29 protein-coding genes and 2 pseudogenes are annotated in these 41,642 nt (G+C 67.3%); 21 read left to right on the top strand and 10 right to left on the bottom strand.

Annotated features, from left to right (window positions below; translation table 11 throughout):
- From QMO76_RS34480 to QMO76_RS34435, 11 genes and pseudogenes are all read left to right on the top strand, one after another.
- A pseudogene (locus QMO76_RS34480) lies at nt 1–1,060 on the top strand (hypothetical protein); the annotation flags it as partial.
- Nucleotides 1,057–1,275, top strand: a pseudogene (locus QMO76_RS35485) (PrgI family protein); the annotation flags it as partial. The pseudogenes QMO76_RS34480 and QMO76_RS35485, both read left to right, overlap by 4 nt.
- 145 nt (nt 1,276–1,420) lie before the next feature.
- Entirely contained in the window at nt 1,421–4,108 is a 2,688-nt protein-coding gene (locus QMO76_RS34475) for a VirB4 family type IV secretion system protein (protein ID WP_306365572.1), read from the top strand.
- Nucleotides 4,108–6,627 (top strand): type IV secretory system conjugative DNA transfer family protein, encoded by a 2,520-nt coding sequence (locus QMO76_RS34470; protein ID WP_306365571.1) that lies wholly within the window; start codon nt 4,108–4,110, stop codon nt 6,625–6,627. Before QMO76_RS34475 ends, QMO76_RS34470 begins: the two co-directional genes overlap by 1 nt.
- A 75-nt stretch (nt 6,628–6,702) precedes the next feature.
- On the top strand, nt 6,703–7,692 hold the full coding sequence (locus QMO76_RS34465; RefSeq protein WP_306365570.1) for a replication-relaxation family protein: 990 nt from the start codon (nt 6,703–6,705) through the stop codon (nt 7,690–7,692).
- Nucleotides 7,692–8,693 (top strand): bifunctional lytic transglycosylase/C40 family peptidase, encoded by a 1,002-nt coding sequence (locus QMO76_RS34460; RefSeq protein ID WP_306365569.1) that lies wholly within the window; start codon nt 7,692–7,694, stop codon nt 8,691–8,693. The genes QMO76_RS34465 and QMO76_RS34460 overlap by 1 nt, the downstream gene beginning before the upstream one ends.
- Nucleotides 8,694–8,733: 40 nt before the next feature.
- Nucleotides 8,734–8,961, top strand: a complete 228-nt coding sequence (locus tag QMO76_RS34455) for a hypothetical protein (protein ID WP_306365568.1) — start codon at nt 8,734–8,736, stop codon at nt 8,959–8,961.
- A 671-nt stretch (nt 8,962–9,632) separates the two neighbouring features.
- Nucleotides 9,633–9,962, top strand: a complete 330-nt coding sequence (locus tag QMO76_RS34450; RefSeq protein ID WP_306365567.1) for a hypothetical protein — start codon at nt 9,633–9,635, stop codon at nt 9,960–9,962.
- A 237-nt stretch (nt 9,963–10,199) separates the two neighbouring features.
- On the top strand, nt 10,200–16,694 hold the full coding sequence (locus QMO76_RS34445) for a PA14 domain-containing protein (RefSeq protein WP_306365566.1): 6,495 nt from the start codon (nt 10,200–10,202) through the stop codon (nt 16,692–16,694).
- Between the two features lie 17 nt (nt 16,695–16,711).
- Complete coding sequence (locus QMO76_RS34440) at nt 16,712–17,248, top strand: hypothetical protein (protein ID WP_306365565.1); 537 nt, start codon at nt 16,712–16,714, stop codon at nt 17,246–17,248.
- A 398-nt stretch (nt 17,249–17,646) separates the two neighbouring features.
- Nucleotides 17,647–18,132: a hypothetical protein gene (locus QMO76_RS34435; protein WP_306365564.1), complete on the top strand. Its 486-nt coding sequence runs from the start codon at nt 17,647–17,649 to the stop codon at nt 18,130–18,132.
- A 597-nt stretch (nt 18,133–18,729) separates the two neighbouring features.
- Here QMO76_RS34435 and QMO76_RS34430 read toward each other — a convergent pair.
- Complete coding sequence (locus QMO76_RS34430; protein ID WP_306365563.1) at nt 18,730–19,338, bottom strand: hypothetical protein; 609 nt, start codon at nt 19,336–19,338, stop codon at nt 18,730–18,732.
- Nucleotides 19,339–19,550: 212 nt separating this feature from the next.
- On the opposite strand from QMO76_RS34430, the gene QMO76_RS34425 reads away from it, so the two are divergent.
- From QMO76_RS34425 to QMO76_RS34400, 6 genes are all read left to right on the top strand, one after another.
- Nucleotides 19,551–20,195: a lytic transglycosylase domain-containing protein gene (locus tag QMO76_RS34425; protein WP_306365562.1), complete on the top strand. Its 645-nt coding sequence runs from the start codon at nt 19,551–19,553 to the stop codon at nt 20,193–20,195.
- 64 nt (nt 20,196–20,259) lie between these two features.
- Entirely contained in the window at nt 20,260–20,784 is a 525-nt protein-coding gene (locus QMO76_RS34420) for a hypothetical protein (protein ID WP_306365561.1), read from the top strand.
- Nucleotides 20,785–21,402: 618 nt separating this feature from the next.
- Nucleotides 21,403–22,122 (top strand): hypothetical protein, encoded by a 720-nt coding sequence (locus QMO76_RS34415; RefSeq protein ID WP_306365560.1) that lies wholly within the window; start codon nt 21,403–21,405, stop codon nt 22,120–22,122.
- Nucleotides 22,123–22,344: 222 nt separating this feature from the next.
- On the top strand, nt 22,345–22,611 hold the full coding sequence (locus tag QMO76_RS34410) for a hypothetical protein (protein WP_306365559.1): 267 nt from the start codon (nt 22,345–22,347) through the stop codon (nt 22,609–22,611).
- Nucleotides 22,503–23,762, top strand: coding sequence for a cutinase family protein (locus QMO76_RS34405; protein ID WP_306365558.1), 1,260 nt, complete (start codon nt 22,503–22,505; stop codon nt 23,760–23,762). The genes QMO76_RS34410 and QMO76_RS34405 overlap by 109 nt, the downstream gene beginning before the upstream one ends.
- Nucleotides 23,763–24,035: 273 nt before the next feature.
- Nucleotides 24,036–24,236 (top strand): hypothetical protein, encoded by a 201-nt coding sequence (locus QMO76_RS34400; RefSeq protein ID WP_306365557.1) that lies wholly within the window; start codon nt 24,036–24,038, stop codon nt 24,234–24,236.
- Nucleotides 24,237–24,382: 146 nt separating this feature from the next.
- On the opposite strand, the gene QMO76_RS34395 is transcribed toward QMO76_RS34400, so the two are convergent.
- The 9 genes from QMO76_RS34395 to QMO76_RS34355 form a co-directional block, all read right to left on the bottom strand.
- Entirely contained in the window at nt 24,383–26,896 is a 2,514-nt protein-coding gene (locus QMO76_RS34395) for a tetratricopeptide repeat protein (RefSeq protein ID WP_306365556.1), read from the bottom strand.
- A gap of 1,534 nt (nt 26,897–28,430) precedes the next feature.
- Nucleotides 28,431–28,817: a hypothetical protein gene (locus QMO76_RS34390; RefSeq protein WP_306365555.1), complete on the bottom strand. Its 387-nt coding sequence runs from the start codon at nt 28,815–28,817 to the stop codon at nt 28,431–28,433.
- Nucleotides 28,818–28,849: 32 nt separating this feature from the next.
- The gene (locus QMO76_RS34385; protein WP_306365554.1) at nt 28,850–29,350 is read right to left on the bottom strand and encodes a hypothetical protein; all 501 of its coding nucleotides are present in this window, start codon (nt 29,348–29,350) and stop codon (nt 28,850–28,852) included.
- A gap of 43 nt (nt 29,351–29,393) precedes the next feature.
- Nucleotides 29,394–29,726, bottom strand: a complete 333-nt coding sequence (locus QMO76_RS34380; RefSeq protein WP_306365553.1) for a hypothetical protein — start codon at nt 29,724–29,726, stop codon at nt 29,394–29,396.
- Between the two features lie 68 nt (nt 29,727–29,794).
- Nucleotides 29,795–31,489, bottom strand: coding sequence for a hypothetical protein (locus tag QMO76_RS34375; protein WP_306365552.1), 1,695 nt, complete (start codon nt 31,487–31,489; stop codon nt 29,795–29,797).
- Between the two features lie 79 nt (nt 31,490–31,568).
- Entirely contained in the window at nt 31,569–32,765 is a 1,197-nt protein-coding gene (locus QMO76_RS34370) for an AAA family ATPase (RefSeq protein ID WP_306365551.1), read from the bottom strand.
- A gap of 895 nt (nt 32,766–33,660) precedes the next feature.
- On the bottom strand, nt 33,661–35,415 hold the full coding sequence (locus tag QMO76_RS34365) for a hypothetical protein (RefSeq protein WP_306365550.1): 1,755 nt from the start codon (nt 35,413–35,415) through the stop codon (nt 33,661–33,663).
- A 101-nt stretch (nt 35,416–35,516) separates the two neighbouring features.
- Nucleotides 35,517–36,224 carry a hypothetical protein gene (locus QMO76_RS34360; protein WP_306365549.1) on the bottom strand — a complete coding sequence of 236 codons (708 nt, stop codon included), beginning with the start codon at nt 36,222–36,224 and terminating at the stop codon, nt 35,517–35,519.
- Nucleotides 36,221–37,381: a hypothetical protein gene (locus tag QMO76_RS34355; protein ID WP_306365548.1), complete on the bottom strand. Its 1,161-nt coding sequence runs from the start codon at nt 37,379–37,381 to the stop codon at nt 36,221–36,223. The genes QMO76_RS34360 and QMO76_RS34355 overlap by 4 nt, the downstream gene beginning before the upstream one ends.
- Nucleotides 37,382–37,784: 403 nt before the next feature.
- Between QMO76_RS34355 and QMO76_RS34350 the strand changes: the two genes are divergently transcribed.
- From QMO76_RS34350 to QMO76_RS34335, 4 genes are all read left to right on the top strand, one after another.
- On the top strand, nt 37,785–38,132 hold the full coding sequence (locus QMO76_RS34350) for a transposase (protein ID WP_306365547.1): 348 nt from the start codon (nt 37,785–37,787) through the stop codon (nt 38,130–38,132).
- A gap of 202 nt (nt 38,133–38,334) precedes the next feature.
- Nucleotides 38,335–39,033, top strand: a complete 699-nt coding sequence (locus QMO76_RS34345; protein WP_306365546.1) for an IS3 family transposase — start codon at nt 38,335–38,337, stop codon at nt 39,031–39,033.
- A gap of 893 nt (nt 39,034–39,926) precedes the next feature.
- On the top strand, nt 39,927–40,247 hold the full coding sequence (locus QMO76_RS34340) for a helix-turn-helix domain-containing protein (protein ID WP_306365545.1): 321 nt from the start codon (nt 39,927–39,929) through the stop codon (nt 40,245–40,247).
- A gap of 296 nt (nt 40,248–40,543) precedes the next feature.
- Complete coding sequence (locus QMO76_RS34335) at nt 40,544–41,638, top strand: hypothetical protein (protein WP_306365544.1); 1,095 nt, start codon at nt 40,544–40,546, stop codon at nt 41,636–41,638.
- Nucleotides 41,639–41,642 lie beyond the last annotated feature (4 nt).

Below are 41,642 nucleotides of genomic sequence, written 5' to 3'. Positions count from 1 at the left end.
GAACGCGCTCGCGGTGGTGCTGGTGGTGCTGCTCATCACCTACGTCATCCGCGTCGCCCTGACCATCGTGCTCGTGATCGCCGCCCCGCTGGCGATGATGTGCTACGCGCTGCCCGGCACCGATGGCGTGGCGCGCTGGTGGTGGCGGGCGTTCACCGCGTGCCTGGCGATCCAGGTCCTGCAATCGCTGGTTCTGATCACCGGCCTGCAAGTGTGGCTGTCGCCGGGCGGGTGGGGGTTCTTCGGCCCCGACCGCTCCGGGTTGGTCAACGTGCTCGTCGCGATCGCGATGGGCCTGATCCTGATCAAGATCCCGTCCTGGCTGCTGGCCTCGCTCAAACTCGGCCACGGCCGCACCTTGGTCGGGTCGCTGGTGCGTAGTTTCGTGCTCTACAAGGGGATGAGCGCGCTCAAGGGTGTCGACAGGGCCGCCCTCGGGCACCGCCGATCCTCGTCGTCGAAACCGAAGGTTCCGCGCGTCCCGACCCCGAAACCGGCGGCCAGCCCGTACGCGAAAGTCCGCGCGACCAAGAACGGGCAGCTGATGCTGCCGCTGCAGGGAGTCCGGCGCGTCACCCCGCCCGCCGCACCCACCCCGCGTATCCCGGCTGCCTCGACGATTCCGGTAGCCGCACCGCAAGGCCAGCAGTTGATGCTGCCCTTGCCGGCCTTCCACGGCGGGATCAATCTGGGGCCGACGCCGCAGCTGGGCCGAGGCGGCCAATACCAGCTGCCCATTTCCGTCCAGCGGGTGCCGAAACCCGCTGCGGCACCGGTCCCGAGGCCCGCGCCCAGCACTGCTCCCCGCGGCAAGCAGTTGGCCTTCGACTTCACCGCGCCCGCTCCCACTGTCCCGGATCCGTATGCCGGGCTGCGTCCGCTGCGCGGGGGCCAGTACCCGCTGCCGATCGAGGTGCGCCGTTTCCCGACCCCGCCTCGCGCCACTGCGCCGCCGTTGGAGAAGCCGCCCTCGCGGGCGGTGGGGCGGCAGCTGCACCTGCCTATGCCTGATCTGCCCGTCCGCCGTCGTCACCGCCGCACCACTGGAGGTTCGAAATGAACACCGCCCGCATTCCCGCCGACATCGACCGGGCCGACCGGTTGATCGGCCCATTCACCGCCCGCCAGCTCGTCATCCTGGCCGCCACGGCCCTCGGTCTCTATCTGGCGTGGACCGCCACCCGCGCCGTGGTCTCGCCGCCGGTGTTCATGGCGGGCGCGGTCCCGTTCGGGGCGCTGGTGGCCGCGCTGGTGCTCACCCGCCGCGACGGTCTGTCCGGTGATCAGCTGCTCGCCGCCGCGATCGCCCATCGCCTACGCCCGCATCGCCTCGTCTCCGCCCCCCGAAGGGCTCGCCCTGGCACCACGCTGGCTCACCACCCGCGCCACTCGGCGCGCGACAACCGCTATCGCGCAACCCTTGTCGGCAAACCATGCGCGGCTGCCACAGACCGTGCATGCCTGCGGCGGGGAGACCGGGGTGGTCGACCTCGGCGCCGACGGCCTCGCCGTCATCGCTCTGGCCGGTACCGTCAATCTCGGGCTGCGCACCCCCGACGAGCAGGAAGCGCTCGTCGGCCAGCTCGGCGGCTGGCTGCACACGCTGCGCCAGCCCGTGCAGATCCTCGTGCGCGCCACCCGCCTGGATCTGACCGGCCGCATCACCGCGCTGCGCGACAAGGCCGAGCAGATGTGGCCCGAACTCGCCGACGCCGCTCGCGCGCACGCCGCCCACCTGGGCGAGCTCGCCGCGACCGAAGACCTGCTACACCGCCAGGTCCTGTTGATCTGGCGTGAACCGCTGGATCCGGCGACGGCCGCGACCGGCACGCTAGCCGGTCCTTCGGCGCGGGCGATCCTTGCCGCGGTGCTGCCGAGCCGTCGCCGCGCCACCCGCGCCGCGAGTGCCGCCGCGCGTCGCGCGGCCGAGGCCCGGCTGCTGCGCCGCATGAGCGAGGCCGCTGAACTGCTCGCTCCGATCGGGATCACGGTGACCGGGCTCGATGACGAGCAGGCCACCGCGATTCTGACCAGCGCCACCAATCCCGGCTCCCTGGTGCCGCATTCGGCCGACATCGCCACCCCCACCGCCGTCATCACCACCGGCACCGGCGAATTCGCCGACGGCGACGACACCGACGACGAGCAGACCCCGGACACCACCCCCACGCCCCGCCGTGCTCGGCTGCGCCGCAAGAGTTTCCGGGGTGGGAGTGGGTCGCGGTTCGCGCCGCAGTCGCTGACCGTCGGCGCGCGACAGCTTGGCGTCGGTGAGGATTGGGTCGCGACGCTGGCCGTGACCGGGTATCCGCGCGAGGTCGCTGCAGGCTGGCTGGCCCCGCTGCTGGCGCACCCGGGACGCGTGGATGTCGCGGTGCATATCGATCCGGTCGACCCGGTCACCGCCGCCACTCGTCTGCGTCGCCAGATGGCGCGGTTGCAGTCCACTCGCATGCACGACGCCAGCTACGGCCGCTTTCCCGACGAACAGATCCAGGTCGCCGTCGAGGACGCCGCCGACCTGGCCGCCCGCGTCGCCCGCGGCGAGGGCCGCCTGTTCCGTGTCGGACTGTATGTGAGTGTGCACGCGGCCAGCGAAGCCGAACTCTCCGAGGAAGTCGCCGCCGTGCGCACTCTCGCCGCCAGCCTGTTGATCGACACCTGCCACCTCACCTACCGGGCGATCCCCGCGTGGACAGCAACCCTGCCCTTGGGTGTGGACGTAGTAAAGGTGCGGCGCACCTTCGACACCGCCGCGTTGGCTTCGGCGTTCCCATTCACCTCCCCGCAGCTCCCGGCCACCGACCCAGTTGATGCCCACCGACCCGACGGCGTGCTCTACGGGCGTGACGCCGCCGGAGGTCTGCTGTTCTGGGACCGGTTCTCCGCAGAGATCCACAACCACAACGCGGTCGTGCTCGGCCGCTCGGGTGCGGGCAAGTCGTATCTGGTCAAGACCGAGGTCCTGCGCTCGCTGCATCGCGGGATCGAAGCGCTGGTCATCGACCCGGAAAACGAATACAAACCCCTCGCCGAGGCGGTCTCGGGTACCTACATCGCACTCGGTGCGGCCGGGGTGCGGCTCAACCCGTTCGACCTCGACATCCATACCCGCGCCGACGGCCGCCGCACCGCCCCTCCCGACGCACTCACCCGCCGGAAACTGTTCCTACACAGCGTGATCCGCGTGCTCATTGGTGACCAGTCTCCGGCGCAACGGGCGACGCTGGACACCGCGTTGACCGCCACCTACACCGCCGCCGGGATCACCGACGATCCGGCCACCTGGACTCGTCCCACACCCACGCTGAGCATGCTGGTCGAACAGCTGCAGGCGTGCGGCAGCCGGGTCGGTGATGAGGTGGCCGCCGCACTGGGGCCGTTCGTGGCCGGTGGCGCATTCGCCGGGCTCGTCGACGGCCCCACCACCACCGTCCCCGAGGGACCGTTCGTGGTGTTCTCGATGCAGCAACTGCCCGACGAGCTGAAAACCCTGGGAACGCTGCTCGCCCTCGACGTGATCTGGCGGCGGGTGTCCAATCCGGCGTTGCGGCGACCGCGTCTGGTGGTGGTCGAGGAAGCCTGGTGGATGCTGCGCCAGGACGCGGGTAGTGAGTTTCTGTTCAAGGCCGCCAAGAGTTTCCGCAAGTACTGGGCGGGCTTGACGATCGCGACCCAGGACGTCGCCGATGTCCTGGGCACCGAGATGGGCAAGGCGATCGTCGCCAACGCCACCACCCAGATCCTGCTGCGCCAGGCGCCCCAGGAGATCGATGAAGTCGGCGAGGCGTTCGCGCTCTCCGACGGGGAACGCGCCTTCTTACTCTCGGCCGCGCGCGGGCAAGGATTGCTCGCCACCGGCGTGCACCGCGCGGTGTTCGCCTCGGTGGCCTCCGACACCGAAGACGTCCTCATCACCACCAACCCCGCCCACCTCACCGCCACCGGCGAGGACACCGACGCCGGCATCGACCTGCTCGACGCCGACGAAGAAGACGCGCTGCCCCCGCACACCGACGGGGCCAGCGATGGCAGCGAATTCCGGGCGGACCTCGACACGGACGAGCCCGCCGACGATGTGCTGCTCGATGATCCCGAGGCGGCGTGATGGCAGCCCCGGTCGAGCCGGGCCACGGCGGGCTCGCCGAGCTCCTGCTGCGTCCCGGCCAGGTACTGGCGCGGGTCACCAGTTTGGTGGGCTGGCCGCTCACCGGCCAGCAGCTGTTCACGGCGGCCACCGCCGCCGTGGGTGTGCTCGCTGCGGTGGCGGTGGGTCGGCGGTGGCGACGCGCCCGCCTGGCCGTGACGGCCCGGCAGGTGACGATCCTGTGCCCACCCACCGTCGATCCGGGCTCGGCCGCCGCGTGGTGGGCGCACCTGATCGGGCTGCTGCGCCCGGCCTGGAAGCGGATGCTGTGCGGGCAACCGCACCTGGGCTTCGAATACCGCGCCACCGGGCACGAAGGCATCACCCTCGCGGTCTGGGTACCAGCGGCGATCCCGCCGCACCTCATCGAGCGGGCGGTGCACTCGGCCTGGCCCGGCGCGCGCACCACCACCCTCGACACCGCCGACCCGCCCCTTCCGGTTCACACTGCCGCGCAACGCAGAGTGCTCGCCGGTGGGGTGTTGCGGTTGGGTCGTGCCGAAGGGTTTCCGATCCGTAGCGATTACGGCGGCGGGGACCCGGCCCGGGATCTGCTCACCGCCGCCGCCGACCTCGCACCCGGTCACAGCGTGTGCGTGCAGATCCTGGCCCGCCCGGTCACCGGCCGCCGTGTCCGCCGCGCGGTCACCGGCCTCCGCCACGACCTGCGCGCCCGTCTTGCCCGCGCCGCACGCGGCCCGCTGCTCGCGCTGCTGGACCTGCTCACCCCCGGCCCACTCACCCGCCGCCACACCTACATCCGAGGCCAGGCCCAGGCCGTGTCCGGGGACCGGTTCAGCCGTCTCGAAGACAGCGCCCAGGCCCGCGCTGCGGTCACCAAAGCCCGTGGCGGACATTGGGAAACGCTCATCCACTACGCGGCTGCGGTCACCGTCGCGGCCACCGCCTCACCCGCCGAGCGGGCTGCGGCGCGGGCGGTGGCGCGCGGGCGCGCGCATGCCCTCGCCGCGGTGTTCGGCTCCTGCGCCGACCACAACTTCTACCGGCGACGCCGCAGCCTGCGCCTGGCCGCCGCGATGGCGGGCCGATGGCTCGGACGCGGAGATCTGCTGTCGGTACCCGAACTCGCCGGGATCGCCCACCTGCCCCAGGACGCGTCGGTACCCGGCCTGGCCCGCGCCGGAGCCCGCGCCCTGGCCCCAACCACACAGATCCTCGCCGGGGGCACGCACACGAAACCGCTCGGGCTCGCCGACGCCGGGACCGGTGCCCGCCCGGTCGCGCTGCGCGTGGCCGACGCACGCCACCACCTGCATGTGCTGGGCGCGACCGGTGTCGGCAAATCGACCCTGTTGGCGCAGCTGATCCTCGACGACGCCGATGCCGGGCGCGCGGTGGTGGTGATCGACCCCAAAGGCGACCTGATCACCGACGTTCTGGCGCGGCTGCCGCGCACGGCGGCTGGGAAAGTGGTGCTCTTCGACGCCGACGCGAAAACGCCTCCGCCGTGTGTGAATCCACTCGACGCCGCACCGGCCGATCTGGATCTGGCCGTGGAGAATATGGCCTCGATCTTCTCGCGTATCTATTCGCGGTGGTGGGGACCGCGCACCGATGATCTGCTGCGGGCGAGCCTGCGCACCCTGTGCGCGCGGCCGGGCACCCCCACCCTGGTCGACCTCGCCCGGCTGCTGTCGGGCAGCACCCATCTCCACACCCTCACCCGTGACGTGAACGATCCCGTGCTGCAAGGGTTCTGGACCGCCTACACCGGCATGTCCGACGCCTCCCGCGCCCAGATCGTCGCCCCACTGCTGAACAAGCTGCGCGCCTTCCTGTTACGGCCTTTCGTCCGCCAGGCGATCGCGGCCGGCGAGTCCACCGTCGACCTGTCCGACGTACTCGACAACGGCGGCATCTGCCTGGCACGACTCCCGAAAGGGTCGCTCGGTGAGGACACCACCCGCCTCATGGGCTCGCTGCTGGTCGCCCGCGCCTGGCAAGCGACCACCGCCCGCGCCACCGTGGCCGCCTCACAACGTCGCGACGCGTCACTGGTCCTCGACGAAGCACAGAACTTCCTGAACCTGTCCACGCCGGTCGAGGACATGCTCGCCGAAGCCCGCGGCCTGCGCCTATCGCTAGTGCTCGCCCACCAGAACCTCGGCCAACTCTCCCGCGAACTACGCGACGGTATCTCCGCCAACGCCCGCAACAAGATCATTTTCTCGGCGTCGCCCGAGGACGCCCGCGATCTGTCCCGCCACACCGCGCCGTGGCTGTCCGAACACGACCTGACCCACCTCGACGCCTACCACGCCGCCGCGCGAGTGCTGGTCGCCGGGCAGCAAACCCCGCCGTTCACCTTCGTCTCCCGCCCGCTGCCCGACCCGATCCCCGGTCGCGCCCGCGAGATCCGCGCCGCCGCGCACACACCACCCTCGGCACACGCGCACAGCTCGCCGCCAGCACCGACCGTCGAGGCCCCTGTCTCGGGCAGCGACCCTCGCCTGTCCTGACATCCACCACACCCCGTCTGCGCGCTGAAGATGGTGCGTCGCAGCGGTTCTCGACCCCTTCGTGAGGAGATCGCGATGATCCGTCGTCCCACTCGCCAAGTCGGGCTGCGGCCCGCGCGTCGCAGCCCGAACCCCGGCCGTGAGCACGCCCGTCTGGCGGTGTGTCTGACCGGGCGTGACCGCTGGATCCTGCACATGGTCCACGAGCATCGCGTGCTGACCACCACACAGATCTCCGCGCTCGGATTCACCCACCTCGACCTGGCCCGCCGCCGCCTCGCGACCCTGCGCGACTACGGCGTACTCGACCGGTTCCGGCCACTGCGCACCACCGGCAGCGCCCCCTCGCACTGGGTCCTCGCCCCCGGCGGGGCCGCGGTACTCGCCGCCGAAGCCGGCCTCGACGTCCGCGACCTGCACTACCGGCCCGACCGGGCGCTCGCGATCGCACACAGCTTGCACCTGGCCCACACCGTCGGCATCGCCGAATGGTTCACCACCCTCACCGCCGCCTCGCTGTACCGCCCAGACACCTCGGTGCTGTCGTGGTGGTCCCAAACCCGCTGCCACGCCCTGTGGGGCGATCTGGCCCGCCCCGACGCCTACGGCCGCTACACCCGCACCGGAGCCACCCTCGACTTCTTCCTCGAATTCGACCTGGGCACCATGGCCCTGCCCACGGTCGCGACGAAACTACTCGGCTACGCCGACCTCGCCCGCACCACCGGCGTCATCACCCCCGTCCTGGTGTGGACTCCGACCGCCGCCCGCGAAGCCGCCGCACGAAAACTGTTGCACGACACCTGGACCCGGCTACCCGACCCCGACGCCGTGCCGGTCGCCACCGCTGCCGCCGAGCTGCTCGACCCCGCCGCCGCCCGGCCCAGCCCCGCCGACCGCGTCTGGCTGCCCCTCACCACGAGCACCCGGCGCAGCTTGCACGAGCTGCCCGCCGGGTGGCCGCGCGCCACCACCGCACCAGCGACGGTGCCGGTGCCACCGGCCAGCCGCCACGCGCTGCTGGCAGCACCGCCGCCCACCCCGCCCGCACGAGGAGCACGGTGATGTTCGGCAAAGCCCTCGCCGCGGGCAGCGCCGCCGTGGTCTTCACCACGGTGGTCATCGCGGCCACCGTCACCACCCTCGTCGTGGTCGAACACGGTGCTCCACCGGCCCACGCCCCGGGCAACGGCAGCGCGCCGAGTCCCGAAGCGCACGCCGATATCCCCGAGTCCATGCTCGTGCTCTACCAACGAGCCGCCGGAGTCTGCCCCGGCCTGGACTGGTCGATACTCGCCGGCATCGGCAAGATCGAAACCGACCACGGCCGCTCCCCACTACCGGGAGTCAGCTCCGGGGAGAACTTCGCGGGCGCGGGCGGACCCATGCAATTCCTGGCCCCGACCTTCGACGGCGTCATCGCCGCCCACCAACTCCCCGCCGGAGGAGCCACCCCACCGTCGCGCTACAACCCCTCCGACGCTGTGCACGCCGCCGCCTACTACCTGTGCGACTCCGGAGCACCCGGCGACATGTACGCCGCGATCTTCGCCTACAACCACGCCGACTGGTACGTGCGTGACGTGCTCGACCAGGCCGCCCGCTACCGCACCACCGTCCCCGAAGGCAGCGGCGACTGCGCCGACACCGCCGACGCGGGCCGTGCCGCGGCGGTCCTCGCCTTCGCATGCGCGCAGCTGGGACAACCGTATGTGTGGGGCGGCAACGGCCCCGAGGCCAGCGGCGGATGGGACTGCTCCGGGCTGACCAAAGCCGCTTTCGCCGCTGTCGGAGTGAGCTTGCCCCGCGTGGCCGCCGACCAGTACCACGCCGGGCCGGTCGTTCCTGAAAGTTCCCTGCGTCCAGGCGATCTCGTCTTCTACGGCACGGCCGACAACATCCACCACGTCGGGCTGTACCTGGGTGGCGGGAAGATCATCAATGCCCCCACCTTCGACGTCCCCGTGCGGATCCAGGACTATCGCTGGCCTGGCGACGACTTCTACGGCGCGACTCGCCCGCTGTCGGTATCCGGCAACGCAACTCCCAGTAACCCAGCCCCGTGAAATGCCCGATCCGGCAATCTTCTTCGAAAGGTTCGCGCCGATGGCGAAAAACAATCGCGAGACCGTCAGCGCACTCGCGGACTTCAGCTTCCTCTCACCGGGCGCCCGAATGTTCACTCCCTGCATCGAGCAGGTCGAGATCCCCCTCGCCGCCCGCGGCTCCTGCGACCACGAATACACCCTCTGCCCCGACTGCGCCGACCAGTGGCGAGCCGATCACCTGTTCTGTGAACGGCTTCCCTGGGAACGCTCCCCGCGCCGACACTGACGTCGACCTCATGGTGTCGGTCGAGTAGGAGATCCCTCACGCGTTCCGGATGGTCGCTGCCCGCCCTATCGAGGGCTCGTCGCGACGATTCACCAACGCCTCACCACCGACGACCTCAGAAGATAAAGCTGGTGGGCTTGTTCCCAAGGTTTATGGCCTTCATGTGGCGAAGGCATGCGGAGCCTGACACAGCATGAGTCGCGAGTCAAACATTCTCGTGTGCAAGAGAACTCGTGGAGTGACAGCGCTGGCTGATTGCTGTACGAATGCTGGACTCCGAGACGTGGGGATGGATTCCATACAGGCACCCCTCCATGTATGGGTAAACCAACGGATTGCTGAAAGTAGCGAGCAGCCTGGCGGTTCGAGTGAGCACAGTGACTGTGATTACATTTCCATCATGAAATACTAGATGTGATCTGGGGCGTTCCTGATCAAGGCCAGGTTGTCGATGTCGCTGTGCGCTCCCTGCATTCAAGCCTGAAGATTGCCGGATATCGCCTTTGTATGTTTCTCCAAACAGGTTGCGCTGGCCTGGGGTTGTCTCGTCATGGTTTGACGAGTGTTAGCGGGTGGTGATAGTAATTCGCGGCCTCGCTTTCTTGTGTGGTCGCGAACTCGGTTGGGGGACAATTCGAGTCGCGTGGAATCTCACGATTGGTTAATTCCCGATGAACAGAATCCGTACCTTCGGTGCTGCCCTGATTGTGGCGTCCGGTCTGGTTGCCGGGGCCACGGGTGTGGCGTCGGCTACCGAGGCGCCGCCGGAGACACCGAGTACGAGCACGGCGTCGGCGGCGGTGCTGCCCGCGTTGCTGAAGGCGCTGTTGGCGACCGGCAGCTCCGAGATCGCGGACGTGGCCGATGACGATGAGCAGTCCGGGAGTGGTTCCTCGGTGACGGGGTCGTCGGCCAGCTCGGGGTCCTCGGACCCGGGTAAGGGGCTCGGTGGGTTGCTGACCGGGTCGGCCGAGGTCGGTAGTGCCGTGCTAGCGGGTTAGCCGGCCTATCGAAAAGGGGCGCCCCCTGGTCCGGAAACGCCCCTTCATCGCTGCATCTCACCGTTTCGTATTCGAACTGTGGACGCGGTCGCCCGCTGCAACGGGCGACCGCGCGTAATTGTAGGCGCTGTCGTTCGGCGGCGCTCGAGGGGAATCATGCTGTTACGCGTTCGTGGCCGATCGTGGCCGCGTGCTCTCGCGTCACCGTTCGCGCGGCTGGTCGCGCTCGTGGTGATCGTGACACTGGGTGTGTCGTTGGCGCAGGTGGTGTCATCGCCTGCGGCGCAGGCCAAACCGTCCAAGCCGCAACCTGTTCCGGTGCTGGATCCGTCGAAGGGACCGAAGTCACCGCAGCCCGAACCGGAACCGGCGCAGCCGGTGGCGGATTTCACGCCCCTGGCCGGGTTGAAGGTGCCGCCGTCGGGGTTGCAGGACGGTTTCGATCCGAAGACGTCGAAAGAGACGGCGCGGACCGAGAAGTCGGTGACCTACACCAACGCCAACGGGTCGCAGTCGGTGGTGTTGTCGCAGGTGCCGATCAGCGTGCGCGACGAGCGTGGGCAGTGGGTACCCATGGACACCCGGATCGTGGACCCGAAGGCCGCCCAGACCGCTCCCGCCGCCCGCGACGGCGCGAACACCGAGTTCGCGCCGTACGCCGACGACCCGGAGTTGGTGAAGGTCGACACCGGCGGTGCACCAGTCTCGATCGCGCTCGAGGGCGCGAGCAAGACACAGCGGCAGGTGTCGAATTCCTCGGTCCGCTACCCCGAGGCGTTGCCCGGCCAGGACCTGATCTACACCGTCGAGCCCGGCGCGGTGAAAGAAGCGGTGATCATCAAGAACCGCGAATCCGTTAAGGACGGCCGGTGGGTGTTCTCCCTGCGCCTCGGCGACGGGCTGACCCCGAAGGTCGTCGGCGACAGCGTGATCGTCACCGATGCGCGCGGCAACCAGGTCGCGGCCATGCCGCCGATCCAGGTGTGGGACTCGGCCGACAAGAAAGACAAGGACACCCCCGCCGCGCAGACCGGCGGCAAGTACGCCCTGGCCCGCAAGGGCGAGGAGTGGCTGCTGGCGGTCATGGTGGACACCAAGTGGTTGACCGACGACGAGCGGGTCTTCCCGATCACCGTCGACCCCACCTACACCTACGGATTCGGCAACACCGCCGAAACCCGCGCGTTCTCCTCGGGCGGCGCCCCGGCGTGCGTGAACACCTGCGGTATCCAGGTCGGCAACGCTCGAACGGGTGATCAGAATGTGTTCTGGCGCACGGCGTTCCGGTTCGATTTCGCACCCTTGTTCGGCAAGAACATCATCGGTGCTCGTATGGACTTCAAGCGCACCGGCTCCACCGGCACCGCGGCACCGGCGACATCGACGCTGTATCGGGCGACGAGTCCGCTCGGCTACGAGGCCACCGGGCCGGAGTTGGCGTCGGGGACCCTGGGTGATGCCGGGATGATGTTCTCCTCGGAACTGACCAGCTACATCGCCGACCGGATCAACGAACAGGACAACAACGCCTGGTTCCTGCTCTCCGGCGGGGAAAGCGATGAAGCGTCGTTCAAATCGTTGCAGGCCAGCCTGATCGTTGATTACGGTACCCCACCACCACCGACCACACCGGTCGCACCGGCGGACGAGAGCGTGCTGGCCACCGCAACACCGACCCTGAAGGTCAACCCGGTCACCAACCCGTCCGGGGAGAAGACGCTGTACTGCTTCAAGGTCTCGACCGGCTTCGACGGCCGCTCCGGCACGGTCGTGGACTCGGGCTGTTTGAAGGATCCGTCGTGGACTGTCCCGAAGAATGTGCTACGCGATGGCGGGCGCTACACCTGGACCGTGCTGACCGCCCTCGAGGGCGGGGTCACCACGACCACACCGCAGTGGGTGGGGCGATTCAGTATCGACCAGCGCATGGGCGACACGCAGGTGTCCGCGGTGGACGAGGTCGGCCCGCTGTCGGTGAACCTGTTCAACGGCAACCTGCGCACCAATAGCGGTGGCCCGCAGTTCACCTCGGTCGGCGGCGAATCCGGTGTCACTCTCGCCTACAACTCCCGCGCCGGTGAGGCGCACGGTCTGCGGGCGTCGTATTTCAACGATTCCAGCCACACCGGCACCGCCGATGACACACCGGTGCTGGTGCGGACCGAACCGCAGGTGAATCTGGACTGGGGCAACTTCTTCAGCAGCAACAACGACAACCTGCCCTGGAAGCCGAACCCGATTCCCACGGGGTTGAACAAGGACTGGTTCGTCATCCGCTGGGAGGGCTATTTCAAGGCCCCGGTGACCGGTGACTTCCGTTTTGCCGGTGTGCATTCCGAGGGCGCGAAGATCTGGCTGGACAACAAACTCGTCTACGACAACCCGAACTCCTCGGGCCTGGCCAGCGACTTCCACTCCACCAGCGCGAAGCGCCCCGATGAGGTGACGCTGAAGGCCGGGCAACGCGTCCCGCTCAAGGTCGAGCTGTACCACCGCACCGCCTCGGTGCGGCCGGTGATGGTGCTGTGGGCCAAGAGCACCGACAGCAGCGGCTGGTTCGGTTGGCGGAAACACAACTGGGCGCCGCAGGTGGTCAAGACCGAGCGGCTGTACTCCGCGGACCCGGCGCCGCTGCCTGCGGGCTGGACCCTCGGCGTGGCCGGTAGCGCCTACAGCAAGGCCGAGATGCTCGACGGGGCAGTGGTGTTGACCGACGCCACCGGTGCCAAGCACACCTGGGCCAAGACCTCGACCGGCGGATACGCACCGCCGCCCGGTGAGGACGGTGTCCTCGCTGTCGACGCGTTGGGCAAGATCACCGTCACCGAGGGTGACGTGGTGTCGGTGTTCCATTCCGACGGCAACCTGGCCACGGTGGCCTCGGTGCTGGATTCGAAGAAACCGGCTGCGCTGCAATACCTCTACAGCGGCAACCCACCCCGATTGACCCAGATCAAGGACCCGGTCTCGGGTCGCTCGCACACCCTGCACTACAACACCGACAACAGCAACAGCTGCTACGGCGGTGCCTCGAAACCGCAGGGCAAGGTCTACGTCTACGACAGCCACGACCCCGGCGACCCCAACGACGTGAACACCTGGCCGGCTGGCGTCTACATGGACATTATCGCCGATGCCCCGGAACAGATGCTGTGCCGCGTCTCCTACTGGGATGGCACCGAAACTCGGTTGTGGTACTCGCTCGCGGGCACATTGGACCGGGTCGAGAACCCGGGTGGGCACGTTCGTGACTACACCTACGAGAACGAAGCCACAGTTGCGTCCGTTGTCGGCCGGTACGGCATGTACAGCCCGCAAGGCCAGCAGATTATCGAGCGTCTCGGCCCGATGAACCAGCTGCGCGACAGCCTGGCTGCGGACTGGCTCGCTTACAAGGGGTCAGCGCAGGCCACCAACCCCGAGGCATACGCGATCATCTACAACTCGTATCGAGACAGCTTCGCACCGGACAACCCGCCGTCGCTGCGTCCGTCCCAGATCGCGCAGCCGACTCCGATCACCTCCACCGGCGCCAAACCCGCACGCAATCACCACATCTACGGCTACGCGGGTGTCGGCCAGAACCAGGCCTTCGTCAGCTACCCGGGCCTGCTGTGGCACAAGATGAAGACGGTCACCTTCGACCCGGCCGGGCGAACGGTGAAATCGACCGACGCCGACGGTGTGACCACCACGATGGAATGGAACGTCAAGGACAAACCCGTCGCGGTCACTGACGGCACCGGCCGGCGTGTCACCAATATCTACGATCACGCCGACCGACTGACCGACACCTTCGGACCGGCACCGGCCTCCTGCTTCAACGGGCTGATCCCCACCAGCGAGTGCACGGGCACCATGCCGCATTCCCATGTCGGATACGACGAGGGCACCCTCGGCTTGCAGGCCGCACTGTACGACAACCCGTATCTGTCGGGTGTGCCCGAGGTGTGGCAGACCGGTGTGGGTACCAGCGATGGGACGCTGGTCCGCAACTGGGGTGCCACCCCGCCCGTAACCAACGACAACGGCTGGTCGGGCCGGTTCACCGGTGAAGTGCGCCTCCCCGACGCGGGGGAATACCAGCTCGGTTTCACCGTGGTCGACGGCGTCCGGTTGTGGGTCGATGACGTGCTCATCGTCGACAGCTGGAACGACAAACCCGCAACCGCGGTCGCGGGCACCTACACCAACAAGGCTGCGGGCACGTGGCATCGCGTGCGGATCGACTACTACAACCGCAGCGGCGACACCGGCGCGTTGAAATTCGCCTGGACACCCCCGGGCGCCACCGGTGCCGTGGTCATCCCCGGTGAGCATCTCGCACCGCGCTACGGGTACGAGACGAGCAAGGTCGGCTTCAGCAGCTCCGGCGGCGAGGTCGAACGCGCCCCCGCGACCGTGATCACGACCGGCTACTCCGATCCGGCCAACGGGATCGACCCCGTCTACGGGCTGGTGGTGTCCAAGACCCACGACCCCGGTGGGGAGAATCTGGTCCGGCGCAACAGCTTCGAGCAGCCCGGCGACGGCTACCTGCGCAAACTCGCCCAAGCCCTGCCCGCCGGAGACATCACCAACCCGGACGAGCGCGGCACCTTCACCTACTACGGCGGCACCGATACCCGCAAGAACCCGTGCGAGTCGAACTCCGCCGCGGTCAGCCAGGCCGGGATGGTCAAAACAGTGACCTCGGCACCGAACGCCGACGGCTCACCGAACGTGCTCGAACGCGTCTACGACGGCGCGGGCCGCACCGTCGCGACCCGCATCAACAACGAAGCGTGGGCATGCGTCAGCTACGACGCCCGCGGCCGCATGGTGAAGAAGTCGTTCCCCGCGCAAGGTGACCAGCCCGCGCGCACCATCACCTACGACTACGCCGTGGACGGCAACCCGCTCATCAAACGCGTCAGCGACGAGAGCGGTTCCACCACCACCGGAATCGACCTGCTCGGACGCGTCGTGTCCTACACCGACGCCACCGGCGTGGCCACCACCGTCAAATACGACACCGAAGGACGCACAACCAGCGAAACCACCACCATCAAGGGCGTCACCTCGACCCTGAACTATCAGTGGACCCGCGCCTCACGCCTCACCAGGTTGGACCTGGACGGCACTACCGTCGCCACCCCCACCTACAACGCGGGACTGCTCCAGACGGTGGGCTACGGCAACCAGTCCAACCTCACCATCGGCTACAACGGCGCCGCGATGATCACGGGCGTGGCCTGGAAGACCCCGGACTCGACGGTGACCAACACCGTCACCCGCTCGCGTGACCAGCGCATCACCGACGCCGTCATCACCGACACCGCGAACCCGGAGACCCGATACGACTTCTCCTACACCTACGACCGAGTCGGACGGCTCACCGCCGCCGAGGTGCCCCACCATCGGCTGACCTACGGCTACTCGCCCGACAACGGCTGCGGCCCCAACCGCAAGGCCGGCGCGAACACCAACCGCACCGTCCTCACCGACAGCCGCAACGGCGGCATCCCCACCAGCACCGTCTACTGCTACGACCACGCCGACCGGCTCATCTCCACCGCCGGAGCCACCACACTGTCGTTCGAATACGACACCTACGGCAACGCCATCAAAGTCGGCACCGACACCCTCGGCTACGACTCCACCCGCCGCCACATCACCACAACCACCGCAGCGGGCCAATCGGTGAAATACACCCGCGACGTCACCGACCGCATCGCCGCACGCACCGTCACAAACGGCAATGACCCCGAACAAATCACCCGCTACGGATTCACCTCCAACGCCGGAGGCCCCGACTTCGTCCTCGACGCCTCCGGCACCCTGCGCCAACGCATCCTGAAACTGCCCGGCGGCGGCGTGCTCACCAAGAACTACACCGGAGCCAAGGCCACGAACTGGTCCTACCCCGACGTCCATAACAACATCCTGTTCACCGCCGACGGCACGGGAGCACGCACCAGCGAAATCCGCCTCTACGACCCCTTCGGCCAGAACATCGACCCCGACACCGGCGAATTCGCCGACATCCCCCTCCCGGCCACCGCCGAAGGCGGCATGGACTTCGGCTACCTCGGACAACACACCGTCCCCATCGAACACATCGCCAGCCAACAAGCCCTCGAAATGGGCGCCCGCACCTACCTACCCATCCTCGGCCGATTCCTCCAAACCGACCCCATCTCCGGCGGATCAGCCAACAACTACGACTACTGCAACGCCGACCCCATCAACTACCGCGACCTCACCGGCGAGGTCCCCATCGCAATCCTGGTCGTCCCAGCACTACCGGCGCTGGCCGAAGGGCTTGCCTGGGGAACAGGAATGCTGGCGGGCGCCTACGCCATCGACAAGGCTAACGAGGCCTTAAACGAACCGGCACCGTCGAAAGAAACGCCAGCCGTAGCCTCCCCAAGAGAGCAGGGACAATCAATCGGAGCAGAAGCAGCGGAGTTGCCAAAGGGGTCTGGCCAGGGAGCACATATTGCGCGAGAGGTAACCAAACTTGGGCTCGGTCAACAAGCTGCGGCACAAGCGGCTGAAGCAGCGGCGCAAGAAGCATTTGGTGAGGCTTCGACCGCGAAACTGAAGAATGGAAACATGGTGGTACTTCCCACTCAGACGCAAGTGGGAGCATGGCTTGAGGTTTCACCTGATGGTGAAGTTAGCCCACATAAAGGGAGTATTGGTGTCGGCCCTGAGCATGACCTTGATCTTAGTCAGCTCGATTACTGAAACTGGAGGTGAACCTGATGTCGGACACGCCACTGAATGCAACTGACATTCAGCTATATCTATTGAAGACAATGAAGCCACCCGAGGCGCTCCTCGCCGCCGCTCTGGATCGGATTGACTGTTCACTCCTCGACATGCAACAGCGCTCTCTTGCCGTTGCTCAAGCTTTGAAGCCTGGCTCAGGGTCTGTACAGGAGGTGAGACATGCCCTCGATTCAGTGCTCTCGCCGGAACCTAACGACGTGCAGTTTGCATATTCCACGTACAGGCTTCCTTTATGGCCTGAGTTCGATTTCATCCTCACCTTCAATGAACCAATGCCGCTCATAAAAAGGGCGGAATTTCTCCGCCGGTCCGGCAATGAAACGGGACGCTACCTGACGCCATGGAAGTTCGTTGAGGGCGACATGCATGCCGTCTTGAAGAACGTTCGAGACATCGATGCGTGGGGACACTATCGCAGTTACATCGCTTATGATGCGAGAGATGGGGGGCGCTATTTCTTGAGATTTGGATGGGGCTTGCTGCAAGAGGTCTCAAAACCTGACGCGTAGTTTGTTGCAACGGCAATCGGCGCAGAAGCAATTCGCAATACGTCGATTGCCGCCGACTCTCCGCCGACTGAGCTTGCGATAGTTCGCAAAATTATTGTCCAGTCAGCAATATTGAAACTTGCTGCTGCAATAATGTCGGAAATGTGATGACTGAGATCGACGGGGCCACCAATGGTGGAGCGAGCGGTGGCCCCGCCTTCTTGGGTAGTTCATTATCTCCTCAATTCCTACTGGACAAGCACTAAAGCAAGCTAGCTCGGACTGTGTCTACGCAAGGGATGGAGGCGAAGCTCTGCGCCTAACCTGCTCTAGCTAGAAGCTCTGTAGCCATTGGTTGGCGCTCTACTTTGATAATTTAATTTCAATGTATACAACCCACGGAATAGCAAGGAAGTGGAATGGCGAATATTAATACATATCATCTGATGGCTACTGGTTCGGTGATCCTCACTTCCGCGCTGGGATTATCGGCGTGTGCAGGTGAGGGCGAGTCTGTCGGGCCGCCGCGAACGACGACCGTTTTGAATCTGCCACCGACGCCGACCTCTCAGGTTCTAAACTCCGACCTGCAGAAGGCTTTGGACCCAACCGTCCCGAACGAGGGAAAGTTCGATCTGCTACAAGGTGTGCAGGCCGATCCTGAACTACCGGGCCGCTTGGCCCACGCATTCCGGCAGAACAATGCCACGATCACCGTCACCAGTGTTGCCGACCTCGGATACGGAACTATCACTGCCCAAGCCCAGGCATCGCTCAACAACGGAGAATCGCAGCAGGTCGTGGTGCCCTTCGTGGCCGAGGGCGGCAAGTGGAAAATTCAACTGGAGTGGGTCTGCGGAGCACTTTCCTCCTTTGCGGTCCAGGATTCCCCGGCTTGCCTATAGGACGCTGCGAGTAGCCGCTTGTCCAGTCCCGCGCTGTTGGTAGCGGTGTGGACGGCTGCTCATTGCTGGGAACTAGCGATTGATGCGGACATGTTGACGACGATCGCGATAAAGATACTCGCCTAAGAAATGAGCAATACCTGTGGAGCCACCGAATAAAGACCAATCCAAAACCCCGGACCTCTCTCTGACGACGGGACGTCCGAGTGCGGACAGTGTCCCTGACCAAGCCGGAGGTTTGGTCGACCCGGACCCGACAGAGGTTCTCGCACTACCTACGAGCGCGAGCAGGCGCAGCGATGTGCCGACCTGCGAAGCCGCCGTTGGCGATAACGATCCCGACGATGAGGAAGACCCAGATGGCGACGAGGACGCGGAGGAGGAGCACGACGACCTGTTGACAGAAGCTCAGCGGGGACGGTGGCATTGGCTCACAAGGCATCTCGATGGACGCGACCTGCGGCGTCATCTGCCTTACGCCGCCGCGGTGACCATCGCTGTGGTGAGCCTCGCAGTCGGGGGCGTGATTGCCACGCAATCGCGGGCCGATAACAGCGTGGAGGATACGGCGTCCTCGCAGACCTCCGACACCGACGACTACTCCTGGCCCACCGAGGACTGGCCGGCCTTGACTGCCGAGTTCCCCACCGATCTGCTGACACCGAGCGACATCCCGATTCCGAGCGATCCCTTCCCCACCGACCCCTTCCCGGTCGACACCGGTACCGATATCAGCGAACCGTTCCCGGAGGTCGTCGAGCCGTTCCCGACCGTGGCTCTGCCCACGAACGATCCGTTCGTCCCGGTCGACACCATCGAACCGACACCGACGGACCCATGGACGACCACCCCGGACCCCACCTCACCCACCGCCGCACCTCCCACGAGTATCTCCGTCGGCGCGAACGGCAACTTCGACGTGCGCATCCCGCCGATCACGATCCAGCCACGCCCGGACCCGGTCACCACCACGACCACCGTCACCGTGACCGTCACCCCGACTACAACGCCGTCCAGGCAACCCAACACGACAACGCCGCCCACCACGACCACACGGCCGACACGACCGCAGTGCACCACCACCGCACCCACCACTACGAGGACACGGCCCTCACCCTCCACTACGACCACCGCGTCCCCGTCGACCACGCCGAACACGACATCGGCGACCACACCCTCGTCCCCATCGTCGACGCCAGCACCCACCCGCTCCTGCCGATGACAACGACAGCGAAAGACCTTCCACAACAAGCGGGTTCGAGATGCGCATGAACAGCTCCCGCGACCCCCGCCCGAGCCCCGGTCGATCGCGCGCCACACGATTGCGTCCACTACTCCTCGCGGCCGCGATCACGCTCGCTGGCTGCGGCAGCGTTGAGCACGCTGACGACATCGCCGCGCCCGGAAGGGGTGAGCCTGTGCCGACGATCGTGCTCAACGCCGCAGAACGTGACCTGGATCCGCTGCGTGAATGGGCGCGAGCACGCTCGACCAAGTACGGAATCCCCGAACGCGCGCTGCAAGCCTACGGATACGCCACCGTGGTCATGGCCAAGGCACAACCCGACTGCCACCTGGGATGGACCACGCTGGCGGGAATCGCCCGGGTGGAAAGCAACCACGCCCGACACGGCGGCGCAACCGTCGCAGCCGACGGGCTGGTGCGACCGCCGATCCGCGGCGTTCCGTTGAACGGGACCGGCGGCAACGCCGTCATCCTCGACCACGACGGGATGCGGCGCACCGGGCACACTGTCTACGCGCGGGCGATGGGGCCATTCCAGTTCATCCCCGACACCTGGAAACGCTGGGGCATCCGCGCCAGCAGCGACTACCAAACCCTCGCACCGGCATTGGAGGCCGGCGAGCCAGTGTCCTCCAGGCAGTTGGCGGGCAGTCCCGACAACCTCGACGACGCGGCGCTGGCGGCGGGCCGCTACCTGTGCGCTTCCGGTGGTGACCTGGCCACCGCGGCGGGCTGGCGCAAGGCCGTCTTCGCCTACAACCACTCCGACGACTACGTCGAACTCGTACGACACGTCGCCACCCGCTACGACCAATAGTCGCAGCTCGGACACCGATCCCCCCGAACCAGCTAACGCACCCGTACAGAGGTAAGGAGTATCGATGAAATGGCGCGTGTGGCAGGTGCGCATCGCCGTCACCGCCATGCTCACAGCGATGCCCCTGACGGTCCTGGGGGCGGTCGCGACCGTCTGGACAGCAGAAGCGTCCCTGACTGTCCCCACCTTTCTGCGGGATGTCGCGGGGGCGGTGTTGCTCAATCCTCTGTGGTGGCTGGGTGTCGGGTTCACCTTCTGCGATCCCCTGCTGCGCTGGCGCTCAGCGGCCGCCTGGTACCTCGTCACCCCGGTCGGCGCGCTCGTCGCGGCCACGATCGCCGTCGCGGCCCGCCACGTCTTTGTCCCAGGTACTGTCGTCTGGGCGATCGGCGCCCTGGTCGTCTTCAGCTGCCTGCTGGTCCAATCGTGGATCGTCGTCGACATGCCCGAAACCACCGCCCACCGCAGAACCCGAACACCCCCGCTCCCAGCAGAACGCACGACGGAACGTTCCGGCCTCGTCGCAGACGTAATCCCCTTGAGAACGAACCGAGTTCGCGAACCCAACGCCTTCAGCCGCTGGCGGTAGCGGGTGATATAGGCGCGCCAGCCATCTGACCAGCATCTCGACTGGTTGACATTGCGTTTGGAGATTCTTATCGTCTCCAACCCTCCCGCCTTGGGGCTCTAAGTAATCACCAGGAACCGAGTTGCTCGACACGCCTGCGTAATTCCTGTCGGCGACAGGTCTGTCGACGATTCCGGATACAAAAATTACCACGCTGTAATGCGGTACTGCCGTCTTTTTCAGATTCCGCTTTACACCGCCATCGCCGGTCCGGAGCGTCCATGTACGTGCCACCCCTGGCAGGCCGAGATTCTGCTCACCGAACGGCTGCCCTGTTAACACCGCACCGACGACACCGCCGCGTGACGACCACACCCAGGCCCACGAATTCCGCGCACCAATGTCACCGGCGCGGAAAACCGGTATGACTACACGAATTCCACGGCGGGGAATTCTCCGATGACACAAGACAGCCGTCTTCTTTTCCAATCCGCTTGACATCGCGGGCGGTATCGAGCGTCCATGGACGTGGAATCCCCGGCACACCGGCAGCGCACCGGCGGGGTGACCGTCCCGGCCGGGACATGACCACCGAACCGATTCCCGAGTTCATTCGGCGATTCCCGCGAGGAGACCGTCATGTCCACCAACACCACCACCGCGACCGACACCGGCCGCAGCGCCACCGAAGACGCGCTGTGGGCGGCGCTGGCCACCGAACCCGACGCCACCGCCACCGTGCTGGCCAAAACCGCGTCCATCGGGGCCTCCACCGCACGCAAGATCCTCACCCGCTGGGCCGCCGAGGGACTCGTCACCCGCACCCCCGACCCCAACCCCCGCGCCGCCGACCGCTGGACCCGCACCACACCCGACACCCCCGAGCAGACCACCACCGACGCCACCCAGGCCGAGCAGGTCCCCGCCGATGCCAAGACGGCCGGCCAGGCCCAGGCCGAGCCCACCGACAACACGCCCGCCGCCGAATCCGATCCCACGCCCGCGCCCGCCGAGGCAGGGGCCGAGGTCGAGGTGGCGGCAGTCAGTGACGAACCGGAACCGGCGGCGGTCGGTGAGCAGGCTCCGGCCGGGGACGGGGTGTGCCCGACCTGTGGGCGCGGCGGGCGGCGCAGCAGTTCGGGGACGGCGCTGCCGCCGGGAAGTTTGCGGGGCCTGGTCGAGGACTACCTGCGCGATCACCCGGACGAGGAGTTCACCCCGTGCGCGATCGGCAAGGCCCTCACCCGCTCGAGCGGCGCAGTCTACAACGCCTGCTTCAAACTCACCGAGCTCGGCGTCGCCCACCAGACCTGCGAGCAGCCCAAGCGCTTCGCCCTGCATCCCGACCAGAAGCAGTAGCCCTCCTGCGCCTGAACGCCCCGGTGGCCGGTGCGCGCCTTCCGCGCACCGGCCACCGTGCGTTCGCGGGAGGGTGGCCCGTATGAGCACGCGCGGCGCGTCCGCTGCTCGGTGTGTGGAGTTCATGCGTCGAAATCGCCTCCGGAGCACGCCCTTTCCGTGAGTGGGAGGAAACCGCCTCCCGTCAGGAATCCGCTTCGCTCCTGCCCTCCGGAGGTTCCCATGCCCACCCGTCCCTGCTTCTTCGACCGCGCCGCCGCCGGTGCCCGCCGCCCCGGGCGGGCACCGGCGCGGCTGACCGCCGCTGTCACCGCCACGGCCCTGCTGGCCGCCGTTCCGGCCATCGTCACCGCGACCGCGACCGCCGCCCCGGCCCCCGGGTGCGCGCCCTACACGGCGGTGCTGGTGCCCGGCACCGGCGAAATCAACGCGACCCCGCCGACCCCGCCCACCCGGTCGGGCTGCTGGCCCCCATCGGCACCGGCCTGACCGCCCGCTACGGCACCGGCATCGACGTCCGCTTCCTGCCCTACCCGGCCGCGGTAACCCCGTACACCCACTCTCAGCAGGCCGGAGTCCAGGCATTGTCGGCGCTGCTCGACGGCCTTTGTGAGACCACCCGCGTGGTCCTCACCGGCTACTCCCAAGGCGCCGATGTTGCTGGTGAGATCGCTGCCGACATCGGCAACAACCTCGCAGGATTCCCTGCCGCGCGAGTCGCCGCGGTCGCGTTGATCTCCGACCCGCACCGTAACCCCGCCACCCCGCTACTCGGCGACACCAACGTCGGCGGGCAAGGCGTGGCCGGACCGCGCACCCCCGGGTTCGGAGCACTGACCGACCGAGTCCGCACCGTCTGCGCCTCCGGCGACCTGTATTGCTCGACCTCCCAGGACTCGCCGGCCTGGTCCGCCCTCGGCCACGCCTTCACCGGCACCCCGAACACCACGACAAGCACCTCGTCCCCCGGCACCGGAATCGACGCCGCGAGCGTGACCAAGCAGGTCGTGCTCGTCGCCGGTGGCCTGGCCGAATTCGCCTCCGGCATACCGACATTGCTCGACAGCCTCGCCCGACTGCCCGGCGCGGTCGCCGCCGGGGACATTTCCACAGCGCACCGACTCTCGGGCGCGATCAACACCGCTTTCAGCCCGCTGGTGCGGTTGGCCGACGAAGCCGACCTCGCCCTGGTCGCCCACGCACTCGAACTGGCCGCACCGATGGACACCTCCGGCACCACCGCCATCGCCGCACAAATCGTCGCCATCCTCGCCCGCACCGACATCAGGCGAGTCGCCACCAACATCGGAATCGCGCAGGACATCGCCTGGCGAGCAGCCGAAAAGCTCGCCTTCGGCGACATCCTCGGCGCGGGCATCGAACTCGTCGGGCTGGTACCGGTCGCGGCCGACCTAGCCCTCACCGCAGCAGCGGCACTGAACGGCACCAGCAGCGGCTCGGGCACCTCACTGGCCTCCGCGCTGACCGCCGACCCCGACACCAGCACCATGCTCGCCGACCTCGCCCGCCAGGGCAGCGACGCCGCCCGCTTCTACACCTCCGGCGTCCACCAAACCGGCTACGACACCAGCCTGACCATCGTGCTCGACTGGCTGATCACCCAGATCGGCCCACAGTAACTCTCCGCACGGCCTCCTCGTGACTGCCGCGATCCCCACAACACTACAGAGACACAACATGTTGTCCTGCGCGACGTTGTCACCCACCAGTAGTAGTGTTCTCGGCAAGGCCAGAAGGCGTTCATCGAACGAGCCCCACCCCGGGGCAACCGGCGTGGGGCTCGTTGGTAGGTGCACTTTTCTCAGGGGTGCCCAGGCAACGTACCGCAGACTGGTCTGCCCATCACAGGATGGGGCAGACCGCCGGTTCAGGTTGGCCAGTTAGGAGGAGCCATGGCTCCCAACAATCCCCCGCTCAAGCCCGGAAACAAAGCTCCGCGCTCCGGGCAGTACGAAGAGGTCGGTCCGCGCGGCGGGCGTACTGGTGAGGAAAAGACCGGGGTGAAGGGCAAGACCCTGCCCCCGACCAGCAAGCCGGGAAACCACTACGTTCTCGTCGATCCGACCAAGAACGGCGCGGGCAAGGGTAAATAGCCCCAGAAAGCAGACTGTGCGGCGTACTCCGATCGGGTTCGCCGCACAGCCGTTCCGTGTCGGCCTTCAGGTGTGGTGACAGCAAGCTCGACCATGAGAGCCCAGCTCACGGACCATCCGATCGCGTGAGAGTCTCGCGCAGGGGGCTAGGAACGCGTCAAGCGCGTGAGCGTGCTGCAGATCCACGAGTAGAAGACGATGGTGAGGAACCACGCCTTTACCAGCTTCCCAGGGCTGTCGGAGTCGTCGAAAACGCTCGTCAGGTCCTCGACGTCGGCGTCTCGATCGAGCGCGATGTTCAGTAACGCGACGGCGGCCTCCTGCTCGTCCCGGGTGTATGTCACGTCGGTGTCGATGATGCCTTGCAGGTCGAATGATTTCGGGATCGGATGCTGGATGCGGTCGAACCCGGGACGCGCGGATAGCAACTCTCGGATCGACTGCAGGGTTGACGAAGTTACATACGGCCCTATGCCGAGGGTGAAGAAGACCGTCGTGAGCTCGTGGTCGGAAATGAAGTCGAACACCGACCACGGCTCATCCGGTCGCTCACCGATCCGGGTCAGGCCGTAATGGATGTTGCGGCACAGCTGGTTGGGTTCGGTCCAGGTGCGGCCGTTTTGCGTCCCACTCGCTGCCCCGCCCTCGGCAGTAAACCCTGCCAGCGAATACACGTCCTCCAACGACATGTCGTCGAGGGGAACACCTTTCATTGCGTTGAGGACAAGCCGATCGTCGCGAACTTCCTTGTGGTCCGGAGGGAATATCTCGCAGTCGATTTGGTACGCCTCCTCGGCCATCTCGACGGCCCGAGCCTTCTCCTTCTCATCGCCGGTTTCGAAGAGGACCTGTGCAAGGTGAAGCAGCGGCGCGGCACGGCGCGGTCGGAAGCTTTTAGGGTCTCGCCCGAACACATGCAGTGCGTGTTCGAGATCTTCCCGAGCCTCGCCATGGCGGCCCATATGCACCAGGATCCGACCTCTGATCGCAGCGAGGTCGGCGTAGACAACGGACTCACGAGCGAACCCATGCTCAGAAATCACTGCGGCAGCCTGGGTGAGCTGGTCCCAGGCGAATTCCATTCGGTTGGCGCAGATTGCCGCATCGGCGACCCGCTCGTACTGCTGGATCCGATCCAGCGGGGAAACGTGCATCGAGCCGTTCTCCGGTTCATAGATTTCAGAGATGATCCGTTCGCATCTCAGCGCCTCGAGGACGTTTTCCAGGTCTCTGCTCAGGATGGAAGCCGTCCGATACATCTTCACGGCGAGGACGGGCATGATGGCGTTGCCATGACGTTCGAGGATGTCCCTGGCACTCTCGATCGAGGTTGCTGCCTCGCGCGGCCTGTTCAGCATGCGGAGCAGTCCCGCGTGAGTGACAAGGACGGTCATGCGCGAGGTCGGATCGAGCTCGATCTGCATCAGGCCCTCGACCAAGCGCAACACCGATTCTGCCTTATCGCGTTGGCCGTGGGTGCTTGCGACGGTTTCGGCCGCTGCGGCTACTTCGACGAGCAGTTGCGGGCGGGCCAACCGTTGCCCGAGGACGAGGTTCTCCTCGATCGCGGCGAAGGCGTCGTCGACGCGGCCTGCGACCGAATACGCATGCGCGAGAGAGAATCGGATTTGTGTGGCGGCCAGAAGCCAGCGCCAGTCGCTACTGCTACGCCAGAGATCCTCGGCGGCTGAGATCCCGTGGCTTGCGAAATCGGCAGCTGTCCAGCCCTGATGAGTCGCGGACTCGTCGGGTCCGACCAGCGCGAGACGCTGGGCAACAATGGAGGTCACGAGCAGAGCCGCTGGGCTGGCTGAGCCGTGGTCGTACGCCTCGGCGGTGACGTGGGCCGCTGAGCCCAGATACGGATCGAGAAACGGAGCGGGCTGGTAGAGGGACCAGTCTTGAGAGGGGAGGAATAGGCCGACTCCCGCTTCGATCCACGGTCGCGGATCGGGCGCTCCCGCGCGTGCCACCCTCGCGATCAAGGGGTGGATTGTGAGTCGGCCGCTGTGTGCGGAGACCAGAGATAGCCGGGCCAGCGCTTCGATGGCACGACTGCGAATCGCCTTGTCCCGCAATGTCGCGCGTAGATCGTTGGCGGCGGTCTGGACGGGGTCCTCGGTGTCCTGCACCGGCGGCTCGGACGGAACAGCGTCGGTGCGACGCCGCGAGAACCATCGCCGCTTCCTCGGCTCTGCGTGGTCGTGATCTTGCGCCCCCGCAGGCTGCACCGGACCGATGATGACTGCTGCATCGAACACCGACTCGTCGATCGGGGACGGCCCGAGAAACGCCAGCATCCGGAGCAAGGTGGATGAATCTGATGCCACGGATTGTGCTGCCTCGACGTTGATCCGGATCGCCTCGACCACGTTCGCCTCATGCCCTGCGGCCTCCCCGAGCCGAAGCGTCTCGATGGGCGCCTCACGCAGTCGGGTGATGTAGTCCGAGGCTGTGCAGCCCACCACCGTGAAGTAGTCCACGGCCTGGTTCAATGCCAGCGGATGATCGGACAGTTCATGCCGGAGCCGGTCCCGATCCTCGGTCGCCAGGTCGGGCAGGTGAGTCTGCAGGAACTGAGCACTCTCGTCGCGGTCCCAGGCACCGAGTTCGAGTTCGGAGTAGCCACTGTCGAGGTTCTTGACGTTGGTCGTGATCAACACCCGGCACAGTGACCGACGCGGGATCAGACCTCGGATGTCGGCGGGCTGGACGACACCGTCGAGGACCAGCAGCGTCCGTGAGGACGGCGGCAACGCGGGTGTGACCGGTGTGCGCCTCGGCGATTCCAGAGGCGTCATAGTGTGGCTGTTCACCGCTCAGCTCTTGGAGCGCGGCGAGGATCTCGGCGCGGCTGCCTGCGCTGACGAAGATCGGGCGCACCAGATCGGAGTGCATGGCCACGAACTGTGTTGCGACGCTGGTCTTTCCGCATCCGGTCATGCCACGCAAGACGACCGGGGCCACCGGCGAGGAGCTCCCGAGGTCGAGCCGGGCCGCGATGTCGGCAAGTACCGCGGACCTCCCCACGAACCGGGCGTCGGCTTCCCAACGGAAGCCGATCTCGGGCAGCGCACCCGAGAGCAGGTGGTCGTGCTCACCGAGCAGGATCGATTCCGCTTCCGACGCTGGGAGCAGCCGCGTCGCCAAGGCTGCGGCGTCGCCCGTGTCCAAGCGCGGAAACCAGCTCGTGACGAGGTCCAGTCGCGAGTCCGCCGCGGGTGGGACCGGCTCGGCTTTGCTCAGGTTGAGGATGCGACGCCACAGCGCTTCGAAGCACTGACCGGCGAACTGAGCCGCTCCCGCGCGCTCCCGGCCAGCCAGGAAGCGGCGGGTGGCTTCGGTGCCGCTGGCGAGGATTTCCTTGCGCCGGGGAAAAGGGTCTTCCAGCAGTTCGAGGTCGGCCAGGAACCGTTGCGCGTCGGGCACGGCGATCTTGGCCCTGCGCGCGAACCAGGTTACGAACTCGGCGTCGGGCTCACCCGTGGCGGCGAGGCTGATCTGCGACTTGCGTGCCTGACCGACGATCCCAGCACTCGTCCAGAAGGCCGGCTTGCAGGACTCGCCGGCGGCGGCCCACCATTCGTAGAGTCCGGTGAGTACGTCGTCCTTGTCGAGCTCTGTCGGCCCCCACCCACTGTTGCCTTCGACCCGGTTGGGCTCGCGGTGCTTGATCGAGACGAGTGTGGGCCGTTGACGCTGGTGGAGCACGATCACATCCGAGGAGTGCTGCATGACAACTCCGCAGACATCGCTACCGGCCGCCAGCTCCTGGACCAGCCACAACGCGATGGCGTGCTTTTCGTACTCGTTCCAAGATTCGGTCTGAGGCCCCCTGTTCTTCAAATCCACAGGCATCCGCCGAATCTGACCGAGATCGACCCCCTTGTTGGTCATGCCGCGAAGAATAGCGCTGGCCTATGACAACCATGGCGCACTCAACGGGACCATCCTCGTCGAAGGTGGCACGCGACCAGCGCAGCCCGCCGACCGGGCACACGGCGGCAGACCGTAGCGGCACACCTATCGCCCACGCAGGGGCACCGTACCTCATCCGAACGGCAGCGGGTCCGTAATGCGCCCGGGGCCGCAGACGCGAACAGCGGTGCGGGGGTAGGAAGATTGGCGCGCTTCATCCCACCCCCGCACCGCTGTTTGGTGCCCGCTCACGACCCGGCGGGCCGCCATGCCGGGTTATCGGTCGAGGATGGCGTTGGCGGCGGCGGACGGGTTGTCGAAGATGCGGCCGTTGGGCAGCAGGATTCCGCCTTCGGCGGTGACGATCGCGGTGGTCTGGGGCTCGCCGTCCATCTCGAGTGTGGCTCCCACGGTGAGTGCACCGGCGGCGAGCAGGTCAGCCACGGTTACACGCGCTACACGCGGGAAGGGGAACGGGTCGGCGAATTCGTAGTCCAGTTGCCAGCCGGGCGCGCACTCGGCGCAGATGGTGGTGCCGTCGTGGTGCCCGCAGGCGGTGGGGTCGACCACCTCGAAAGCGACGTGCCGCTCGCGGGTGACACGCTCACCGGTGAGCACGAGGGTGTAGGACTCGTCGAGGCGGGCGGTGATGATCTTGCGCATTGGTCTTCTCCTTCGAATCGGCGGCTTGGCGGTCAGTAGCGCCACATGCAGTCGATCCCGTCCGGGGTGGGGTACAGCATCACTGGCGCGGACCGCACCGGCGCAGGATCGCCGTCGTAAGCCAGCATCAGCTCGGCGATGTCCTTTCGTTGCAGCGCAGGACCAGGCGGCAAGCGACGCTGCGGAATTCGGGATTTGAGAAGCGGCAGAGCCCAGCCTGCTGCTCGCAGCGCGCGCAGGCGCGGCGGCAGGGGCCGCCGTTGTCGAGGCAGGTGAATGCGAACCGCAGACCATCCGCGCGGGAGACGCTGACCTCCATCTCGTGGTGGTGGTCCACGGTGAACTCGTCGTACACGCCAGTAATGAATGACCGGGCCGTCCATGAGGATGATCTCGAATGCGGAGATGAAGCCGTCGGCTTCGTCCTCTGAATCGACGATTTCGAGGATGCGCTCGATGCGGTCCTCACCGAGGGTGTCTCCGACCTTCAGGTCGTCTGCGGCCACGCGGGACCCGATCTCGAAGAACGCCATGGGAATTCGACCTCCAAAGGTTGGGTGGAACGGGTGGGCAGGGTCAGCGGGGCAGGGCGGCGGCCAGGGGCCAGGGCGCGGCGTTGATGCAGATGACGACCTCGGAACCGGTGTGGAGTTTGCGCAGGATGCGCACGGCTCCGGCGGCGTATCCGGCAAGGTCGGCGTGAGGGACCTGGCACACGACCGGGGTCGCGATCCCGGTTGATGTCGAGCGCAGATGGGCCACGGTGTACATCGCGTCGGGGCCGTCGGTGGTGGGGGCGTAGATGAGGAACTGGTCGCCGCTGCCGAAGTGCTTGGCCAGATACACCACGCGCAGCGCGACCGGCGCGGGCACGGCGGCAGGGGTAGCGGGGGTGTGCGGGGTGGTCATTTCGGTTGTCTCCCATCGTGTTCGGCGGCTGGGTGCCCCGCCCCGGGGTGGGGCGGGGCGGGGGGTGGTCAGGCGTCGCGGACGGCCGCTACGGCGGCGCGGGCGATGGCGGCGGCAATGGCGGCGGGGTCGGTGAGGGTGTGCACGGTCGCGCCGGTCAGCGGGGTGGACCGGGGGTGCGGGGTCAGCCACAGCACCGCGCAACCGCTGGCGCGCAACCGGTCCAGGCGTTTTTGGGCGGCGCGGCGCGGGATGTCCTCGAAGTGGCCGTCGGAGATGATGACCAGCAGCCTCGTGTTCTCCGGGCGGGACAGTCCGAGTGCGCCGTCGAGGGCGTCGATGGCGGTGTCGATGGCCTCGTAGTTGTCAGGGGCAGGGAACTCGGTCACCTTGGCCGGGACGGTGCCGGGGTGGGTGATGGGCAGCACCTTGTTCCCGAAGGTGAGGGTGGCGGTGTCGGCGGGCATGGTGGCCAGGTGCGCGGCGGTGGCCAGGATCCAGGCGGCCGAGGCGGTGTCGGCGACGTAGCGGCCCATAGAGCCGGACCGGTCGCAGGCGATGCCGAGGCGCAGCGGCGGGGTCGGAACGGGTTTGCGGGTGGCGCGGGTGAACGGTTGCGCGGTGGGCAAAGCACCGGCGGCACGCTGGGCTTCCCGCGCCATGACCCCGCGCATACGTACCCGGCCGGGCGGCAGCGCGGAGGTGGTCTTGGTGACCGCGCGTTCGCGCTGGCTGGCGGTGGTGAGCGCACGGGCCAGCGCCCGGGCGGCGGTGCGTTCTTCGGTGCGGGGTGTGCGGGTGCGGTGCCCGTGGGTGCCGGGGCGGATGCGGGTGCGGAACACGGAGGCGGCGGTGATGGCGGCGCGGTCGGCGTCACGGGCCTCGCTGCGGGCGGCGTGGTCGGCGTCGGCGGCGGGGTCGGGCGGGAGCCGGTGCTCGGCAACGGCTTTCGCGATGTCGCCGAGGCTGCCGGAGATGGCGGTGCCGAAGATCGAGCCGGGTTGGGGGGTGGTGTGCGGTTCGGGACCGACGAGGGCGAACCAGCGCCGCCCGAGTTCGAGCATGCCTCCGGCGTTGGTGTCGGAGAGCCGGTGCGCGATGCGCCACAGCGTCCGCAGCTGCCGCAGCAGGTCGCGTCCGAGCACGGCTTCGATGGCGGCGGCAGCGGGCGCGGTTTCGGCGGCGGTGAGCACCCCGGCGTCGACGCGGGCGAGCATGAGGGCGGCGGCGTGCGCGGCGGCGTAGCGGGTGGGGGCAAGGTGCTCGGTGTTGGTGAGCCCGCCGGTGTCGGCGAAGACCAGCTCGCGCACAGCCGCGCGCAGCCAGTGCCGGTCGCCCGGGCGGCGGCGCAGGTGGGCTGCTTCGGCGCGGCCTTCCTCGAGAAGCATTGCCGCCCCGGCGGTCTCGGGTTCCGTCGGGCGGGGCGGGGTGGTCCAGCGGGTGTGACGGGCGTGGGCGCATTCGTGGACGAACGCGCCCCAGGTGGGGGCGTAGCGGGTGCGGTCGGCGGGCCGCCACGGGCGGGCGGTGGCGGGGGCGATGCCCAGGTTCGTGCCCTCGATCGCGATGGCGGCGGTGTCGGGGTCGAACCAGGCCAGCGCGCCTGTGCCCGCGCCGGGGGCGATGGTCACGGTGAGATCGTCGCGCCCGGCGATCGTGGGGGCTTCGGCGGTCAGCGCCACGGACAGGGCCTCCCAGCCGGGGTCGGTGGGCGTGGTGCGCGGGCGGGCGGGGCGGGTGGCGGTCACGTGCGGGGCGGTCATGGCGGGCGGTCCCTTCGGGTGTGGTTCGGGGGTGGGGGCCGGTGTCCCCGGGCGGGTGCCCGGGGACACCGGGGCGGGGTCAGAACTTGAGGCGCGCGCCCAGCGACAGCGGCTTGTAGGCGGTGCCGAATTCGGCCTTGACGACCTCGGCGACGATGGCGCGGTCCTCTTCGGGGGCGGTGCCGATGAGGTTGGCGGCGGCGGTGGCGGGGTTGACCGCAGCGGCGATCTTGGCGAATGCCAACAGCTCTCGCAGTTGCGGAGCCCACCCGATCTCCCCGCGCGTCACCCGCACCGCCAGCGCCCGGGCGGTGGCCACGGCCCGGGCGTCCACCCCCAGCCCCTCGGCGAGCTCGTAGTCCGAGGTCACCTCGACCTGGAACGCGAACCGGCTCGCGAGGGCCTCGGACAGGATCGCGCCGTGCACGCCGGGGTTGTGCCCGGCCACCACGAAGAAACCGGGGGCGGCTTTCACGATCTCCCCGCCGTGGGCCTTGATGACGATCTCGCGGCGGCCGTCCATGGCGGGGTACACCACCGCCAGCACGCTCGGCGGGATGAGGGTGGCGTCATCGACGAACAGCACCGCCCCGGCCTTCATCGCCCGCACGAGCGGGCCGTGCACGAACTCGAAGCGCCCGTCCGGGGTTTGGGTGTACTCGCCCACGAGATCGGCGGCGGTGGTGTCGGCGTCCCCGGCCACGGTGTACAGGTCACCGAAGGCGGCTTCCATGAGGCTGGTCTTGCCGGTGCCGGGCGGGCCGTACACCAGCACCGGCACCTCGCTGGCGCGCATCCGGGCCAGGACCTCGACATCGGGCAGCCCGGCCAGCGCGCGTGGGTGGTAGAGCTGCCCGTTGGGCCGCACCACCGGCCCAACGGGCGCGGTGGCCGCCGGGGCCGAGGCGGCCTTCGTGCGGCGCGCTGCGGGCGCGGCGGGGGTGGCCGGTGCCGGGGCGGCGGGTTTGGCCGTGCGGGGGCGTGCGGCGCGTTTGGCGGGCGCGGTCGGTGCCCCGGCGGCGGGCGTGGTGGGTGCGGCGGCGGCGCTGGCGGTCTCGGCGTTGGCGCGGTAGCGGCGCGGGGTCGTCTGGGTCTGTTCGGCCTGCCCGGCGCGCACCAGGGCGTCGAGGGCGTTGCCGATCGCACCGGAGGACCGGCCGGTGATCTTCGCGATGGCGCGGGGGCTGAATTCGGTGGCGGAATCGTCTGCCAACGTTTGCGCCACCATGCGCCGGAGTTCGCCGTTGCCCAATCGGGTGGTGCTCGGTGCGGTCATTTTCCCGTCTCCTTTTCGAAAGCGAACGAATTCCGGGTGCCCCGCCATTCATGCGGGATCGTCGCACAATGCGGGCGCGGCCGTCATTCGAATTCGTTGATGTGTGGAATTCCCCGGGTACCGCTCGAAGCTAGCTCGACCCGACACCGGAATTCAAGCCGTTTCCGAACAATTCCCGCCCCAATCTCCGCAGGTCAACCGTCGAATTCGAGCAAGCAATCCGGACAATGCAACCACTCCAGCACGCCGAGCGCCGACATAAGGGAATCAAGATCAGAAAAGAAAAAGAGAAGACATGGAGCCGGAAATTCAGGGAATTGACCGGAGCAGAACATGATCGAACCAGGCACGACCGCCAGTAGGCGACGACACCACCCCGCACCCCCTCATGTACCGCTACCCCGTTCGGGGGTAGGACCCTGGGCGGCCAGGGCCACCCACGCACGGCCCTGACCGGCAGGAATGTGGCCCGGCGGGTGGTCGGACTTGATCAGGGCACCGATCCGATCCCCGAACAGACCCCCGATTCGACCCCCGACCCGGACCGGCGTCCCCACGGCGCGCCCTTCGCGCGCATCCGTGTTCGTTTCCGGAGCAGGCTCGCTCTCTCATCCGCCGTTACCGCCCGCGTCTGATACCTCGGCGACTCAGATGAGCGCGAAATGCTCGACCGCGCGAACTAAACCGTTCCGATGTTCAGTGCAGCCGTTCCCCGCACCATTCCCAGCGCACGTTGATATTACCGCAGGCTCCAACGTAGGTCAGCGGAGCCATGTAAACAGCATGTTCTTCTATTCTCAATAGGACCGGAAGGTAAATCGCATGCGCGTGTCACAGGATTCTTCTGTTCGGGCCTTTTCTTGCACCCGCGTCATTGTTGCGGGTGCGTGATGGATCAGACAGCTTTCTCATCTCGTTGGTTCATGAGTGTCCGGCAATGTTCTTCGCGGAGGCTTTGTGCGAGGTCGATTGTTTCCGGGCTGGGCTTTTCTCCGATTTCGGCGAGGCGCTGGGTGAGCAGGGCGAGGGTGGTGGGGACCACGAGGTGTTCGCCGAGGCGGGCATGCAGGCGCAGCAGGTCTTGGTAGAGGCGTTCGTTGTAGGGGTCGTTGTCGATCGCGGCTTCGAGCAGGTGCAGGGTCGCGCGCGGGTTGTCAGCGACGAGCAGCTGGGCGAGTGCGCCGACGGCGGTGGTGGTCTCGCGCCGCGCCGCCTCGCGCAACGGGGCGAGCCAGCCGGCATCGAGGTCCGCGGCGAGGACGCCGGGTGTGGCCAGCTCGATGATGGCTGTGCAGGCCGTGCGGCGCTGGGCGTCGGTGTTCGCGCGGCGGCGCTGCTGTACGGCGTCTCGGAACTCGCGGTAGTCGATGGTGGTGACGGCGGGATCGAGGCGGTAGCGGTCGCCCTCGCGTGCCAGCGGCCGGGTCACGGTGTCTTCGGTGGCGGCGGCGATCGCGGCACGCAGTCGCCCCAGGGCGGTGTGCACGGCGCTGGCCGGGTTGCGCGGACAGTGCTCGCCCCACAGCGCCTCGATCAGCTGGGAGCAGCTCAGTCCGTCGGGATGGGTGGCCAGTACCGCGATCAGCTCGCGGGTGCGCGGCTGCAGCCGCGTGGTGATCTCGGTTGAGGTGGCGGGCTGGCCTTCTGGCCCCGACGCGGGCCGCCAGATCACCCGCAGCGGCCCGAACAGCCGCAAGGCCAGCACTCGTGCGGTCTCGATCGTTTCGGCCGGGAGCGTGGCCGACGGCACGGCCACCGGTGCTGGGCGGGAATCGGCGCAGTTGGCGGTGGTGGCCGGCGAGGTCGCCGACTCACCCGGTGAGCTCGGTGCTCGGGTGTGCTGGCCGTTGGTGCACATCGCCGCCAGCGCCTGCGCGAGCGGGACGGTGTCGGGCTGGCCGGTGTGCGGGCTGGTGATCGTGTAGACCCGGGGAGCCGAGCGGGTGGTGCGGAATCGGTTACCGCGAGGCCACCGTGCTCGCCGCGGCACCGGGCGTGCGGTGCCGGTGAGGGCGACGTGCAGGGCTTCGGCAACCGCGTGGGCGGCGGTACCGAAGTCGCTGGCACGCCACTGGTTTCGTCCACCCCACAGGTCGGCGGCCTCGGCGGGCGCGTACGGCAACCAGCCCAGCACCGCGACCGTGGTCTCGGCAGCGTGTTCTGCGGGTTCGGAGCCGATCACCACCATCGCGACGCGGATGCCGTGGGCCGCCGCTTCGCGCACGTTCGGCTCTGAGGCGACTTCCTCGATGTCGCGGGCGCGGGCGACGAGCACGAGCAGGTCGGCGCCTGGTGTCGAGGCTGCGATCGCGGTGGCGGTGCCGCAGTCGGCGAGGATGAGGGGGGCGCGCACCCAGTCACGGCCCGGCCCGGGCCGCAGGGCGAGGGGGTCGAGCACGGTGGCGGTGGCCGGTACGGCGGAGGCGGCGAGGTAGGCGACTCCGGCCCGATGCCATTGCAGATGCTTCGCCAAGTCGAGACCGACCTGCCCGTCTGCGTGTGTGCGGGCGGTGCGGAGGCTGGCCAGCCCGCGCCCGGGGTCGCCGCCGCAGCAGCGGGCCAGGGTGCCGCCGCGTGGATCGGCTTCGGTCAAGATCACCGGTTGGCCGATGGGCCAGGCGGCGGCCAGGGCCAGGGCGGTCGTGCTCACCCCGGTTCGCTCGTGTGTCCCTGCGACTGCGATCAGCATCGCGACCACCTCCTCTTCTGTTCGATCATGGTGTTGCCGTATCGGTTTCGGCTCGTCGGTTCTCAAAGATGGGCTATCGCCGTGATCACCGCGCCCTCGGCAGCGGTGGTGGTCGAAATCTGTTGCCGCCATAGGTGTTCGACTCCGCCGGGGTGGGCTTCGCGGATCTCGACCTCGTGTAGCCCCGCAGCCAGGGTCGTGATGGTGGCGCAGTAGGTGGTGCCTGCGGGCAGCGAGTCGATCCCGGCCTGGATCGCTGCGGGCTCGGGGATCGACGCGGAGGCGGCGACGAGCTGGCGTGCCCGCTCACCGGAACGGGCGAGGTAGTAGGCGGCCTCGAACACTGTGATCGCGTGCGCTCCGTCGGTGGCGCGGAGCCGGTCCGGTCCGGCCACCGCCGCGGCGAGGTCGCCGCGCGGGGTGGTCGTGGCGCAGCCTGGCGCGTTACCGCTGACCACCCGCCGCGCGGACGCAGACGCAGTGGCCGTGGGGCCGCCGCTGGAGGCGGGAGCACCGTCGCGTCCGATCACGACATCGGCACCGGTGACCACCAGCCCGAGCACACCGATGCCCACCATCACCGCGCGCCACGGAGATCGGCGCGGGGCGGGCGCGGGCCGCGAAGGTCGGTCGGTGTCGGCTTCGAGGGTGCTGGTGGTGTGCACGGTCAGCCACCGACGCAGGTCCGCCGGGATGTGGTCGGGTTCGTCGAGCAGGAGCTCGGCGCCCTCACCGGCCCAGTCGCCGTCGTTGCCGTGTGTGGTGGTCATCGGCACCACGCGGGGAGGTGGGCCAGCGCGGCATCGATCACCGCGTGGGCCGGGGGTTCGACGGCGGCGACGACCGGGGCGAGGGCCTGCTCCGCCAGTGGTGTCCACTGCTCGGGCTCGGTTGCCATCTTCTGCACCCAGCCCAGCTCCTCGGTGATCGAGGCTGGCTCGCCGCCGATACCGGTGCCGAGCACGGTCTCGGTCGCGGGGCCGGCGAGTCCGGCCTCGTCCAGCACGGTCGAGGCGTGATCGACGACGATGGTGTTCCAGGCACGCTCGTGGTCACTGATCTGAGTCGGCAGCCAATCCGGAGCCGGGACCACGGCCGCACCGAACCGCAGCTCCGGTCCAGCAGCGTCCTGTGCGGTGACCGACTCTGAAAACAGTCGCGCGGATGGTCCCTGCACCGCACGCGGCGGCACCGACTGCTGCGGAGCGGCCGAGACCGGGCGCGGCTGCTCGGTCGCGGGCTCCGGCACCGCCACCGCGACCGCGCCGGGGGCTGCGCTGTCCGGGGTGGCCGGGCCGGTGTTCGGGGCCGTGACGGTGGCCGGTGGGGCCGCGATCAACCCGGCCTGGCCGTGGGACGGGGGATCGGGCACCAGTCCCGGCTGCCCATCGGCGGGCGTGCCTGTGGCGGGCACCGCGCACACCAGCGTGGCCACGGCCGCGCACGCGGCCATCGCCAGCCGTGCCCGCGCACCCACCGCGCCCCGCCGGACCAGCCTCGGCCGGTGTGCCCCTGCCCGGGCACTGGGGGACACCGCCGGTATCAACCCCGCCAGTGGCCGTCCCCGCAGTGAGGTCCATAGCGCGCCCGCACGCAGGGTCCGCGCATGCACTACACGGACACCGAATCCGTTGGCCGCCAGGAAATCTCCGATCACCACTGCGCGTCCGCAGACCGGATGTGCCAGACGAGTCGGGGCGACCGCGATCACCACCGCCACATCGGCTCCGGGGACGGCATCGCCGGGAATACTCACGGGCACGTCGACATCCAGACGTGTCGACCGCACGCATCGCTGCACTCGGCCCGCGCGCAGCCACACCACCCACAAGCCCACCGCAGCGGCCGAGCCACCAGCTCTGTGCGAGGCGATCGCCATCGCGCTCGATTCGACCGATGCCGTCTTCTTGCTCATCAACCAGTTCATGACCGACCTCCTCGAGAGGTGTCCGGCACACGCGAAGATCACCGGATGGCCCGCAAACGGGTGCAGGAGCATCTGCACGCGTCTACGAGCACCGGATGCACCGCGCGGACGCGGGACACAGGTGTATTGACAGAATTTCGTGAGTGAATCGCGCCAGAACCAAGCCCACCCCCACAACCGGGGGTGAACGCGCTGTGCGCTCATCCAGCAGCTGCCAGCGCAGCCGTGGGAATAATGCTGACCCGCGAGGCGAAGCGAGAACACTTCACCCCGGACGAGCCGAGCAGGTTGTGCATCGACGTTCGCGCCAACCGCCAGACATCAAACTCAATAGCTGGACAATTGCCTCGATGGACCACCCCGGGTTTGAGGGAGACCGTTGGATCTGGAGAGGATCGACGGTATGGCAGGGAACTCGAGATATCCGGCGGAGCTGCGCGAACGCGCGGTGGTGTTGGTCGCGCAGTATGAACGCGAGTTGGCCGGAGGCCGGGGCGCGATCGCCCGGGTGGCGCGTGATCTGGGCGTTCACAAGGAAGCCTTGCGGCACTGGGTGAAGCAGGCCAAGGCCGCCGAGCAGGCCGGTAGCGTGGCCGCGGCGGTGCCGGTGCCGGAATCGGTGGCGGCGAAGAACGCGCGGATTCGTGAGCTGGAGGCCCGGTTGCGGGAGGTCGAGCGGGCGAATCAGGTACTCAAGGCGGCGTCAGCTTTTTTCGCCCGGGAACTGGACCCGCCACCGCCGAAATGGTGAAGTTCATCGACGGGCATCGGGACCGGTTCACGGTCACCGAGCTCTGCGATGTCCTGCAATTCCGCTACCAGACATACTATTCGGCGAAGAACCGGGAGGCGAATCCGTCCGCGCGGAGTGTGCGGGACGCGGAGATCCTCGCGGAAATCGTTGCGCTACGCGAGAAGGACGAGGGTCGGCGCCGTGATTACGGGCACGGAAGATGTGGCGGGAACTTCGCCGGGCCGGTGTCGAGGTGGCGCGGTGCACGGTCGAGCGGGTGATGCGCGGCAACGGGCTGACCGGGCTGGTGCCGGTGCGGCGGCGACCCCGCACGACCATCCCGGGCAGTGCGTCGGATCGACCGAAGGACTTGGTGGACAGAGACTTTCGCGCACCCGCCCCGAACCAATTATGGGTTGCGGACATCACCTACATCGAGCTGTCCGGTGGTCGGTTCTGCTACGCGGCGTTCGTCACCGATGTGTTCTCGCGGGCGATCGTGGGCTGGCAGGTATCGGATTCGTTGAAAACCGATGTGGCCCTGGATGCGTTGGAGATGGCGTTGTGGAAACGGCGCTTGAAATTGAGTCGCGCGTTGGTACATCACGGGGATCGGGGCGTGCAATACACGGCGATTCGCTATGGCGAGCGGCTGGCCGAGGCGGGGATCGCGCAATCGGTTGGCAGTACTGGGGATTCGTATGACAATGCGCTCGCCGAGTCGGTGAATTCGCTGTTCAAGAAGGAGCTGATCGACAAGTACGTGTGGCATGATACGAACGACGTGATTCGGGAGACCGCTGCCTGGATTCGTTGGTACAATCACGAGCGGCTGCATTCCTGGTGTGACTATCGTCCACCGTTGGAGTTCGAGCAGGCCTTCTGGGAAGGCCGGAGCCAGCAGCCCGCGGCAGCATGAGACATTCGTAGTCGGTAGTCAGGTCTCAACCAAAGCCGGGGCGGTCCACCCCATCGCGGGTTTCCAAAGGCCGCGCAGTCGCGTCCGGTCAGACCCGCCTGACCCGGCCTGCCGCCTCGTTCCACGCCAGGCCTGAGAGTCCACCCTGGTGGCACACAACGTCAGGTGAATTCCTGACGACGGGCGGGTATCGCCCAGACCGGTCACCGACATGCCCGGGCGTGCCGCTGTTCCGAGAGTGCACCGGTTCGGACCAGGACGCCGGTGCACTCGCCCACTCCCTCCCCTCCGGGCAGGAAGTCGCACGGGGACCTCACGGCCGACATTCCGTGCCGCCACCCCGGCTGCCAGGTGTGACACCGAGTGCACCCGCGCTCCAGTCCCTCAGCAGTCTTCCGGATCTCCTGCACCGCGATGGCACGTCGCCACGCCGCAGTATTCGGGCAAGGCGATGTCGCGAACCGGGGGTCGCCGCGCAGTCCCGGGGGTATCAGGATCCTTGTGATCACCCACCGCCCCGGGGAGTGACCGATGAACACACCGCGCCGACACCGCATGCCAGCCACACGCACGGCACGCCCGCATCGGGCGCTGTCCGCCACTGCCGACGACATGCCGCATCACGGTCCCCCACCGGCAATTCACGCGCCGCACAGCGCCACCAGAAGTGGTCGAGCGCATTACGTAGTAGCGAGTCTGACGGACACTAGGAATTTCGACACACCTTTACCATAATCGGTCAGCCGGATTGCTTGGTCCACTACCGCAAATACCTCGCTCGGTCGAATATCCCATCTCGTAATGCTCACATACACCCGCGCCAAGGTGACGAGTTCTGCCGTGAATCGGATTTCACAATTCGAAGGCACTTGATATTCCATACACGTTGGAGCGTGAATATCAACGCACGGTTATTATTGCCGATTCCGAATAGCTCGTCGATCGACATCGAATCACCGACAGAAGAAGGTGTACCCATTATGGACGACCCATGTGAACACTGGATGAGCACCGATGAGGTCGCTCAGCACCTGAAGATTCCCCCGAAGACGCTAGCGAATTGGGCCTCACTGGGAAGAGGGCCTCGCTTCGCGCGAATTGGCCGATTTCGCCGTTACAAGCTGAGCGACCTGATTGCTTGGGAGCAAACGTTGCCATATCGGGGCGAGACCCCCTCCCGAGACATCACCGACGATCCCCGAAAAGCCGCCTGATCTGGCGACATACAAGTTAGAAGGGAGGAAGTTGCATGGCACAAGCAGCCCTGGAACCCGGCGCTATGCCGTCGAAAGACAAACTCGTTCCAACAAAAGGCGCAGACGGCATATGGAGGATATCTCAGGTTCGCCACCGCGCCTATAGCGGAGAATACGTTCGCACCAGCGGCAGTGGTAGAACACGTCGAGCATGCTTGGAAGACTGGGAGTGCAACTTCAAAAGGAATGTACATAAAGGTTCGAAGCGTCGGCGCCAATCGAGTACCAGAACACTGTTCTCCCCTACCGACAAGATGAGTAAAATTTTTGCCGAGCTGGATGCAGCTTATAAGGCAAAGGTGCAGGCGGGCAAGATGTCTGAAGACACCTACAACAACTATCGTTGCTGCATCTACCCCCCGACGAAGAATGCGAAGCGCAGCAACAACCCTGACGCATTCAAGCTCGACACTGAGATGGGGAGCCTCAGCATTGCTGAGGCAGCCGATGCTGCGTGGATTGCAGATTTCCTGGACGAGGTGGCCGATAGCGCACCCAGTACCGCCTACCATCAATATCGTCAGTTGTGCTCCGCATTCAAGCTCGCGGTATTGCGCAAGGGCATCGCAGCCAGCGCCAACCCCATGCCGTACGTGCCTCGGCCGACAAGCGACGGTGCGAAGCCTCGGCCGCTCAGCCCCATGGAGCAACGCAGCGTCCTACAGCGGATCGATACATGGCTGGACGATGGTCGCGGTGAGAGCCGTTATCTCCGGCTGTTGTACTTGCTTCTGCGTGGCACGGGGATGCGGCCGGGTGAGGGACTTGCTGTCCGCTGGTGCGACATCACGAAGGAAGACTTCGACGGCGTCGCTGGGTCCGTACTGCGTGTCTGTGGCACGGTCAGATGCAAATCCAAGACCGGTCCGTACCGAAATCCTGGGCGCAAGAGCGGTAACGAATACAGGCTGGTACTCCCCGACTGGCTTGCTGCCGAGCTGGACACCGAGAAGGAGAAGGCCGCCCCCGCCCTCGAGACCCTGCCGATTCTTCGAGGCCCCCGTAGCGCTTCAGGGTCCTGGGTAAGCGTGTCCAACGCCCGCATGGCTGTCTACGCCATGCGGAAGGGCAGCGAGTTCAAGACATTCCGCTTGTCGGATCTGCGAGACACAGTGGCCACGCACGTCGCCACGATGACCGGTGACGACGAACGCGCCAGCGCCCAGCTGGGGCACATGGATGGCAACAAGTCGATGGCTCAGCGTCACTACATCCACCAGGGCATTCGCCGCATGGTGGCGGTCGACAATGCGGCGGTCATGGAACTACTGGATCCGGCCAAAATTACACCAAACTTACATTTTTCGGCCCGTTCCAGCAGCCAGCAAGCCCCTGACCAGCGGAAATAGCTAG

Origin of the sequence: Nocardia sp. CC227C, from assembly GCF_030767025.1 — a bacterium.
Lineage (GTDB): Bacteria > Actinomycetota > Actinomycetes > Mycobacteriales > Mycobacteriaceae > Nocardia.
The sequence above is the reverse complement of the archived record's forward strand: the minus strand, read 5'-3'. Positions and strand labels throughout refer to the sequence as shown.

What these genes read in the sequence shown, in the direction of transcription:
- QMO76_RS34345 (WP_306365546.1), top strand. Translation starts at nt 38,335, where the DNA reads ATGTGGCGGGAACTTCGCCGGGCCGGTGTCGAGGTGGCGCGGTGCACG.
- QMO76_RS34355 (WP_306365548.1), bottom strand. Translation starts at nt 37,381, where the DNA reads ATGAACTGGTTGATGAGCAAGAAGACGGCATCGGTCGAATCGAGCGCG.
- QMO76_RS34455 (WP_306365568.1), top strand. Translation starts at nt 8,734, where the DNA reads ATGGCGAAAAACAATCGCGAGACCGTCAGCGCACTCGCGGACTTCAGC.
- QMO76_RS34460 (WP_306365569.1), top strand. Translation starts at nt 7,692, where the DNA reads ATGTTCGGCAAAGCCCTCGCCGCGGGCAGCGCCGCCGTGGTCTTCACC.
- QMO76_RS34470 (WP_306365571.1), top strand. Translation starts at nt 4,108, where the DNA reads ATGGCAGCCCCGGTCGAGCCGGGCCACGGCGGGCTCGCCGAGCTCCTG.
- QMO76_RS34400 (WP_306365557.1), top strand. Translation starts at nt 24,036, where the DNA reads ATGGCTCCCAACAATCCCCCGCTCAAGCCCGGAAACAAAGCTCCGCGC.
- QMO76_RS34450 (WP_306365567.1), top strand. Translation starts at nt 9,633, where the DNA reads ATGAACAGAATCCGTACCTTCGGTGCTGCCCTGATTGTGGCGTCCGGT.
- QMO76_RS34350 (WP_306365547.1), top strand. Translation starts at nt 37,785, where the DNA reads ATGGCAGGGAACTCGAGATATCCGGCGGAGCTGCGCGAACGCGCGGTG.
- QMO76_RS34380 (WP_306365553.1), bottom strand. Translation starts at nt 29,726, where the DNA reads ATGACCACCCCGCACACCCCCGCTACCCCTGCCGCCGTGCCCGCGCCG.
- QMO76_RS34385 (WP_306365554.1), bottom strand. Translation starts at nt 29,350, where the DNA reads ATGGCGTTCTTCGAGATCGGGTCCCGCGTGGCCGCAGACGACCTGAAG.
- QMO76_RS34415 (WP_306365560.1), top strand. Translation starts at nt 21,403, where the DNA reads ATGTCCACCAACACCACCACCGCGACCGACACCGGCCGCAGCGCCACC.
- QMO76_RS34410 (WP_306365559.1), top strand. Translation starts at nt 22,345, where the DNA reads ATGCCCACCCGTCCCTGCTTCTTCGACCGCGCCGCCGCCGGTGCCCGC.
- QMO76_RS34420 (WP_306365561.1), top strand. Translation starts at nt 20,260, where the DNA reads ATGAAATGGCGCGTGTGGCAGGTGCGCATCGCCGTCACCGCCATGCTC.
- QMO76_RS34390 (WP_306365555.1), bottom strand. Translation starts at nt 28,817, where the DNA reads ATGCGCAAGATCATCACCGCCCGCCTCGACGAGTCCTACACCCTCGTG.
- QMO76_RS34335 (WP_306365544.1), top strand. Translation starts at nt 40,544, where the DNA reads ATGAGTAAAATTTTTGCCGAGCTGGATGCAGCTTATAAGGCAAAGGTG.
- QMO76_RS34375 (WP_306365552.1), bottom strand. Translation starts at nt 31,489, where the DNA reads ATGACCGCCCCGCACGTGACCGCCACCCGCCCCGCCCGCCCGCGCACC.
- QMO76_RS34465 (WP_306365570.1), top strand. Translation starts at nt 6,703, where the DNA reads ATGATCCGTCGTCCCACTCGCCAAGTCGGGCTGCGGCCCGCGCGTCGC.
- QMO76_RS34370 (WP_306365551.1), bottom strand. Translation starts at nt 32,765, where the DNA reads ATGACCGCACCGAGCACCACCCGATTGGGCAACGGCGAACTCCGGCGC.
- QMO76_RS34440 (WP_306365565.1), top strand. Translation starts at nt 16,712, where the DNA reads ATGTCGGACACGCCACTGAATGCAACTGACATTCAGCTATATCTATTG.
- QMO76_RS34360 (WP_306365549.1), bottom strand. Translation starts at nt 36,224, where the DNA reads ATGACCACCACACACGGCAACGACGGCGACTGGGCCGGTGAGGGCGCC.
- QMO76_RS34435 (WP_306365564.1), top strand. Translation starts at nt 17,647, where the DNA reads ATGGCGAATATTAATACATATCATCTGATGGCTACTGGTTCGGTGATC.